Origin of the sequence: Agromyces sp. NPDC058484, from assembly GCF_042720415.1 — a bacterium.
Taxonomy (GTDB): Bacteria; Actinomycetota; Actinomycetes; order Actinomycetales; family Microbacteriaceae; genus Agromyces.
The window spans coordinates 107,476-162,374 of sequence record NZ_JBHXMP010000006.1 but is presented as its reverse complement, the minus strand read 5'-3'; the positions used below and the strand labels follow the sequence as shown (position 1 = coordinate 162,374).

General features: G+C 69.6%; 58 protein-coding genes (1 of these 58 running past the window's edge). 32 read left to right on the top strand and 26 right to left on the bottom strand.

Features of this window, described 5'->3' with window-relative positions; translation table 11 throughout:
* The 8 genes from hydA to ACFWN7_RS07250 all read left to right on the top strand — a co-directional run.
* Positions 1–76, top strand: the 3' end of a protein-coding gene (gene hydA / locus ACFWN7_RS07285; RefSeq protein WP_376938091.1) for a dihydropyrimidinase. Its footprint begins 1,388 nt before the window's first position; the window shows 76 of its 1,464 coding nt (coding positions 1,389–1,464); the start codon falls outside the window, past its left edge; the stop codon is at positions 74–76.
* Positions 77–102: 26 nt separating this feature from the next.
* The gene (locus ACFWN7_RS07280; RefSeq protein ID WP_376938090.1) at positions 103–1,155 is read left to right on the top strand and encodes a TIGR03842 family LLM class F420-dependent oxidoreductase; all 1,053 of its coding nucleotides are present in this window, start codon (positions 103–105) and stop codon (positions 1,153–1,155) included.
* On the top strand, positions 1,152–2,051 hold the full coding sequence (locus tag ACFWN7_RS07275; RefSeq protein ID WP_376938089.1) for an ABC transporter permease: 900 nt from the start codon (positions 1,152–1,154) through the stop codon (positions 2,049–2,051). Before ACFWN7_RS07280 ends, ACFWN7_RS07275 begins: the two co-directional genes overlap by 4 nt.
* Positions 2,048–3,016 carry an ABC transporter ATP-binding protein gene (locus ACFWN7_RS07270; protein WP_376938088.1) on the top strand — a complete coding sequence of 323 codons (969 nt, stop codon included), beginning with the start codon at positions 2,048–2,050 and terminating at the stop codon, positions 3,014–3,016. Before ACFWN7_RS07275 ends, ACFWN7_RS07270 begins: the two co-directional genes overlap by 4 nt.
* Positions 3,017–3,155: 139 nt before the next feature.
* Entirely contained in the window at positions 3,156–3,935 is a 780-nt protein-coding gene (locus tag ACFWN7_RS07265) for an ABC transporter permease (protein ID WP_376938087.1), read from the top strand.
* A 136-nt stretch (positions 3,936–4,071) separates the two neighbouring features.
* Positions 4,072–5,232, top strand: a complete 1,161-nt coding sequence (locus tag ACFWN7_RS07260) for an ABC transporter substrate-binding protein (protein WP_376938086.1) — start codon at positions 4,072–4,074, stop codon at positions 5,230–5,232.
* Between the two features lie 12 nt (positions 5,233–5,244).
* The gene (locus ACFWN7_RS07255; RefSeq protein ID WP_376938085.1) at positions 5,245–6,573 is read left to right on the top strand and encodes an aspartate aminotransferase family protein; all 1,329 of its coding nucleotides are present in this window, start codon (positions 5,245–5,247) and stop codon (positions 6,571–6,573) included.
* Positions 6,574–6,662: 89 nt separating this feature from the next.
* Positions 6,663–8,195, top strand: coding sequence for a CoA-acylating methylmalonate-semialdehyde dehydrogenase (locus tag ACFWN7_RS07250; protein ID WP_376938084.1), 1,533 nt, complete (start codon positions 6,663–6,665; stop codon positions 8,193–8,195).
* Between the two features lie 53 nt (positions 8,196–8,248).
* Here ACFWN7_RS07250 and ACFWN7_RS07245 read toward each other — a convergent pair whose 3' ends face one another.
* Together ACFWN7_RS07245 and ACFWN7_RS07240 are read right to left on the bottom strand one after the other, a co-directional pair.
* Positions 8,249–8,641, bottom strand: a complete 393-nt coding sequence (locus ACFWN7_RS07245; protein ID WP_376938083.1) for a type II toxin-antitoxin system VapC family toxin — start codon at positions 8,639–8,641, stop codon at positions 8,249–8,251.
* Complete coding sequence (locus ACFWN7_RS07240; RefSeq protein ID WP_376938082.1) at positions 8,628–8,858, bottom strand: hypothetical protein; 231 nt, start codon at positions 8,856–8,858, stop codon at positions 8,628–8,630. The genes ACFWN7_RS07245 and ACFWN7_RS07240 overlap by 14 nt, the downstream gene beginning before the upstream one ends.
* 127 nt (positions 8,859–8,985) lie before the next feature.
* Between ACFWN7_RS07240 and ACFWN7_RS07235 the strand changes: the two genes are divergently transcribed.
* Both ACFWN7_RS07235 and ACFWN7_RS07230 read left to right on the top strand, forming a co-directional pair.
* Positions 8,986–9,234, top strand: coding sequence for a type II toxin-antitoxin system VapB family antitoxin (locus ACFWN7_RS07235; protein WP_376938081.1), 249 nt, complete (start codon positions 8,986–8,988; stop codon positions 9,232–9,234).
* On the top strand, positions 9,231–9,656 hold the full coding sequence (locus tag ACFWN7_RS07230; protein WP_376938080.1) for a TA system VapC family ribonuclease toxin: 426 nt from the start codon (positions 9,231–9,233) through the stop codon (positions 9,654–9,656). The genes ACFWN7_RS07235 and ACFWN7_RS07230 overlap by 4 nt, the downstream gene beginning before the upstream one ends.
* 47 nt (positions 9,657–9,703) lie before the next feature.
* Here ACFWN7_RS07230 and ACFWN7_RS07225 read toward each other — a convergent pair whose 3' ends face one another.
* From ACFWN7_RS07225 to ACFWN7_RS07215, 3 genes are all read right to left on the bottom strand, one after another.
* A complete protein-coding gene (locus tag ACFWN7_RS07225; protein WP_376938079.1) occupies positions 9,704–10,183 on the bottom strand; it encodes a CinA family protein in 480 nt (159 codons plus the stop codon).
* 58 nt (positions 10,184–10,241) lie between these two features.
* Entirely contained in the window at positions 10,242–11,051 is an 810-nt protein-coding gene (locus tag ACFWN7_RS07220) for an enoyl-CoA hydratase/isomerase family protein (protein ID WP_376938078.1), read from the bottom strand.
* 76 nt (positions 11,052–11,127) lie between these two features.
* Positions 11,128–12,042, bottom strand: coding sequence for a LysR family transcriptional regulator (locus ACFWN7_RS07215; RefSeq protein ID WP_376938077.1), 915 nt, complete (start codon positions 12,040–12,042; stop codon positions 11,128–11,130).
* 137 nt (positions 12,043–12,179) lie between these two features.
* Between ACFWN7_RS07215 and ACFWN7_RS07210 the strand changes: the two genes are divergently transcribed.
* The 5 genes from ACFWN7_RS07210 (at position 12,180) to ACFWN7_RS07190 (ending at position 17,041) form a co-directional block, all read left to right on the top strand.
* The gene (locus tag ACFWN7_RS07210; RefSeq protein WP_376938076.1) at positions 12,180–12,302 is read left to right on the top strand and encodes a hypothetical protein; all 123 of its coding nucleotides are present in this window, start codon (positions 12,180–12,182) and stop codon (positions 12,300–12,302) included.
* Positions 12,303–12,443: 141 nt separating this feature from the next.
* Positions 12,444–13,016 (top strand): orotate phosphoribosyltransferase, encoded by a 573-nt coding sequence (pyrE, locus tag ACFWN7_RS07205; RefSeq protein WP_376938118.1) that lies wholly within the window; start codon positions 12,444–12,446, stop codon positions 13,014–13,016.
* Complete coding sequence (locus tag ACFWN7_RS07200) at positions 13,016–15,112, top strand: hypothetical protein (RefSeq protein ID WP_376938075.1); 2,097 nt, start codon at positions 13,016–13,018, stop codon at positions 15,110–15,112. Before pyrE ends, ACFWN7_RS07200 begins: the two co-directional genes overlap by 1 nt.
* 1 nt (position 15,113) lies before the next feature.
* Positions 15,114–16,112, top strand: coding sequence for a ribokinase (locus tag ACFWN7_RS07195; protein WP_376938074.1), 999 nt, complete (start codon positions 15,114–15,116; stop codon positions 16,110–16,112).
* The gene (locus tag ACFWN7_RS07190; protein WP_376938073.1) at positions 16,109–17,041 is read left to right on the top strand and encodes a nucleoside hydrolase; all 933 of its coding nucleotides are present in this window, start codon (positions 16,109–16,111) and stop codon (positions 17,039–17,041) included. Before ACFWN7_RS07195 ends, ACFWN7_RS07190 begins: the two co-directional genes overlap by 4 nt.
* 136 nt (positions 17,042–17,177) lie before the next feature.
* On the opposite strand, the gene ACFWN7_RS07185 is transcribed toward ACFWN7_RS07190, so the two are convergent.
* The 3 genes from ACFWN7_RS07185 to ACFWN7_RS07175 form a co-directional block, all read right to left on the bottom strand.
* On the bottom strand, positions 17,178–17,978 hold the full coding sequence (locus tag ACFWN7_RS07185; RefSeq protein WP_376938072.1) for an HAD-IIA family hydrolase: 801 nt from the start codon (positions 17,976–17,978) through the stop codon (positions 17,178–17,180).
* A gap of 96 nt (positions 17,979–18,074) precedes the next feature.
* The gene (locus ACFWN7_RS07180) at positions 18,075–18,728 is read right to left on the bottom strand and encodes a metal-dependent transcriptional regulator (RefSeq protein ID WP_376938071.1); all 654 of its coding nucleotides are present in this window, start codon (positions 18,726–18,728) and stop codon (positions 18,075–18,077) included.
* Between the two features lie 114 nt (positions 18,729–18,842).
* Positions 18,843–20,213 (bottom strand): Nramp family divalent metal transporter, encoded by a 1,371-nt coding sequence (locus tag ACFWN7_RS07175; protein ID WP_376938117.1) that lies wholly within the window; start codon positions 20,211–20,213, stop codon positions 18,843–18,845.
* A gap of 145 nt (positions 20,214–20,358) precedes the next feature.
* Here ACFWN7_RS07175 and ACFWN7_RS07170 point away from each other — a divergent pair, with 145 nt between their 5' ends.
* From ACFWN7_RS07170 to ACFWN7_RS07160, 3 genes are all read left to right on the top strand, one after another.
* The gene (locus ACFWN7_RS07170; RefSeq protein WP_376938070.1) at positions 20,359–21,021 is read left to right on the top strand and encodes a TrmH family RNA methyltransferase; all 663 of its coding nucleotides are present in this window, start codon (positions 20,359–20,361) and stop codon (positions 21,019–21,021) included.
* Between the two features lie 90 nt (positions 21,022–21,111).
* Positions 21,112–22,128, top strand: coding sequence for a magnesium/cobalt transporter CorA (gene corA, locus ACFWN7_RS07165; protein ID WP_376938069.1), 1,017 nt, complete (start codon positions 21,112–21,114; stop codon positions 22,126–22,128).
* 58 nt (positions 22,129–22,186) lie between these two features.
* A complete protein-coding gene (locus ACFWN7_RS07160; protein WP_376938068.1) occupies positions 22,187–22,555 on the top strand; it encodes a nuclear transport factor 2 family protein in 369 nt (122 codons plus the stop codon).
* A gap of 49 nt (positions 22,556–22,604) precedes the next feature.
* Here ACFWN7_RS07160 and ACFWN7_RS07155 read toward each other — a convergent pair whose 3' ends face one another.
* From ACFWN7_RS07155 to argG, 3 genes are all read right to left on the bottom strand, one after another.
* Complete coding sequence (locus tag ACFWN7_RS07155; protein ID WP_376938067.1) at positions 22,605–23,273, bottom strand: GAP family protein; 669 nt, start codon at positions 23,271–23,273, stop codon at positions 22,605–22,607.
* A 33-nt stretch (positions 23,274–23,306) separates the two neighbouring features.
* Entirely contained in the window at positions 23,307–24,779 is a 1,473-nt protein-coding gene (cls, locus tag ACFWN7_RS07150) for a cardiolipin synthase (protein ID WP_376938066.1), read from the bottom strand.
* Positions 24,780–24,931: 152 nt separating this feature from the next.
* Positions 24,932–26,359 carry an argininosuccinate synthase gene (argG, locus tag ACFWN7_RS07145; protein ID WP_376938065.1) on the bottom strand — a complete coding sequence of 476 codons (1,428 nt, stop codon included), beginning with the start codon at positions 26,357–26,359 and terminating at the stop codon, positions 24,932–24,934.
* Between the two features lie 71 nt (positions 26,360–26,430).
* Here argG and ACFWN7_RS07140 point away from each other — a divergent pair, with 71 nt between their 5' ends.
* Both ACFWN7_RS07140 and ACFWN7_RS07135 read left to right on the top strand, forming a co-directional pair.
* Positions 26,431–26,976: a DUF3151 family protein gene (locus ACFWN7_RS07140; RefSeq protein WP_376938064.1), complete on the top strand. Its 546-nt coding sequence runs from the start codon at positions 26,431–26,433 to the stop codon at positions 26,974–26,976.
* Between the two features lies 1 nt (position 26,977).
* A complete protein-coding gene (locus ACFWN7_RS07135) occupies positions 26,978–28,264 on the top strand; it encodes an adenylosuccinate synthase (protein WP_376938063.1) in 1,287 nt (428 codons plus the stop codon).
* 18 nt (positions 28,265–28,282) lie between these two features.
* On the opposite strand, the gene ACFWN7_RS07130 is transcribed toward ACFWN7_RS07135, so the two are convergent.
* Positions 28,283–28,732 (bottom strand): SRPBCC family protein, encoded by a 450-nt coding sequence (locus ACFWN7_RS07130; protein WP_376938062.1) that lies wholly within the window; start codon positions 28,730–28,732, stop codon positions 28,283–28,285.
* Positions 28,733–28,813: 81 nt separating this feature from the next.
* On the opposite strand from ACFWN7_RS07130, the gene ACFWN7_RS07125 reads away from it, so the two are divergent.
* Positions 28,814–29,629, top strand: a complete 816-nt coding sequence (locus tag ACFWN7_RS07125; protein WP_376938061.1) for a helix-turn-helix domain-containing protein — start codon at positions 28,814–28,816, stop codon at positions 29,627–29,629.
* A 97-nt stretch (positions 29,630–29,726) separates the two neighbouring features.
* On the opposite strand, the gene ACFWN7_RS07120 is transcribed toward ACFWN7_RS07125, so the two are convergent.
* Positions 29,727–29,948, bottom strand: coding sequence for a hypothetical protein (locus ACFWN7_RS07120; protein WP_376938060.1), 222 nt, complete (start codon positions 29,946–29,948; stop codon positions 29,727–29,729).
* 77 nt (positions 29,949–30,025) lie between these two features.
* Here ACFWN7_RS07120 and ACFWN7_RS07115 point away from each other — a divergent pair, with 77 nt between their 5' ends.
* The 3 genes from ACFWN7_RS07115 to ACFWN7_RS07105 all read left to right on the top strand — a co-directional run bounded on the left by ACFWN7_RS07115 (position 30,026) and on the right by ACFWN7_RS07105 (position 31,307).
* The gene (locus ACFWN7_RS07115; protein WP_376938059.1) at positions 30,026–30,667 is read left to right on the top strand and encodes a GNAT family N-acetyltransferase; all 642 of its coding nucleotides are present in this window, start codon (positions 30,026–30,028) and stop codon (positions 30,665–30,667) included.
* 146 nt (positions 30,668–30,813) lie between these two features.
* On the top strand, positions 30,814–31,071 hold the full coding sequence (locus ACFWN7_RS07110) for a ribbon-helix-helix protein, CopG family (protein ID WP_376938058.1): 258 nt from the start codon (positions 30,814–30,816) through the stop codon (positions 31,069–31,071).
* The gene (locus ACFWN7_RS07105; RefSeq protein WP_376938057.1) at positions 31,068–31,307 is read left to right on the top strand and encodes a toxin; all 240 of its coding nucleotides are present in this window, start codon (positions 31,068–31,070) and stop codon (positions 31,305–31,307) included. Before ACFWN7_RS07110 ends, ACFWN7_RS07105 begins: the two co-directional genes overlap by 4 nt.
* Positions 31,308–31,336: 29 nt before the next feature.
* On the opposite strand, the gene ACFWN7_RS07100 is transcribed toward ACFWN7_RS07105, so the two are convergent.
* From ACFWN7_RS07100 to ACFWN7_RS07060, 9 genes are all read right to left on the bottom strand, one after another.
* Complete coding sequence (locus ACFWN7_RS07100) at positions 31,337–31,942, bottom strand: class I SAM-dependent methyltransferase (protein ID WP_376938056.1); 606 nt, start codon at positions 31,940–31,942, stop codon at positions 31,337–31,339.
* Between the two features lie 93 nt (positions 31,943–32,035).
* On the bottom strand, positions 32,036–32,776 hold the full coding sequence (locus ACFWN7_RS07095; protein ID WP_376938055.1) for an RES domain-containing protein: 741 nt from the start codon (positions 32,774–32,776) through the stop codon (positions 32,036–32,038).
* On the bottom strand, positions 32,773–33,174 hold the full coding sequence (locus ACFWN7_RS07090) for a hypothetical protein (protein WP_376938054.1): 402 nt from the start codon (positions 33,172–33,174) through the stop codon (positions 32,773–32,775). The genes ACFWN7_RS07095 and ACFWN7_RS07090 overlap by 4 nt, the downstream gene beginning before the upstream one ends.
* 167 nt (positions 33,175–33,341) lie before the next feature.
* Complete coding sequence (locus ACFWN7_RS07085) at positions 33,342–34,991, bottom strand: DUF5677 domain-containing protein (protein ID WP_376938053.1); 1,650 nt, start codon at positions 34,989–34,991, stop codon at positions 33,342–33,344.
* A gap of 282 nt (positions 34,992–35,273) precedes the next feature.
* The gene (locus ACFWN7_RS07080) at positions 35,274–35,519 is read right to left on the bottom strand and encodes a hypothetical protein (protein WP_376938052.1); all 246 of its coding nucleotides are present in this window, start codon (positions 35,517–35,519) and stop codon (positions 35,274–35,276) included.
* A gap of 444 nt (positions 35,520–35,963) precedes the next feature.
* On the bottom strand, positions 35,964–37,448 hold the full coding sequence (locus tag ACFWN7_RS07075) for a cation acetate symporter (RefSeq protein WP_376938051.1): 1,485 nt from the start codon (positions 37,446–37,448) through the stop codon (positions 35,964–35,966).
* Positions 37,445–37,795, bottom strand: coding sequence for a hypothetical protein (locus ACFWN7_RS07070; RefSeq protein ID WP_376938050.1), 351 nt, complete (start codon positions 37,793–37,795; stop codon positions 37,445–37,447). Before ACFWN7_RS07070 ends, ACFWN7_RS07075 begins: the two co-directional genes overlap by 4 nt.
* A 38-nt stretch (positions 37,796–37,833) precedes the next feature.
* Positions 37,834–38,583 carry a LytR/AlgR family response regulator transcription factor gene (locus ACFWN7_RS07065; RefSeq protein WP_376938049.1) on the bottom strand — a complete coding sequence of 250 codons (750 nt, stop codon included), beginning with the start codon at positions 38,581–38,583 and terminating at the stop codon, positions 37,834–37,836.
* Positions 38,580–39,800: a sensor histidine kinase gene (locus ACFWN7_RS07060; RefSeq protein ID WP_376938048.1), complete on the bottom strand. Its 1,221-nt coding sequence runs from the start codon at positions 39,798–39,800 to the stop codon at positions 38,580–38,582. Before ACFWN7_RS07060 ends, ACFWN7_RS07065 begins: the two co-directional genes overlap by 4 nt.
* A gap of 150 nt (positions 39,801–39,950) precedes the next feature.
* Here ACFWN7_RS07060 and ACFWN7_RS07055 point away from each other — a divergent pair, with 150 nt between their 5' ends.
* The 3 genes from ACFWN7_RS07055 to ACFWN7_RS07045 all read left to right on the top strand — a co-directional run bounded on the left by ACFWN7_RS07055 (position 39,951) and on the right by ACFWN7_RS07045 (position 44,275).
* Entirely contained in the window at positions 39,951–40,343 is a 393-nt protein-coding gene (locus tag ACFWN7_RS07055; protein WP_376938047.1) for a DUF485 domain-containing protein, read from the top strand.
* On the top strand, positions 40,343–41,947 hold the full coding sequence (locus ACFWN7_RS07050) for a cation acetate symporter (protein WP_376938046.1): 1,605 nt from the start codon (positions 40,343–40,345) through the stop codon (positions 41,945–41,947). The genes ACFWN7_RS07055 and ACFWN7_RS07050 overlap by 1 nt, the downstream gene beginning before the upstream one ends.
* A 498-nt stretch (positions 41,948–42,445) precedes the next feature.
* Positions 42,446–44,275, top strand: coding sequence for a cell wall-binding repeat-containing protein (locus ACFWN7_RS07045; protein ID WP_376938045.1), 1,830 nt, complete (start codon positions 42,446–42,448; stop codon positions 44,273–44,275).
* 134 nt (positions 44,276–44,409) lie between these two features.
* Here the strand turns inward: ACFWN7_RS07045 and ACFWN7_RS07040 are convergent, their stop codons facing one another.
* The 3 genes from ACFWN7_RS07040 to ACFWN7_RS07030 all read right to left on the bottom strand — a co-directional run bounded on the left by ACFWN7_RS07040 (position 44,410) and on the right by ACFWN7_RS07030 (position 47,718).
* Positions 44,410–44,934, bottom strand: a complete 525-nt coding sequence (locus tag ACFWN7_RS07040; RefSeq protein WP_376938044.1) for a hypothetical protein — start codon at positions 44,932–44,934, stop codon at positions 44,410–44,412.
* 130 nt (positions 44,935–45,064) lie between these two features.
* Positions 45,065–46,465: a dihydrolipoyl dehydrogenase gene (lpdA, locus tag ACFWN7_RS07035; protein WP_376938043.1), complete on the bottom strand. Its 1,401-nt coding sequence runs from the start codon at positions 46,463–46,465 to the stop codon at positions 45,065–45,067.
* Positions 46,466–46,503: 38 nt separating this feature from the next.
* A complete protein-coding gene (locus ACFWN7_RS07030) occupies positions 46,504–47,718 on the bottom strand; it encodes an ROK family protein (RefSeq protein ID WP_376938042.1) in 1,215 nt (404 codons plus the stop codon).
* Positions 47,719–47,875: 157 nt separating this feature from the next.
* Here ACFWN7_RS07030 and ACFWN7_RS07025 point away from each other — a divergent pair, with 157 nt between their 5' ends.
* On the top strand, positions 47,876–50,929 hold the full coding sequence (locus ACFWN7_RS07025) for an alpha-N-acetylglucosaminidase TIM-barrel domain-containing protein (protein WP_376938041.1): 3,054 nt from the start codon (positions 47,876–47,878) through the stop codon (positions 50,927–50,929).
* Here ACFWN7_RS07025 and lspA read toward each other — a convergent pair.
* Positions 50,905–51,498, bottom strand: a complete 594-nt coding sequence (lspA, locus tag ACFWN7_RS07020; RefSeq protein WP_376938040.1) for a signal peptidase II — start codon at positions 51,496–51,498, stop codon at positions 50,905–50,907. The genes ACFWN7_RS07025 and lspA overlap by 25 nt on opposite strands.
* A gap of 210 nt (positions 51,499–51,708) precedes the next feature.
* Between lspA and ACFWN7_RS07015 the strand changes: the two genes are divergently transcribed.
* The 4 genes from ACFWN7_RS07015 (at position 51,709) to ACFWN7_RS07000 (ending at position 54,785) form a co-directional block, all read left to right on the top strand.
* Positions 51,709–52,620: a DMT family transporter gene (locus ACFWN7_RS07015; RefSeq protein WP_376938116.1), complete on the top strand. Its 912-nt coding sequence runs from the start codon at positions 51,709–51,711 to the stop codon at positions 52,618–52,620.
* Positions 52,621–52,756: 136 nt separating this feature from the next.
* Positions 52,757–53,116 (top strand): GntR family transcriptional regulator, encoded by a 360-nt coding sequence (locus tag ACFWN7_RS07010; RefSeq protein WP_376938039.1) that lies wholly within the window; start codon positions 52,757–52,759, stop codon positions 53,114–53,116.
* Complete coding sequence (locus tag ACFWN7_RS07005) at positions 53,113–54,018, top strand: ABC transporter ATP-binding protein (RefSeq protein ID WP_376938038.1); 906 nt, start codon at positions 53,113–53,115, stop codon at positions 54,016–54,018. Before ACFWN7_RS07010 ends, ACFWN7_RS07005 begins: the two co-directional genes overlap by 4 nt.
* Complete coding sequence (locus ACFWN7_RS07000) at positions 54,015–54,785, top strand: hypothetical protein (protein WP_376938037.1); 771 nt, start codon at positions 54,015–54,017, stop codon at positions 54,783–54,785. Before ACFWN7_RS07005 ends, ACFWN7_RS07000 begins: the two co-directional genes overlap by 4 nt.
* Positions 54,786–54,899 lie beyond the last annotated feature (114 nt).

Sequence of the window (54,899 nt, the reverse complement as noted above, 5' to 3'; positions counted from 1 at the left end):
CGACGGCGACGAGTACCTCGGCGCCAAGGGCGACGGACAGTTCCTGAAGCGCGGCCTCAGCAAGTACCTGATCTGACACGTCGACCATCCCAGGGAGCCACCATGGAGTTCGGAGCGGTACTGCAGGCCAACCCGCCGGCGTCGCGCACCATCCAGCTCGCGAAGCTCGCCGAGGCGCACGGCTTCACGCACGTGTGGACGTTCGACTCCCACCTGCTGTGGCAGGAGCCGTACGTCATCTACAGCCAGATCCTCGCGCAGACCCAGCGCATCAAGGTCGGCCCGTTCGTCACCAACCCGGCGACCCGCGACTGGACGGTCACGGCATCCGTCTTCGCCACCCTGAACGAGATGTTCGGCAACCGCACCGTGTGCGGCATCGGCCGCGGCGACTCGGCCGTGCGCGTGACGAACGGCAAACCGACCACCATCGCCGAGCTGCGCGAGTCGATCCACGTCATCCGCGAGCTCGCGAACTCGCGGCCGGTCGAGTACCACGGCTCGCAGCTGCAGTTCCCGTGGTCGCGCGGCTCCGAGCTCGAGGTGTGGGTGGCGGCCTACGGGCCGATGGCCCTGAAGCTCGCGGGGGAGGTGGGCGACGGGTTCATCCTGCAGCTGGCAGACGTCGACATCGCGGCCTGGATGATCAAGACGGTCCGGGATGCCGCGGAGGCGGCGGGCCGTGACCCGAAGTCGGTGAAGTTCTGCGTCGCCGCCCCCATGTACATCGGCGACGACTGGCAGCACATGCGCGAACAGTGCCGCTGGTTCGGCGGCATGGTGGGCAACCACGTCGCCGACATCGTCGCGAAGTACGGCCCGTCGACGGGCTCAGGGACCGGTGCGGTGCCCGACGCCCTGACCGACTACATCAAGGGCCGCGAGGGCTACGACTACAACGAGCACGGTCGCGCCGGCAACGTGCACACCGAGTTCGTGCCCGACGAGATCGTCGACCGGTTCTGCGTGCTCGGCACGGCCGACCAGCACATCGAGAAGCTGAAACAGCTCGCCGACCTCGGCGCCGACCAGTTCGCGGGCTATCTCCAGCACGACAACAAGGAGGAGACGCTCAGGGTCTACGGCGAGACCGTGATCCCCGCCCTCTCCGAGCACATCACGGCCACTCTTCGACGGGCTCAGGACCCGGCATGACGATGACCGGTGGAAGCCGGCGCGCGAGCCGCGAACTCGCTCGATGGGGCTGGGGTCTCGGCGGCATCCTCGCCATCGTGCTGATCTGGGAGGGCTACAAGCTGCTCGGCCCCGCCGACGGCGTGGTGATCGGCGGCATCCGCGTGCTGCCGCGCACCACCGATCTCGCGATGCCGCACGTGTGGGACATGCTCGCCCGCCTCGCCGAGCCGGTGACCCGATCGCCCTCCGCCCAGCCCCTCTGGGCGACGGTGGCGCTCGCCGCCCTGCTGACCCTCGGCATCGCGGCCGTCGGATGGCTCGTCGGCGTCGTCGTGGGCATCGGCCTCGCCCTCGTCATGCAGCGCTGGCGCATCGCCGAGTGGGGCCTGCTCCCGTGGATCGTGCTCAGCCAGACCGTGCCGCTCATCGCGTTCGCGCCCGTCGTGAAGAGTTGGGGCTCGCGGGTCGAGATCGGCGGGTTCGAATGGCAGGACTGGATGTCGGTGGCGCTCATCGCGAGCTACCTCGCCTTCTTCCCGATCGCCGTCGGCGCCCTGAAGGGCCTGCAGTCGCCCGACCGCATCCACGAGGAACTGATGCAGACGTATGCCGCGGGGTACTGGAACACCCTGGTGAAGCTCCGCTTCCCGGCATCCGTGCCGTACCTGCTGCCCGCGTTGCGGCTCGGAGCGGCGAACGCCGTGGTCGGTGCGGTGGTCGCCGAGGTGTCGACGGGCCTGCAGGGCGGCATCGGCCGCATCCTCATCCAGTTCGCCGGCCAGGCCTCGGGCGACCCGGCCAAGGCGTGGGGCCCGATCTACGGCGCCATCGTGCTCGGGCTGGTGGCGGCCGGCAGCGTCGCCCTGCTCGGCCTGATCCTCAGGAACTACCGACGAACGGAGGAAGCCGCATGAGCGGGCTTCAGAGCGATGGGTTCCGGGCTCGATCGGCGGATGCCGCGGCCGCCACGACCGCGGTCGAGATCCGCGACGTCGACAAGGTGTTCGAGACCCGCTCCGGGCAGGTGCAGGCGCTCGACACGATCGACCTCACGGTCGGCCCCGGCGAGTTCGTCTCGCTGATCGGGCCGAGCGGATGCGGCAAGTCGACGCTCATGCGCCTGATCGCCGACCTCGACGAGCCCACCGGCGGCAGCGTCACCGTGTTCGGCAAGAGCGCGAGACGGGCCCGGCTCGACCAGGAGTACGGCATCGCGTTCCAGTCCGCCGGGCTCCTGCCGTGGCGCACGGTCGCCGCGAACGTCGCCCTGCCGCTCGAACTGCACGGCGTGGCATCCCATCGACCCTTCGACCCTTCGACCCTTCGACAGGCTCAGGGCACCGCAAGCTCGGGGCACCGCAAGCTCAGGGCACCGCAGGCTCAGGGCGGCGCCGCTGCGCGTTCCTCCCGGGTCGCCGAGCTCCTCGAGATGGTCGGCCTCGCCGACTTCGCCGACCGTTACCCCGACCAACTGTCGGGCGGCATGCAGCAGCGCGTCGCGATCGCCCGCTCGCTCGCCGAGCAACCCAGGCTGCTGCTCATGGACGAGCCGTTCGGCGCGCTCGACGAGATGACCCGCGAGAAGATGCAGACCGAGCTCGTGCGCATCTCGGCCGAGACGGGCGCCGCGGTGGTGTTCGTGACCCACTCGATCCCCGAGGCGGTGTTCCTCTCCGACCGGGTGGTCGTGATGTCGCCGCGCCCCGGCCGCATCCAGGAGATCGTGCCGATGCGACTCGGTGCGGATGCCTCGCGGGCGGCCCGCACCGAGGGGCTGCGCGAGGAGCGCACGTTCTTCGACATGGTCACCGCCGTGCGCGAGGCGCTGCACGACGGCTCGCCCGTGGCATCCGGCCCGCGCGGAGTGGAGACGCGATGACCGAACTGCTTACCGCCGCCGAGCGTGCCCGAAACGCACGCCGCATGCTGCCGGGCGGGCTCGACGGGCGTGATTTCGAGCACATTCGGCGAATGGAGGCGGCATTGTGACCGTTGCCGATGTACGCCAGCGGCGGCGCATGAGCCCGCGCACCGAGACGACGCTGCGCATCGTCGCGCCCGTGGTGGTGGGGCTCCTCGTGCTGGGCGCATGGCAATTCCTCGTGAGCGTGGTGGGTGTCTCCGACTACCTGCTGCCGAGCCCCGCGTCGATCATCGAGGAGTTCGTCGCCTACTGGCCGTCGATCGTCGAGGCGACGATCCTCACCGGCACGAACGCGCTCATCGGCCTCGTCGCCGGCTCGATCCTCGGCATCCTCCTCGCCGCGCTCGCCGCCCGCTGGCGCGCCATCGACCACATGAGCGCGCCCGTCGTCGCCTCGCTCGCCGTCGTGCCGATCGTCGCGCTCGCACCCGTGCTCAACTCGATGTTCGGCGCCGACAGCCAGTTCGGGCGGCAGGCGATCGCCGCGCTCGCGTCGTTCGTGCCGGTGTTCCTGAACACGCTGCGCGGGTTCCGGCAGACGGCGCCCGTGCACCGCGACCTCATGAAGGCGTACGCGGCGACCTCCGGCCAGGTGCTCCGCACGCTGACACTGCCCACCGCGCGGCCGTTCATCCTCACCGGCATCCGCATCGCCTCGTCGCTCGCCGTGATCTCTGCGCTCGTCGCCGAGTACTTCGGCGGCCCGCGTGGCGGGCTGGGCGCGCTCATCTCCACGTCGGCCGCGTCGAGCGCATATGCGCGCGCCTGGGCGTACGTCGTGGCATCCATCTTCCTCGGGCTGCTCTTCTACCTCGTGACGCTCGGCCTCGAACGGCTGCTGCAACCTCACGCGGGTCGGGGAGGCGCGCGATGACGCACATTCTCCGTTCCCGGGGTGCTTTCCGGCCGGGTTCACGGTCTCATGCGCATGAATCTGGCCGGAAAGCACCCCCGGAACGACGAAGAACCTGTACCAACCACCAACGCACCGAGAACAGAAAGGCACTGACATGAACCACAGCACACGTCGCGTCGCGACGATCGGCGGCCTGGCCCTCGCGGCGGCGCTCACGCTCACGGCGTGTTCGGCGCCCGGCGGCGACACCGGTGGCACCGACGGGGCCGATGGCGGAGGCGGCGACCTCACGCCTGTGAAGCTCCAGCTCCAGTGGCTGCCGCAGGGCCAGTTCGCGGGCTACTTCGCCGCCCAGGAACTCGGGTACTTCGAGGAGGAGGGTCTTGAGGTCGAGATCATCCCGTCGGGCGGTGACATCGTGCCGCAGGACGCGCTCGCCAACGGCGACGTCGACTACGCGATCGCGTGGGTGCCGAAGGTGCTCGGCTCGATCGAGCAGGGGGCGAACCTCACGAACATCGCCCAGATCTTCCAGGAGTCCGGCACCTTGCAGGTGTCGTGGGCGGATTCGGGCATCGACTCGGTCGACGACTTCGAGGGCAAGAAGATCGGCTCGTGGGGCTTCGGCAACGAGTGGGAGATATTCGCGGCAATGGCCGCCGAGGGCCTCGACTCGTCGACCGTGCAGATCATCACCCAGGACTTCAACATGAACGCCTTCCTGCAGGGCGACATCGACGCCGCACAGGCGATGACCTACAACGAGTACGCCCAGCTGCTCGAGGCGGTGAACCCCGACACCGGTGAGCTCTACCAGCCCGAGGACTTCAACGTCATCAGCTACCAGGACACCGTGGGCGCCATGCTGCAGGACGCGATCTGGGCCGACACCGAGCGACTCGAGAGCGACGAGGCCTACCAGGAGACGACGGTCGCGTTCCTCAAGGCGGTCATCAGGGGCTGGATCTACGCCGCCGAGAACCCCGAGGAGGCGTCGGAGATCACGATCGCGGCCGGCTCCGGCTGGGGCCCCAGTCACGAGCTCTGGATGGTCAACGAGACGAACAAGCTGATCTGGCCGGCGCCCGACGGCATCGGCATGATCGACGAGAAGGCCTGGAATGCCACGGTCGCAGGCGCCCTGAGCGCCGTCAACGAGGCGGGCGCGAGCCCGATCACCGAGGAGCCGCCCGCCACGGCGTGGACGAACGACTGGATCCAGAAGGCGCTCGACGAACTCGAGGGCGAGGGCGTCGACGTCACCGGTGAGAACTTCGAACCCATCGAGGTCGAGCTCGCCGAGGGCGGCAACTAGGAGGGGGAAGCAATGACCGAGAACCTCGACGAGAACCTCGACGATCTCGACGCGCTCGCCCGCGAGCTCGACCGCGACCACGTGTTCCACTCGTGGTCGGCGCAGTCGCAGCTGTCCTCGCTCGTCGTCGCGAGCGGCCGCGGATGCCGCGTCTGGGATCACGCAGGCCGCGAGTACCTCGACTTCTCGAGCCAGCTCGTGAACGTCAACATCGGCCACCAGCATCCGGCCGTCGTGGAGGCGATCCGCGAGCAGGCCGAGCTCCTGACCACCATCGCGCCGTCGACCGTGAACCTCGCCCGCGGCGAGGCCGCGAAACGCATCGTCGGCCACGCCCCGCCGGGCTTCCACAAGGTGTTCTTCACGAACGGCGGCGCCGATGCGAACGAGAACGCGATCCGGATGGCGCGGCTGCACACCGGCCGCGACAAGGTCCTCTCGACGTACCGCTCGTACCACGGCAACACCGGGGCGGCCGTGGTCGCGACCGGCGACTGGCGGCGCATCCCGAACGAGTTCGCCCGCGGGCACGTGCACTTCTTCGGGCCGTACCTCTACCGCTCCGAGTTCTGGGCGACGACGCCGGAGGAGGAGTCGGAGCGTGCGCTCCACCACCTGCGCCGGGTCATCGAGGCCGAGGGTCCGTCGTCGATCGCGGCGATCCTGCTCGAGACGGTACCCGGCACGGCCGGCATCATGCTGCCGCCGCCGGGCTACCTCTCGGGTGTGCGCGAGCTCTGCGACCGGCACGGCATCCTGCTCATCCTCGACGAGGTGATGGCGGGCTTCGGCCGCACCGGTCGCTGGTTCGCGTTCGACGGATACGACGTGCGACCCGACCTGATCACCTTCGCGAAGGGCGTGAACTCCGGGTACATCCCGGTCGGCGGCGTGATCATCTCCGACCCCATCGCCGCGACGTTCGACGACCGGGTGTTCCCGGGCGGGCTCACGTATTCGGGGCATCCGCTCGCGATGGCCTCGATCGTCGCGACGCTCGATGCCATGGAGTCGGAGGGCATCGTCGACCACGCCAGGGCGATCGGCGACACCGAGATCGGCCCGGCGCTCGCCGAGCTCGCCGAGAAGCACGACGTGATCGGCGAGGTGCGCGGCGAGGGCGTGTTCTGGGCGATGGAGCTCGTCGCCGACCCGGCCACACGCGAGCCGCTGCCGGCGGCCGCGATGGGCCGTCTCAAGTCCGCGCTCGTCGCGCGCGGGCTCCTGCCGTTCGTGCAGGACAACCGCATCCACGTGGTGCCGCCGTGCGTCGTCACGGTCGAGGATGTCGCCGAGGCGATGCCGATCTACGATGAAGTACTGAGCACCGCACTCGCCTGAGACGTTCGGCCCCCTGAGCCTGTCGAAGGGGCCGAAGACCGGACTGCTCGCTTCGACAGGCTCAGCGAGCGGATGCATGGAGGCATCTCATGAGTCAGACACTGTCAGACACCGCACGGTCGGCCGCCGGCACGGCGACCGTGGAGCACTGGATCGACGGGGCATCCGTCGCCGGCGGCTCCGACCGCACCGGGCCCGTCTACAACCCCGCGCTCGGCGTCGAGCAGAAGCGCGTGCGCTTCGCCTCGACCGACGACGTCGACATGGCGGTGCAGGCCGCCGCTCGCGCCTTCCCCGCGTGGCGCGACACGTCGATCGCGAAGCGCCAGGCGGTGATGTTCGCCTTCCGGGAGCTCCTCGCGTCGCGCACCGACGAGCTCGCCGCGATCCTCACGAGCGAGCACGGCAAGGTGCTGTCGGATGCCGCGGGCGAGATCGCGCGTGGACTCGAGGTCGTCGAGCTCGCCTGCGCCATGCCCGGCTACACGAAGGGCGAATACTCCGAGAACGTGTCGACGGGCATCGACGTGTACACGACGCGCCAGCCCGTGGGCGTCGTCGGCATCATCAGCCCGTTCAACTTCCCGGCGATGGTGCCGCTGTGGTTCTTCCCGCTCGCGATCGCGACCGGCAACACCGTCGTGCTGAAGCCCTCGGAGAAGGATCCGTCGGCCGCGGTGTGGCTCGCGAAGCTGATGCAGGAGGCGGGCCTGCCCGATGGCGTGCTGAACGTCGTGCACGGCGACAAGGTCGCGGTCGACGCGCTGCTCCACCATCCGACGGTGCGCTCGATCTCGTTCGTCGGCTCGACCCCGATCGCGCAGTACATCTACACGACGGCCACGGCCAACGGCAAGCGCGTACAGGCGCTCGGCGGCGCGAAGAACCACATGCTCGTGCTTCCCGACGCCGACCTCGACCTCGCCGCGGATGCCGCGGTGAACGCGGGCTTCGGCTCGGCCGGGGAGCGCTGCATGGCGATCTCGGCGGTGCTCGCGGTCGACTCGATCGCCGACGAGTTCGTCGCGAAGGTGGCCGAGCGGATGTCGCGGCTCAAGATCGGCGACGGCACCCGCGGCTGTGACATGGGCCCGCTCATCACCCGCGAGCACCGTGACAAGGTCGCGGGATACCTCGACGTCGCGGCATCCGACGGCGCCTCGGTGGTGGTCGACGGACGCGACCCCGACGTCGACGGCGAGCCCGACGGGTTCTGGATGGGCCCCACCCTCGTCGACAAGGTGCCGACGTCGTCGGCCGTGTACCGCGACGAGATCTTCGGACCGGTGCTCTCGGTCGTGCGCGTCGAAGGCTACGAAGACGGTCTCGAGATCATCAACGAGTCGCGGTACGGCAACGGCACGGCGATCTTCACGAACGACGGCGGTGCCGCACGGCGATTCCAGCGCGAGGTGACGGTCGGCATGGTCGGCATCAACGTGCCGATTCCGGTGCCGGTGGCGTACCACTCGTTCGGCGGCTGGAAGGATTCGCTGTTCGGCAACGCCAAGGCCTACGGCGCGCGCGGGTTCGACTTCTACACGCAGGAGAAGGCGATCACGTCGCGCTGGCTCGACCCGAGCCACGGCGGGCTGAACCTGGGCTTCCCGCAGCACGACTGACGACCCATGCCCTGCGCCGACCGCGACGAGGATCGCGGTCGCGAGGTCAGCTGTCAGGCGACCACTTCGACCTGGCAGCGCAGGCCCGGAGCCCGGGAGAGTCGCACGTCTCCGGTGACGAGCACCGCCTCGAGCGCTTCGGCCAGCGCCACATATGCGGCGTCGTACACGGTCAGGTTCTCACGCAACGCCCAGCATCGTGCGAGCAGCGGCCGGTGAGCGACACGTCGCAGGGGGAGATCGAGGAGGTCCGCCAAGGCCAGTTCCGCACGGCGCTCCTCCAGCAATCCCGCCGTGACCTGTCGTCGAAGCACGGAAACGACCTCGAGGTCGATCAGATCCGGCGCGGCGAGCCTGTTCCCACGCAGACGTTCACGGGCTGCGTCGCCGTCGGAGGTGTCGTCCGCGAGCGCTGGAGCCAGCACGCTGGCGTCAACGACGAGCACGGTCCTCCTGAAGGATCTCAGCGGCAGTTGCGATCCCGACTCGGCCGCCCGCTCGTCCGCCTGCTCTTTCGAGTACTTCTTCGACCGTCGGAGAGGACGCTTCCTCGATCAACCTGCTCCTCAGGTATTCCTGCAACGACTGATGAGCGGCCGCCGCACGCTGTCGCAACACCGCGTGGGTGTGCTCGGGAACGTTCTTGATCTGAACGGTCGGCATGGCGCCATTATGGCGCTGTTAGCGCCAGTATGCAATCCGTTCGGGCCCGGCGGCCAAGAGGTAGTCGTGACAACTTGACGCGCCTGATGCCCTCAGTGTGATGCACGTGATGCGTTAGACTGGTCACATGCGCACCACCGTCAACATCGACGACAACCTGCTGGCCTCGGCCAAGCGGCGGGCGGCCGCACGGAACCTGACGCTCGGGGAGTTCGTGGAGGAGGCGGTACGGCAGGAGCTGATCAGGGAGTCGGCCGCGCGCGCGCCGATCTCCCTGCCGGTCTTCACGCGGGGCACCGGAATGCGGCCGGGCATCGACGGGTCGTCCAACCGCGCGCTGTTCGATGCGCTCGACGCCGACGGTGCACAGAAGTGATCGTCCTCGACGTCAACGTGCTGGTCGCTGCGTTCCGGCAGGACCACGAGCGGCACACACAGGCGCTTCGCTGGCTCGAACGGGTCCTCTCCGAGGGGCAGGAAGTCATGATTCCCGATGCCGTGTGGATCGGTTTCGTCAGGATCGCAACCAACCGGGCCGTCTTCGACGTGCCCGCGACGACGACCGAAGCGTTCGAGTTCGTCTCCAGTGTCAGCGGGGCGACCGGGTATCGTGTCATGCCCTCGCTCACCGAGGGGCTCGCCCTGTTCGCGCGCGAGTGCCTCGAGGCGGAAGCCTCGGGCAATCTCGTACCGGATGCGTACATCGCATCCGTCGCCCGCGCGTATGCGTGCCCGGTGGCGACCTTCGACCGCGACTTCCGTCGGTTCGACGAACTCGAGATCATCGTGCCCACATAGCGCCCGCCTCACGGTCGGGCTTGGTCGGCGTCGGAGCTTGGGTGCGGTCAGGCAGGCGGCAGCGCGTCGCGCAGCAGCTCCAGCGCCGCGCGAACAGTCTGGTGCACCACCTGCGCCGGGTCGCCGTCGAACCGGAAGTGCACATCGCGCACGTCGCCCTGCACCGTGACCGCCGCGTACACGCTGCCCGCGGGTTCGTCGCCCTCGGGTTCAGGGCCTCCGACGCCCGTGACGGCGACGGCGGCGCCGGCGTCGAGCAGCCGGGCCACGCCGCCCGCGAGCTCGCGGGCGCACTGCGCCGAGTTGACCGAGTCCGCCTCGACGCCGAGCACGTCGCGCTTGACGGACTCCGAGTAGGCGATGACGCCGCCGCGGAACCACTCGGATGCCCCTGGCGCTGCCCCGAGGGCGTTCGAGATCCCTCCGGTGGTGAGCGACTCCGCGGTCGCGATCGGCAGGCCCGCGGCCTGCGCGCGCTCGGCGACCTCCCTCGCCAGGGCGGCGAACTCGTCTGCCGGGTCCTGCATCGTTCCTCCTCTTCCGACGCTCTTCCGACGCTCTTCCGACGTCGCTCCACCCCCGCGGTCAGATCGCCGCGCGGCCGCCCTCGGTCCGCTTCACGGACGCCGCGGCGAACGCGGCGATGGCCGCCCGCGCCTCGGGAGTCTCGAACGCCGCGCCGATGGTGCGCGCCTCGTCGTCGAGCGCGTCCTGGAAGCTCCTGCGGGGTCCCGAGCGCACGAGCCGCTTCGCCTGCCCGAACGCGCCGGTCGCGCCGGTGAGCCACGACGCGGCGATCTCGCGCGCGCGGGCGTCGAGGGCCTCGGCCGCGACGACCTCGGTGACGAGCCCCCAGTCGAGCGCCTCGGCCGCCGAGAGCCCCCGCCGGGTGAGGGTGAGCTCGAGCGCTCGGCGCGTGCCGATCGCCTCGGGCAGCAACGTGCTCACGCCGCAGTCGGGCGTGAGGGCGATGTCGGAGTACCTGCTCGCGAAGGTCGCGCGGTCGGATGCCACGACGACGTCTGCGACGAGCATGAACCCGAGTCCGCCGCCCGCCACCGCGCCCTGTACGGCCGCGACGATCGGCTTGGCGCTCTCGCGGAGCGTGCGGTGGCCGTCGTGGATCCGATCCGCGAGACGCTCGACCACTCCGCCCGCGTCCGGTTCGCCAGCGGCGAGCGCCGACATCGCGAGCACGTCGCCGCCCGCGCAGAACGCGCGCCCGTTCGCGTCGAAGAGCACGGCGCCGACGTCATCTCGCTCGGCGACCTCGTGGGCGATCGACTGCCAGAGCCCGATGGCCTCGGGGTCGACGGCATTGAGTCGCGATGGCCGGTTGAGGGTGATGTGCGCGAGCCCGTCGCGTACGTCGAACAGGATGGCGTCGTCGCTCATGATCGAGGAGTCTAGTTCGCGGATGCCGCGCCGCACCCGGGCGGAATGCGCGTCACGGTTCGCGGATGCCGCACGCTCAGGCGGCGTGCTCCTGCTCGAGCCGTGCGGCACACGCCACGAGCACGTCGAGCACGGTGCGCACGGCGAGGCGCTCCGCGACATCCGGCCGCATGAGTGCGACGATCTGGCGAGCGGCGGGGAGGCCTCGCAGCGGCTTCAGCGCGACGCCCGACGGAACGACGCCCGACGTGACCCGGGGAACGAACGCGATGCCGAGGCCGGCTTCGATGAACGCCTCGATGATGCGCATGTCGCTGAACCGCTGCCCGACGTTCACTCGCTGCCCCGACTGCTGCTCGACCGCGTGCAGGAGACGCTCGAACGGGAAGCCCGGTGGCACCCCGAGCCACGTCTCGCCGACGAGGTCGGCCGGCGTGACATGGGATCGGCCCGCGAGCCGATGCCCCGCCGGCAGGCCGATGTCGAGCGGCTCGGTCAGGAGCGGCACGACCTTCAGTCCGCGCCCGCCCCATGGAAGTGCCCCGGGCATCGTGTGCGCGAGCACGATGTCGAAGTCGGAGGCGAGGTCGGGGAACTCAGCGAGCTCGGGGTCGAGGTCGGTGCAGTGCACGTCGAGGCCGGCCACCTGGGCGAGGTCGGCCATCACGCTCGGAAGGAGCGCGGCGCCGATGGTCGGAAAGGTGAGCAGAGTGACCTCACCGCTCGGGTCGTTGCGGAACTCGTCCCACAGCGCGTCGGCGCGCTCGAGGGCGATCGCGACATCCGTCGCACTGCGGGCGAGTGCCTGTCCTGCCCTCGTCAGCACCAGTCCGCGCCCGCTGCGCTCGGTGAGGGGCATGCCGGCCTCGCGCTCGAGCACCTTGAGCTGTTGCGAGACCGCCGAGGGAGTGCGGCAGGTGGCCTCGGCTGTCGCCGTGACGCTGCCGCGCTCCGCGAGTTCCCTGAGCAGATCGAGCCGTCGAACATCCATGTAGGAATGCTAAACCATCAGTGAAGTATTGTGCGCTTGTGCTGAACAGTTTTCGGCGCAACAATGGACATGTCGAACACGTGCAACGGCGCCTCCGTCGCTCGACGATCCAGCCGCTTCCATCGAAGGGAACCCACGTGTTCACCATCATGCTCATCCTCGGCATCGTCTCGACGATCGGACTCGTCAGCTCGTTCGTCGTCACCGGGCGCGACGGCTACCGCCGCCAGCCGCGAGAGACGTTCGCGCTCACCGTCTAGGTCGTCGCGACTGACCCGGGCCCGTCCCGGAGCAGGGCCGCTGCGCGGGGGAGGGACACCCCGCGGAGCGGCCCTTCGCAGTTCGGGCGGGGTGCGGCCGCGGCATCCGACCACCGCTTCTCAGGCACGGCGACGTAGAGTATTCGGGTGACCCTTGCGCCCCAGAACACTGACGCCCGTCGGAAGCTCATCGAGCACATCTCCGCTGACGCGGTGTTCCATGGCGACTTCACGCTCACGAGCGGCAAGAAGGCGACCTACTACGTCGACCTCCGCAAGGTCAGCCTCGATCACCGCGTCGCACCGCTCATCGGCCAGGTCATGCTCGACCTCATCGCGGAGGTTCCGGATGTCGCCGCAGTGGGCGGCATGACGATGGGCGCCGACCCCATCGCCGCCGCCGTGCTCCACCAGGGCGCCGCGCGCGGGCTCGCGTACGACGCGTTCGTCGTGCGCAAGGAGCCGAAGGACCACGGGCGCGGCAAGCAGGTCGAAGGGCCGGATGTCGCGGGCAGGCGTGTCATCGTGCTCGAGGACACGTCGACCACGGGCGGTTCGCCGCTGAAGGCCATCGAGGCGCTCCGCACCGCGGGCGCCGAGGTCGTCGCCGTCGCCGTCGTCGTCGACCGCGCGACGGGCGCCCGAGAGGTGATCGAGGCGACCGGCGTGCCGTATCTGGCCGCGATCGGCCTCGAAGATCTGGGATTGGATTGATGAATCGCGACGGACGAGACTCCGACGACGCCGATTGGCTGCTCGCACAACTCGCGCAGGGGCCGACGCCCACCCGTCGCGAGCCGCCCGTCGCACCGTCCGACGCCGACGTGCCGCCCGCGGCCCCGCCGCCTGCCTCCGACCCTTCGCCGAGCGAGGAGGTGCTCGACTGGTTCTCGCTGGCTGAGCCGACGACGGCTCCGGATGCCGCGACGCGTGCCCTCCCCGTGGTCGGCGCTGCGTCGGCGGCCGACGCGATCGAACCGCCGGCCCCTGTCGATCCGCCGACTCCGGTCGACCCGCCGGCCTTGGTCGGGCCGCCGGCCTTCGTCGACCCGCCGGCCTTCGTCGACCCGCCGGCCCCTGTCGAACCGCCGGCCGGACCTGTGACGCCGACCGCGCCGTTCGCGCTCACGTGGGGCTCGGACGAACCCGAGGCCGACCCGGCGCCGTTCGCCGGCTTCACGCCGCCGCCGGTCGCACGGAGCACGTTCACGCCCGTGACCGATCCGACGCCCGCGCCGACGCCACCGCGGCATCCGATCACCCCGCCCACCGCTCCCTCTGGATGGGACGAACGACCGGCCCCGGCCCCGGCGCCGCGCCCCGTCGACGACGAGCTCTGGGCTGCACTCACCGACGCCGATGACTCGGCACCTGCCGCGCCGCAGGCTCCGCCCGAGCCCGACACGGCGGGCGGGCGCGCGCCGTTCCCCGCGTTCGCCTCGGCCTCCGATGGCGACGATCGGTCGCGACAGCACGATCCCCAGCGCGGCGAGCCCGTCGACGACCTGCTCGCAGCGCTCGGATCGGGAACGGCCCGGCCGAGGAAGGACGATGTCGACCCCGGTGCCGAGGTGCCGGTGGATCGGAACGCCGGCATCGCCACGCCGCCCGTCGGCGGCACTCCCCCGACCCAGCCCGACGACGACTTCGATGCGCTCGGCCTGGCGTTCGGCGGCGACGGCGACGAGCCCACGGGCGAATCCGAGGCGGACTCCGAGATCGCCCGGGGAATCGCCGAGACCGGGTACGCCTGGAACCTCACTCCCGATCCGACGGCCGTAGACCCGAAGGCGGATGCTTCGGCCGCTGCGTCGGCGGCGTCCCGGACGTTCGGAGCGGCGGCCTCGCCGTTCCTCACCGCCGATGTCGATGACGACGTCGACGTTCCGGAGCCCGCGGTCGCCGAGCGCCTGGAGCCCCAGCCCTTCGCGCCGTTCGAGCCGCCGGTAGCGCTCGCGTCGCCGTTCGAGCCCGCGCCGACCGTGGCGCTGCCGACGTCGGAGCCCGCCCCGCGGGCCGCTCCCCCCGCGACGCACGACGACGACCCGCTGGCCGCGCTCTTCGGGGCGCCGCCGCAACCGGTCGCTCCCGCATGGCCTCCGGCCGCAGCACCCGCGCGGCCTCCTGCCGCACCGCCCGCCATGGGCGCCCCGCGCGTCGCGCCCCGGCCCACCGGCGCCGGCGGCGTGGGCGGCGTTGGCCGCGGCACCGGCACCGGGTCGAGCGGCGGCACCGGCGGCGGCAACCGCACGACGCGCACTCTGCTCTGGGTCGCCGGCGCCCTCGTCGTCGCGGTCGTTCTGGCGGGGCTGTTCTACGTCGGAACGCTGCTGTCGCCTGGTGGCGGCGGTGACCAGGCTGCAGGAACGTCGGCCGCGCCGGGCGAGGTCGAGGTGCCGGTGGCCGAACCCACGGCCCCGCAGCCCGTGGGCGTGCACGCGTGGAACACCCTCTTCGGCGGCGAGTGCATCGACCCGTTCGTGTCGGTGTGGGAAGAGGAGTTCACCGTCGCCGACTGCGCGGCTCCGCACGCGGCGCAACTCGTCTACCGCGGCGAGCTCGCCGGCGACGCCGCCGCTCCGTTCCCCGGCGAGGCCGGGATCGCCGCGCAGATGGGCGATCTCTGCCGTGCCGACGGCATCATCGACCTCGCCCTGGTGGCCGGCATGCCCGATCTGCAGGTGCAGGCCGCGTTCCCCGTCACCGAGGAGCAGTGGGCGAGCGGCGAGCGCACCTACTACTGCTTCGCGAACCGCGCGGGCGGCGAACCGCTGACGGGTTCGATCACCGGCCCCGGACCTGCGGCGTAGCGTGGCGGCATCCGGTCGGGTCGTCGTGTTCGGCTCACTCAACGTCGACTCGACGAGCTACGTCGCGTCCTTCCCCGAGCCGGGCGAGACGATCCTGTCGCACGGCTTCCAGGTCGCCCTCGGCGGCAAGGGCTCGAACCAGGCGGTCGCCGCGCACGTGGCCGGCGCACCGGTCGACCTCGTCGCCCGAATCGGGGCCGACGCCACGGGGGACTTCGCGATCGCGACCCTGGCACGGTTCGGCCTGCCCACCGGCGCGATTGCGAGGCATCCGGATGCCCCGACCGGCGTCGCCCAGATCACCGTCGCCGACTCGGGCGAGAACTCGATCATCGTCACCGGCGGCGCGAACCTCGCCCTCACCCCCGAGGTCGTCGACGCCGAGCGCGCCCGCATCGTGAGCGCCGCGCTCGTGCTCACCCAGGGTGAGCTGCCCGTGGCGACGATCGACCGCCTCGCCGCGGTCGCCGACGACGCCGGGGTGCGGTTCGTCCTGAACCTCGCCCCACCCGCCGCGGTCGCCGAGCCGACGCTCGCCGCCGCAGACCCGCTCGTCGTGAACGAGCACGAGGCGCGGGCGGTGGGCGTCGGCACGGATGCCGCGGCGGCATCCCTCGACGAATGGCGCGAGCACGCGGTATCCGCCGTCGGGCGCATCGCTCGCTCGGTCGTCGTGACGCTCGGGGCGGCGGGCGCCGTCGCGGCATCCGGCGAGGGCTCGTGGACGGCCGCGGCGCCGAGCGTCGACGCCGTCGACACGACCGGCGCAGGCGACGGGTTCACCGGCACGCTCGCGGCGTTCCTCGCCGAGGGGCGCCCGCTCGAGGAGGCGCTCCGCATCGCGGTCGCCGCCGGCGCCCTCGCCGTGCAGGCGCGAGGCACGGTCGACGCGTACGCACCGCGCGACGCCGTGCTGCGCGCGGCCGGGCTCGACGAGGCGGGTGACGCGTGGGACGCGGCGGGAGGCGCGGCCGACGACGCGGGCGACGCGACGGCATGAGCATCCCCGTCATCGTCGACTGCGACCCCGGGCACGACGACGTCTTCGCGCTGTGGCTCGCGGCGGGGCATCCGTCGCTCGAGCTGGTCGCGGTGACCGCGGTCGGCGGCAATGTCCCGCTCGAGCACACGAGCCGGAATGCACGTGTCGCCCTCACCGTCGCCGGTGTGATGGGCGTGCCGGTCGCCGCGGGCGCCGAGGGCCCGCTCAGCCGCGTGCTCGAGACCGCCGAGTGGATCCACGGCGAGAACGGGCTGGGCGGTCCGGTGCTGCCCGAACCGACGGTGCCGCTCGATGCGCGCGGGGCGACCGAGCTCATCGCCGACACGTTGCTCGCGGCATCCGAGCCCGTGGCGATCGTGGCAACCGGGCCGATCACGAACGTCGCCGTGTTCCTGCGCGACCGGCCGGACCTCGCCGGCCGCATCCGCGAGATCGTGTGGATGGGCGGCTCGACCGGGCGCGGCAACGTCACGCCGTACGCGGAGTTCAACGCGTGGGTCGACCCCGAGGCGCTCGCGATCGTGGTCGGCAGCGGCATCCGGTTCACGATGGTGGGGCTGAACGTCACGCACCGCGCGCTCGTGACGGCGGCGGTGCGTGAGCGGCTCGCGGCCGTCGGCAACCGCACGGCCGCGTTCGGCGACGAGCTGCTCGACTTCTTCTGCCGCACGAACGACGAGGTCTTCGGCATGCCCGACGGGCCGCTGCACGACCCGGTCGCGGTCGCGGTGCTCGCCGATCCCGGCTCGGTCGAGCTCGTGCACACGCGCCTCGACGTCGAGCTCGCCGGAACCGAGACGGTCGGCGCGACGAGCGTCGACTTCGATGGGATGCTCCGTCGCGAGCCCAACGCGTGGGTCGCGACGGGGCTCGACGTCGACCGGTTCTGGGGGATGCTCGCGGCATCCGTCTCGCGTCTGGCCTGATGCGGCGTCCTGGCGGCGGACCCGCGCGCCGGCGCCCGCGAGGTAGGCGACGCCGCCGCGGAAGGCGCGCGGAGGGAACCGGAAGCCGCGCGCGTCGGAGGTGTGCTCCCGAGACCTCCGGTACGCCTCGAACGTGCTACAGCTCGACCTCGACCGGCTCGGCCGCCACGAGCTCGTGCACGCCCGTGAGGATCTCCTCGGGGCGGAACGGATACCGTTCGATCTCGGCCTGGTCGCTGATGCCCGTCATCACGAGGATGGTGTGCAGGCCCGCCTCGATGCCGGCGACGATGTCGGTGTCCATGCGGTCGCCGATCATCGCCGTGTTCTCGGAGTGCGCGCCGATCTTGTTGAGCGCCGAGCGGAACATCATCGGGTTCGGCTTGCCGACGACGTAGGGCTCCCTGCCGGTGGCCTTCGTGATGAGCGCCGCGATCGCCCCGGTCGCGGGCAACGGGCCCTCGGCCGACGGCCCCGTGGCATCCGGATTGGTGACGATGAACCGCGAGCCCGCGCCGATGAGCCGGATCGCCTTGGTGATCGCCTCGAACGAGTAGTTGCGGGTCTCGCCGACGACCACGAAGTCGGGGTTCGTCTCGGTCATCACGAACCCGGCGTCATGCAATGCGGTGAGGATGCCGGCCTCGCCGATCACGAACGCCGTGCCGCCCGGCAGCTGCTGCTTCAGGAAGTCGGCCGTCGCGAGCGCCGACGTCCAGATGCGCTCCTCGGGCACGTTGAGGCCGCTCGCGCGGAGCCGCGCCGAGAGGTCGCGCGCGGTGAAGATCGAGTTGTTCGTGAGCACGAGGTAGGGCGTGCCCGCGTCCTCCCACTGCCGCAGCAGCTCGGCGGCGCCAGGCAGCGCGTGACTCTCGTGCACGAGCACGCCGTCCATGTCGGTGAGCCAGCACTCGACCTCGTCGCGTCGTCGTCCCATGCGTCAAGCCTATGGCGCGGATGTCACGGCCCGATGAACAGCGGATGCCGTTCGCCGACCCGCCACGCCGCCGCTCGATCAGGGCAGGCGCTGGGCTCAGGCGGTGACCCAGATCGCCTCGGCCGCGCGCCGGGGCAGGGCATGCGCTCGGTCGTCGACGGCGACGGTGACGGATGCCGCGGCGGCATCCGTCACCCTGAGCTTCGCATCGAGCCCGATGCCTGCCTCGTCGAGTGAGCGGAGCACGGCGGGATCGCGGTCGCTGATGCGCACGACGGCACCCTTGTGGCCTGCAGGCGCCTCGGCGAGCAGTACCGTCGGTCGGCGCTGGAGCGTGCCGTCGACCGACGGGATGGGGTCGCCGTGCGGGTCGCGCACCGGCCGCCCGAGCCGCTCGTCGATCGCCTCGAGGAGCCGGTCGGACATGGCGTGCTCGAGGATCTCGGCCTCGTCGTGCACCTCGTCCCATCCGTAGCCCATCTCCCGCACGAGCCACGTCTCGATGAGCCGGTGCCGTCGCACGACGGCGAGCGCCTGGGCCCTCCCCGCGTCGGTCAGCCGCACGGCGCCGTACGGCACGTGCGACACGAGGCCGGCCGCGGCCATCTTCTTCACCATCTCGGTGACCGACGACGGCGCGACGCCGAGCCGGTCGGCGAGCACCTTCGGCGTGATGGCGTCGGGCTGCCACTCGGTGTGGGCGTACACCGTCTTCAGGTAGTCCTCGATCGCGGGGCTCGTGGCAGGCATCGGCCTCAGGATACCGGGCGGTCCGGCCACTCCCGGGGTGCATTCCGGCCACTTCCATCAACGCGCCCATCCCAGTCCGGCCGGAAAGCACCCCGGGAGCGAGGACGTGCGGGTTCAGGCGCCGGTGAACACGAGCCAGAGCAGCACGCCGTTCAGGGTGATGAGGAAGACGGATGCCGCGACCCCGAGCGCGGTCGTGACCCAGTGGTTGGCGAACCGGCCGAGCACGCCGCGCTTCGCCGTGATCGCGACGAGGGGCACGAGCGCGAACGGGATGCCGAACGAGAGCACGACCTGGCTGAGCACGAGCGAGATCGTGGGGTCGAAGCCGAGGGAGAGGATCACGATCGCCGGGATGAGCGTCACGAGCCGGCGGGCGAGCAGCGGAACCCGCACATGCAGCAGTCCGTGCATGATCTCGGCGCCGGCGTACGCGCCGACCGAGGTCGACGCGAGACCCGAGGCGAGCAGGCCCACCGCGAAGAGGGTCGCGATGACGGGGCCGAGCGAGCTGCCCAGGGCGGCATACGCGCCCTCGAGACTGTCGGTGCCCTCGACACCCGCGAGGTTCGCGGCGGCGAGCAGGAGGATGCAGAGATTCACCGAGCCGGCGATGAGCATCGCGATCGACACGTCCCAACGCGTGGCGACGAGCAGCCGGGCGGTCGGGATGCCGCGGCCGGCCTCGATGGGCTCGGCGAACTCGTGCCGGCCCGCGTCGCCGCCCGCGGGCCTGCGGCTCGGAGCGAACCGGTCGCGACTGAGCGCGGAGTGAGCATAGATCGCGTGCGGCATGATCGTGGCGCCGAGGATGGATGCCGCGAGCAGCACCGAGTTCGTGTCGGCGAACCGCGGCACCAGCCCCGCGAACAGGCCGGCCGGGTCGGGCGGCGCGACGATGACGCCCACGCTGAATCCGACCGCGATGATGACGAGCAGCCCGACGATCACGAACTCGAACGGCCGGGCACCGCGCCGCGACTGGATCACGAGCAGCAGGAGCGAGACGGCCCCGGTGATGAGGCCGCCCCAGACGAGCGGCACCCCGAACAGCAGGTTGAGGGCGACGGCGCCGCCGATGACCTCGGCGAGGTCGGTCGCCATCGCGACGAGTTCGGCCTGCAGCCAGTACGCTCGCCGCCCCCAGCGATTGCCGAGGCGTTCGCCGAGCACCTCGGGCAGGCTCTTGCCGGTGACCACGCCGAGCTTCGCCGAGAGGTACTGGATGAGCCATGCCATGACGTTGCCGAGCACGACGATCCACACGAGCAGGTACCCGTACTGCGCCCCGGCCGTCATATTGCTGGCGACGTTGCCCGGGTCGAGATACGCGACGCCGGCGACGAGGGCGGGCCCGATCAGCCACGCGAGGCGCGGCACGGAGGTCGCGGTCGGTCGCGGGCGCGGGGCGGCGGGCGTGGGCGACACCCGTGGCGTGGGCGACACCCGTGGCGCGGGCGATTCGTCACTGGCGGAGGATGGCATCGTCGCGGCATCCGGTGATTTCGGCATACCGAAATCGTACACATATTTCGGCGTACCGAAAAGCAGTGCCGAAACACGTGCAACGTCCGGGGGCCGCGGCTCGGCGGCGCTCCCAGGGATGGGCCTTCGCGGGTAGCGTTGCAGCGTGATCGACGAGAGCCACGGGCCCGGGACCGAGCCCGAGCACCCCGAGCCGACCCTGCCGCACGGCGTCGGCCCGTGGCCCGGTGGCGACCAGGCATGGCCAGACGATCCGCGCTACGACCCCGAGCTGCTCGCGCGGGGCGACACCCGCAACGTCGTCGACCGCTACCGGTACTGGCGCATGGACGCGATCGTCGCCGACCTCGACACGCGGCGGCATCCGTTCCACGTCGCGATCGAGAACTGGCAGCACGACCTGAACATCGGCTCGATCGTGCGAACCGCCAACGCCTTCGCCGCCGAGACCGTGCACATCATCGGCCGCCGCCGCTGGAACAAGCGCGGCGCCATGGTCACCGACCGCTACCAGCACGTGCTGCACCATCCGGATGTCGCCGACTTCGTCGCATGGGCCAGGGCCGAGGCCCTGCCGATCGTCGGGGTCGACAACGTCGATGGGTCGCTGCCGGTCGACGGCGTGGAGTTGCCCGAGCGGTGCGTGCTGCTCTTCGGCCAGGAGGGCCCGGGCCTCAGCGCCGAGGCGCTCGCGGCGGCCGACGTCGTGGTCGAGATCACGCAGTACGGCTCGACGCGATCCATCAACGCGAGCGCGGCGGCCGCGATCGTCATGCACGAGTGGGTGCGCGGGCACGCCCGTCCCTGACGGCGTCGCGCGGCGCGGGCTCGCGGCATCCGTCCGCCGCTGCCGCGTGTCGGGAGACCACGGACCCGGCCGCAGGCCAGACTTGCCCCGATGCCCGTCGTCGACAACGCGATCTACCGGGGCGGCCTGCGGGTCGCCACGCCCGCGACCCTCGCGGAGACCTTCGAGACCCGAGCCGCGCACGGCGGATTCGCGTGGATCGGCCTCTACCGGCCGACCCTGGAGGAGCTCGATGCGCTCTCGGGCGAGTTCGAGCTGCACGATCTCGCGATCGAGGATGCACGCAAGGGCCACCAGCGTGCGAAGCTCGAGCGCTACGGCGACACGCTGTTCGTGGTGCTGCGGCCGGCGCGTTACCTCGACGACGTGGAGGCGGTGGAGTTCGGCGAGGTGCACGTGTTCATCGGTCGCGACTTCGCCGTCACCATCCGCCGCGCGGAGTCGCCCGACCTCGGCAGGGTGCGGCGCCGTCTCGAGGCCGCGCCCGAGCTGCTCGAGAAGGGCCCCGAGGCGGTGCTCTACGCGGTGCTCGACGAGGTCGTCGACGAGTACTCGCCCGTGCTCGCGGGGCTGGAGAACGACATCGACGAGATCGAGGAGCAGCTCTTCAACGGCGACCCGCTGGTCACCCGCCGGATCTACGATCTCGCGAGCGAGGTCATGGAGCTGCAGCGGGCGACGCGTCCGCTGCTCGACATGTTCGCCGCCCTCGAGCGCGGCTTCGACAAGTACGGCGTCGACCTCGAGCTGCGGCGGTACCTGCGCGACGTCCAGGACCACTCGATCCGCGTCGTGGAGCGCGCCGACTCGTTCCGCCAGCTGCTGCAGAACGCCCTGCAGGTGCACGCGACCCTCGTCGGCCAGCGCCAGAACGACGAGATGAAGCGGCTCAGCGAGACGAATCTCACGCAGAGCGAGGAGGTCAAGAAGATCTCCAGCTGGGCGGCGATCATCTTCGCGCCCACGCTCATCGGCACGGTCTACGGCATGAACTTCACGCACATGCCCGAGCTCGACTGGGTGTGGGGCTACCCGGTCGCCCTCGCGCTCATGGGCGGCTTCGCGCTCACCCTCTACCTCATCTTCAAGCGCCGCGGCTGGCTCTGACGGGTCGCGGATGTCGCGCGCCCTTTCCGCGGCATCCCATCGCGGTTACCGTGAGAGCATGACCGAGATCACCGACGATCTGCCCGCCCGCCTGCTGCACGAGGAACACGCCGGATGGAAGGCGATCCTCGACGGCCGCGGCGGCGAGCACTACCAGCGGGCGATGACCCGCGATGCGCTCATGGTCGTCGAGGGTGCCGTGCTCGGCCGCGACGAGGTGCGCGCGGCGCTCCGCAGCATGCCGCCGTGGGATTCGTACGAGCTGCACGAGCCCGCCGTCATCCGGCTCGGCGATCACGCGGGCGTGCTCGTCTACCGGGCCGTCGCCCGCCGCGGCGACGACACCGCGAACCTCCGCATGTCGACGACCTACCTCTACGACGACGGCGCGTGGCACGTCGCCGCGCACCAGCAGACGCCCGCCTGACGCTCGGTTGGGGCATCCGGAATCGCGGATGTCGCGGCCTCCGTTCGGGTCAGAGGCGGCCCAGTCCCGTTCCGATGATCACCACGCCGATCAGCGCGAGGATGAGTGACGTGATCGCCCCGTTGTTGCGGGTGATCCAGTCCTTCGCCGACAGGAGACGTGGCTCCATCCGCTCGGGTGCCGCGAGCGACACGATGATCGGAACCGCGACCGTCGACGACCCGATGATCGTGTAGACGAGGATGGCGACCACCGACTGCCCGAACGAGAGGTCGTCGCCGCGCAGCGCGAGCCCGGCGGCGATCGCGAGCAGCAGGCCCTTCGGCCGCACATTGAGTGCGAAGGCCACGCCGAACGACGCCCATGGGCGGAGCGAGCCGACGGCGCTCAGCCACTTCGGCATGTCCGCCGACGGGTTCGCCCGTGCGCGACGCCACGCGACGATTCCGATCACGATGAGCGCCGAGCCGACGACGATCTCGCCGATGCCGATCACGGTGTCGGGCTGTCTCGAGGAGCGCGACGTCGGGATCGCCTGGGCGGCGAGCGTGCAGAGCGAGACGACCGACACGATGCCGAGCACCCAGCCGATGAGGAACGGAATGGCCGACTGCGCGCGCCGGGGTGAGAGCAGGATGAGGATCGTGGCCATGATCGGCACCGAGCTCAATGCCACGGCGAGCGCGATCGGCAGGATGTGCCCGATGGCCTGCAGCATCCGTCTCTCCCTTCTGCCGGCCGGCCTGTCCGCCTACTGGAGCGCTGATGTGAGCCGTGCGATGCCGTCGAGGAATTTCGCGGATGCCGGCTCGCGTTCCCACTCCTCGAGCGTGAGCTCGCGGCCGATCGCGCGGTAGCCGGCCTCGACCTCGCGCATGCCCGCGACGAACGAGGCACCCCGCACGAGGAGCGAGACCTCGAAGTTGAGGGCGAACGAGCGGATGTCCATGTTGCTCGAGCCGATCACGGCGACATCGTCGTCGATCGACAGGTGCTTCGCGTGCAGGATGAAGGGGCCCGGGTACAGCCAGATGTGCACGCCCGCACGCAGCAGCGCGCCGTAGTACGAACGCTGGGCGTGCCAGACCGAACCCTGGTCGCCGATCTCGGAGACGAACAGCTGCACGTCGAGACCACGGAGTCGTGCCGACGTGATCGCGTACAGCATCGCCTCGTCGGGCACGAAGTACGGGCTGGTGATGATCACCCGCTCCTGCGCCGCGTTCACGAGCGCGAGGAACAGGCGCAGGTTGTTCTCTCCCTCGAACGCCGGTCCGCTCGGGACGACCTGGCAGACGAGGGCGTCGGGGGAGCTGTCGAACGGAACCTCGCCGGCCGGCAGGTTCTCGTCGTCGCCGAGCAGCTCGTCGGTCTCGGCATACCAGTCGGAGAGGAAGACGACGTTGAGCGCGGTGACGGTCGGGCCGGTGACGCGCGTCACGAGTTCCTGCCACTTCAGGCCGCGCTTGAGGTTCTTCTCGGAGTTATAGCTTCGGTCGATGAGGTTCTGGGAGCCCGTGTAGCCGACGAGGCCGTCAACGACGACGAGCTTTCGGTGGTTGCGGAGATCGGGGCGCTGGTACGTGCCCCGGCCGACGCCGACGGGGAGCATGAAGCTCCACCGCACGCCGATCCGGTCGAGTTCGGCGAACGTCGCGTCGTGGTTCGACACGCGCTTCGATGCCACGGCGTCGAGCAGCACCCGCACGGTCACCCCCCGCTGCACCGCCCGCTCCATCGCGGCGAAGAATCCCTTCGTCGTCTCGTCGAACGAGACGATGTAGAACTCCACGTGCACGAAGCGCTCCGCCGTGTCGACGTCGGCGGCCATCGCATCGATCGAGCCCTGGTAGTCGCCGATGAGGCGCGCGGCGTTGCCGCTCAGCGCGGGGAGTGCGCCGAGGCGCCGGTTCTGCTCCACGACCGAGGCGAACCACGTGGGCCACGCCGCCCCGTCGGCGGCGAGATCGAGCCGATCGGCGCGCTCGGCGATCATCCGGTTGATCTCCTGCTGACGCTCGCGCCGCCGCTTCGGCAGCTTGGAGTTGCCGATGAGGAGGAAGAGCAGGATCCCGACGAACGGGATGAGGAAGATCGCGAGCAGCCACGCCATCGCCGCCGTCGGCTTGCGATCACGCGGGACGATGATGAGCGCCGCGATGCGGATCGCCAGGTCGGCGAGCACGAGCGCGACGCCGACGATGACCGCGAGCTCGGCGCTCACGGCCGCTCGCCCGTTCGGATCGCACCCACGACGGCCATCGCGCCCTCCCCAGTCCGGTCGCGTGCCCGGCGACCGGTGCGGCACGTCGGGCAGTGGTCCGAGTATGGCACCGAGGCCGCCCGAGGGTGAAGAGCGGCGGCGTGGCGGTCTGCTCAGTCGGTGCCGAGGTCGAACGCGGCGGCCTCGTTCGCGGCATCCGTCGCCGCCTCGAGGTCGGTCTCGACCTCGCCCGCCATGATCTCGACGCCACCGCCCGACTTCAGGTCGCCGACGAGCTCGGCGGTCGCGCCGCCGACGATGCCCTGCGCCGCGTACTGCTCGAGGCGGGCGCGCGAGTCGGCGATGTCGAGGTTGCGCATCGTGAGCTGGCCGATGCGGTCCTCGGGGCCGAATGCCGCGTCGCCGACGCGCTCCATCGAGAGCTTGTCGGGGTGGTAGCTGAGCGCCGGGCCCTGCGTGTCGAGGATCGTGTAGTCGTCGCCGCGGCGCAGGCGCAGGGTGACCTCGCCGGTGACGGCCGAGCCCACCCAGCGCTGGATCGACTCGCGCAGCATGAGCGACTGCGGGTCGAGCCAGCGCCCCTCGTACATGAGACGGCCGAGGCGGCGCCCCTCGGCGTAGTAGTTCGCGATCGTGTCCTCGTTGTGGATCGCGTTGAGCAGACGCTCGTACGCGATGTGCAGCAGCGCCATGCCGGGCGCCTCGTAGATGCCGCGCGACTTCGCCTCGATGATGCGATTCTCGATCTGGTCGGATGCCCCGAGCCCGTGCCGCCCGCCGATCGCGTTCGCCTCGTAGACGAGCGCGACGGCGTCGGGGAACTCGGCGCCGTTGATCGCGACGGGCCGTCCGGCATCGAAACGGATCGACACCTCCTCGGTGGCGACCTCGACGTCGTCGCGCCAGGCGGCGACGCCCATGATCGGCTCGACGATGTCGAGGCCGGTGTCGAGGTGCTCGAGCTTCTTCGCCTCGTGCGTCGCGCCCCAGATGTTCGCGTCGGTCGAGTATGCCTTCTCGGCGGAGTCGCGATAGGGGAACCCGCGGGCGACCAGCCACTCGCTCATCTCCTTGCGGCCGCCGAGCTCGGTGACGAACGCGGCGTCGAGCCACGGCTTGTAGATGCGCAGGCGCGGGTTGGCCATCAGACCGTAGCGGTAGAACCGCTCGATGTCGTTGCCCTTGTAGGTGGAGCCGTCGCCCCAGATGTCGACGCCGTCCTCCTTCATCGCGCGCACGAGCAGCGTGCCGGTGACCGCACGGCCGAGCGGGGTCGTGTTGAAGTAGGTCTTGCCGCCCGATCGGATGTGGAACGCGCCGCACTGCAGCGCGACGAGGCCTTCTTCCACGAGCGGGGCCTTCGCGTCGACGTGCCGCGCGATCTCGGCGCCGTACTCCTTCGCCCGGCCGGGCACCGCCGCGATGTCGGGCTCGTCGTACTGCCCGATGTCGGCCGTGTAGGTGCACGGCACGGCGCCCTTCTCGCGCATCCACGCAACCGCGACCGAGGTGTCGAGCCCGCCGGAGAAGGCGATGCCGACGCGTTCGCCGACGGGAAGGGAGGAGAGGACTTTCGACATGGCCTCCAGCCTACTTCGAGCGGATGCCGCGGCCCGACGGGACGTGAAACACCGCCGCGATAGGGTTGGGTGTGGCCGCAGACCGATCAACACCCGAGAACGGGGCGTCGCTCGCCGACGAAGCCGAGGTGCGCCGGGCGCTCGCCGAGGCGGACCGTGCCTCCGTGGCATCCGTTGTGGCGGAGCACCCGTCGTCGCCCCTCGCATGGGCCGAGCTCGCCGATGCCGCCGATTCCGGGGGGCGGTGGGTCGACGCGCTCGCCTACGCGACGGTGGCCGTCGACCTCGCCCGTGAGCAGCTCGCCTCCGTCGGCTGGACGCCCGGCTCGCCCGTGCCCTGGTCCGACGAGCCCAACCGGGCCTACCTGCGCGCCCTCGACGCCGAGCGTCGCGCCGCCGTCCAGCTCGGCCTCGACGGTCGTGCCGCGCGCGCCGCCGACGAGCTCGCGTCCGCCGACGCCGAGGCCCCGGCGCGCATCGCCTCCGAGTTCACACCCACCCAGCTGATCACCGTCGTCGGTGCCGCAGGCGTGTTCGACGCGGCATCCGGAACCGAAGCGCACACCGGCGAGCCGCTCGCCGAACCCACCGCCGTCGACGCGGCAGGAGAGGACTGACATGCCCGCAGCCGTACTGATCGGTGCACAGTGGGGCGACGAGGGCAAGGGCAAGGCGACCGACCTGCTCGGCTCGCGCCTCGACTACGTCGTCAAGTTCAACGGCGGCAACAACGCGGGGCACACCGTCGTCATCGGCGAGGAGAAGTACGCGCTGCACCTGCTGCCGTCGGGCATTCTGACGCCCGGGGTCACGCCGGTCATCGCCAACGGCGTCGTCGTCGACATCGAGGTGCTCTTCGAGGAACTCGAAGGGCTCGAGAGCCGGGGCGTGGATGTCTCGAAGCTCCGCGTCTCGGCGAACGCGCACCTCATCACCCAATATCACCGCACCCTCGACAAGGTCACCGAGCGCTTCCTCGGCAAACGCCAGATCGGCACCACCGGTCGCGGGATCGGCCCCGCGTACGCCGACAAGATCAACCGCGTGGGCCTTCGCCTGCAAGACCTCTTCGATGAGAACATCCTGCGGCAGAAGGTCGAGGGCGCACTCGACCAGAAGAACCACCTGCTCGTGAAGGTCTACAACCGCCGGGCGATCGGCGTCGACGAGATCGTCGACGAGCTGCTCGGCTACGTCGACCGGCTCAGGCCCATGGTCACCGACACGTCGCTGCTGCTGCACCAGGCCCTGGAGCGCGGCGAGACGGTGCTCTTCGAGGGCGGTCAGGCCACGATGCTCGACGTCGACCACGGCACCTACCCGTTCGTCACCTCGTCGAACGCGACGAGCGGCGGCGCCGTCACCGGCTCGGGCATCGCGCCGAACCGGATCGACCGGGTCATCGCCGTGATCAAGGCGTACACCACGCGAGTCGGCGCCGGCCCGTTCCCCACCGAGCTGTTCGACGAGTGGGGCGAGTTCCTCTCCGAGAAGGGCCACGAGTTCGGCACGACCACCGGGCGTCGTCGCCGCACCGGCTGGTACGACGCCCCCATCGCCCGCTACGCGGCGCGCGTCAACGGCGTCACCGACTTCGTGCTCACGAAGCTCGACGTGCTCACGGGCCTCGAGCGCATCCCCGTCGCCGTCGCGTACGAGGTCGACGGGCAGCGCGTCGACGAGGTGCCCGTGTCGCAGTCCGACTTCCATCACGCCGTGCCGGTGTACGAGGAATTCCCCGGCTGGACGGAAGACATCTCGGGTGCCCGCTCGTTCGACGAGCTCCCGGCGAACGCCAAGAGCTACGTGCGCGAGCTCGAGGCGATGAGCGGCTCCCGCATCTCGGCGATCGGCGTCGGCCCCGGCCGCGACGAGATCGTGGAGCTGCACGACCTGCTGGGGTGAGCGCCCTTCGTCGCCCGCTCACTCAGGGTGCGCGGGCGACACCGCCCCCTCGACCCAGGCCTTCAGCCGGGTGAGCTGCGCGCCGTCCTCGCGGGCGATGGCGGAGCGGATCACGGGTGCGAGCAGCGTCATGACCCCGCGGGTACCCACGGCCGCGTCGAGTCGCACGCGGCTGCCCGCGGCATCGGTGTGGCTTGGTTCGATCGTGTACGCGTAGTCCGCGGTGACGCCGCCGACGGCGCTGCGCATCGTGACCGCCAGGCCGGGCTCGATCGCCGTGATCGTCGACGTGCGCTCCTTGCCCCTCGCGACGAAGTGCAGCACCGTGCCGACCACGAGCGGCCCGTCGGCGCGCATCGACTCGACACCCGGCATCCAGTGCCGAGCCCCGTCCCAGTCCGTCAGCGCGGTCCAGACCGCGTCGGGTGCGGCGTCGATCGTCTGCTCATCGGTGAACGCCGGTTTCATGTCGAGCCTCCAGTCCTCGTTCCGCAGGCTAGACCGGCGGCGGCGGCATCCGATTGGATGGAATTCACGAAAGGCGGACCCGTGGAGCATGAGCAGCGCGACGTGCGCGGCCACCTCGCCGAAGCGGTGCGCAGCCTGTGGTTCCTCCGCGGCGCGGCGCCGGCGCGATTCGAGCGCATCTTCCCGATGACCGACATGTACCTCGTCGTGAACCTCGCTGCGCGCCCCTACCGGGTGCTCGACGGGGCGGATGCCTCGTGGCGCACGCTCGGCGCCGGGTTCAGCTGTGGGCTGAGATCGCGGTTCGTCGTGAGCGAGAACCCCGATCCGATCATCAACGCGGGCGTCGTGGTGCGGGCCGACGGGATGCGCCGGCTCGGGCTCGATCCCGAGGCGCTCGCCGGCAGGGTCGTCTCGCAACCGTGGCTCGACGACGTGGCGGCGCTCGGGCCCGATGCGCGCGGCGACGAGGTGCTGGACGCGCTCGAGTCGGTGCTGGCCGGCAGGCTGCGCGCCGGCCGGGTGCCCGACCCGGTCGTGCGAAACGCGATCGCGGCGTTGGAGCGTGACCCGTCGCAGCCGATCGCCCCCATTGCCGCTGCGTGCGGTCTGGGGCATCCGTCGTTCGTGGCGCGCTTCCGTCGTGCCACCGGCAGCACCCCGAAGCGGTACGCCGAGCTCGTGCGCTTCCACCGGCTCATCGACCGGATGCCGGTCGCCGCGACCGCGTCGTGGAGCGACCTGGCAGTCGAGGCCGGCTACTACGACCAGTCGCACGTCATTCGCGACGTCAAGCGCTTCACCGGGTTCACCCCGGCCGACTACCACCGCAGGGTGAGCGCCGCTGGTGCCGACGCGGTGCGGTTCGTTCCCGACCCGGGCGCGGCGTTCCGCTGACGGGAGGCTGCCGGGCTGCCGGGAACGTTTCGGCGGGAACGTCGAAGGGGCGGATGCCGCGACCACGCGACATCCGCCCCTTCGTGATCTCGGCGACCTACGGCTCGGTGCCGATCGACTCGTCGATGTTCGCGCGCACGTCGTCGATCTTGGCGTCGTGCTCGTCGGGCGTGATCTTCTTCGCGGCGTCGGAGACGGCGTCGAGCACCTTGTCGCTGATGTCCTCGGCCTGCTCGCTGTTCAATGCCTCCTGGATCTGGTCCTTGTTCTCCTCGACGAAGTCCTGTGCCTTCTTCGTGAGATCGTCCAGAGCTCCCATACCCCCACCTTCCATCTTCGGAATGCTGCTCTGGTCATCGTAGGGGCGGAGCGCCGGTCCGTGCCAGACTCGACGGGGTGACCGCATCCCGCCCCGCCGACCGGCCCCTGGTCGGCCGGTTCATCAGCCTGACGCCGTTCGACGAGGCCGATGTTCCCGAACTCGAGCGCGCGCTGCGTCAGCGAGAGGTGTTCGCAGGCGGGTACGGCGGCGGGCCCGCGGGCCTGCCCGCCGACGCCGAGGCGTTCGGCCGTTTCGCCCTCGGGTACTACTCCGGCGGCCCTGACGCGATGCCGTTCACGGTGCGGCTCGAGGGCGGGCCCGACCACGGCGCCGTCGTGGGCGCAACGAAGCTCGGCGACCTCGACCTGCCGGGCGAGTCCGCCCACATCGGCTGGACCGCGTACAACCCGCGCGTGTGGGGCACGGCCGTGAATCCCGAGGCGAAGCTGCTTCTGCTCTCGCTCGCATTCGAGCACGGCTTCGGCCGCGTGAAGCTCCAGGCCGACGCGCGCAACGCCCGGTCGCGTGCCGCCATCCTGAGGATGGGCGCGCAGTTCGAGGGTGTGCTTGGTCGCCACAAGCGTCGCGCCGACGGCTCATGGCGCGACAGCGCGGTGTACTCGGTGATCGTCGACGAGTGGCCCGCGGTGCGCGCCGGGCTCGAGGCGCGGCTCGCGGCATGGGGCGAGCCCGTGCCGCTCACGGCCGCCGAGTAGTCGTAGGTTCGGAGGAGGCTCCCATCGGCATTTCATGTGTCTCGTGTAAGGGATCCACTGGCGGGCGGTGGCAGAGGCACGTGCAAATGGGTTCTTCCGGGCCACTGGCCTCCGTCGGATTTTCGTAATACGATTGATCGATGAGCATGGGCGAGACGATCAATGGCGTCCCAGTCACTGAGAAACAGATCTCGGAGTGGGCCGCCGAGGCCGAAGACGGCTTCGACCTCGAGGCAATGAAGAGGCGCGGTCGCGGTCGACCAGGCCGCGGCGCCGAGCCCTCTCAAGTAGTCGCGCTGCGCCTTACCAGCGAGGAGCTCGCCGCGCTCGATGCCCGCGCAGCACGTGAGCACAAGACCCGTTCGGAGTTCATCCGAGATGCCCTTGCCGCGTACGCCGCGTGAAGATCCACGACGCCGCATTGAGGCACGGAATATCGCCCGAGGACGCGACACAAGCCGCCTCCTGGCCGATCTGGATCGAAGATCTCGACGACAACTCGCCGGCGCGCCAACTCCGACTGGGATTCGATACTCGGGGGCGATTGCTCGAGACCGTCGTGCTCGTGTTCGACAGCGGGAACGAACTCGTCATCCACGCGATGAAGGCCCGGCCGCAGATGCTCGACCTTCTCCCATAGGGATCCTCCTGCGGACCTCGTCTTGACGGTTACCGGGTGTCCGCCCGTCGGGCAATGATCGCTGCCTGCGGCCGCTGGCCAGAGGTCTTCCTGACGTGAGACTCGACCACGTCGAAGCCGGCGGCGAGGAGTTCTTCGCTGAGGTCGCCCACTGGCCAGCGATAGGCCGGGGTGACTGCGTGATCGAACCGCTCAACCACGGCGCCCTCGAAGAACCCGATGAGCAGCGTGCCTCTTGGGCTGAGTGCGCGGCGGAACTCCATCAAGGGCAGGCGTATCGTGCCGGGGTCATGGTGGATGAGGGAGTACCACGAGAGGATGCCGCCAACCGATTCCGTTTCGCAGTCGAGGTCGTCGAGGTCGCCGACCTCGAATGGCACCCCTGGGTATTCGCGCCGGGCACGTTCGATGAATTCGGGCACCAAATCCACGCCGCTGGCAGTAAGCCCGAGTTCAGTGAGGAAGTTGGTCCATTGGCCGGGCCCGCAGCCGGCATCGATCGCGCGACCTTCGATCCCGCGCGCCCAAATCGATACAAGCTGACGATCTGAGGGATGCACGGGGCTCATCGAGCCGAAGAGATCGGTGTACTCCGCTGCCCGCCGGGAGTACGCGCCGCTGACCTCGCTGATCACACGGTCGAGTCTATGGAAATCGCAGACGCCGCCCGCAAGCCGGTCGGCTATCGGGCACGGCCGGGAGGTTGCATCCGGTGCCCAGTCGGGGATTTAGGAATCGTCATCCCGTTCGTGCCAGTGGAGACCGAATCGGCTGAAGGCTTCGAGGAGTTCGGGTGTTTCGTCCGTGAGGCGCTGTGCGGGTTCCACCGGCTCGATCAGGCGACTGCGAGGCTCGTCACCGGCCCGCTCGAAAACGGCCCACACGCAAATGTCATCGCCGTGCCGTGAACGGAACTCGACGCCGTCGACGAGTTCCGAGCGGTCCTGATCGCGAAGGTCGTACAACCATCGCGCGATGGATCGCGTGAGCACGCGATCGCGTACGTCCTTTAGGAGGGCAGTGTCGACGTCGGCCAGCGCGATCCCATGCCGTTGGAACGGGTAATGCTGCTGGAGGGCTGCGACGGTTCGTGAATGGGTGATGAAGCAGTACCTCCCTGCCTGCTGCGCCGAACCATACGCTCGTCCGTCCAACCACGAATAGCCGACCGCCCCGTCTGCCGCTTCATCGTGCTCTTCGACGCTGCCGTCGTCGTTCTCGATCTCCGCGAGCCCGGTGAGCACCGCCGCACTCGGACGAAAGTGCGCGAGCAGCTCGAGAAAACATCCCAACAGGCTTTGACACGTGTAGAGCGTTCGGAACTCGCCAACCTGGTCATCCCAGCGACCGTTGAACAGGCCCGAATCGGTTGCATACTGCCAATCCGGCCAACGCCACAGGTCGGGCTCGTACCCCACACGCCAGACCACACCGAGCTCACTGGAGATCTCCAGCTCCAGCGAGCTCATCCGAGGTTCGCGAACGACTTCGCGGCCGCCACCACATGCCGCGCCACATCCAGCGGCTCACCCTCCCGGAGCAGCTGCGCTGGCGCCTCGTCGCCCAGCGACGGGTTCATGCCCTTGAACCACGACTGCACCGTAACCGAGTCGTACCGCTCCCGCAGCAGGGCGGCGACGTGATACGCGTGCCGCAGCCGATCCTGGTCTCGTCCACCCGGCGCACCTTCGCCAGCGGCCCACGCCGACACGGATCGGGCGGACTTGACCCCTCCGATATACGCGACAAGCCGCACACCGAGGATCTCCCGAAGCTGGCTCACCAACTCGGGAAACGCAAGCCGCACTGACTCTTCATGCGCGTGCAGGCCGGGACGCTGATCCGACGCCGCCACCACCTTGACCATGTACCAGAGTGTACGCGCCAGCCATAGATAGCACACCCAAAAACACATCCAAGAATGCACCACAGATCACAACGAGTGCTGAGCATGGCGAAGTCCGATAAAGGATCCTCGACCGCGAATCACCGGTTCTTGGGCTTGGTGGTCCCAGTCCGTCCGCGAGCGGGCGGTTAATCGACTGAGCCGACCGCGCGATCAACATCGCTGGCGTCGTCGAGCCAAGCAAAAGCGTCTTGGACGGCTGCCTCGTCGGTGTTGAGGACGCGGAGGCTGACGCGGATCAGAGTGTTGAGCTGCTGGACCCATGCCGTGGCGAGCTCGACATGACCGCCGGCGTTGAGTGACAGGCTCGGAATCAGATGTCCCCGGTGCAGCGGGTTCTGGCATCGTTCCATTGCGTCGCTTTCAATGGACCACCACTCTGAGTGGGTGACACCGCTAGCCATTTGGTAGACCTGTCGATAGAAGTCTAGGAGTCCGGCCTCCTCTGCCATCTTGCGAATGGACTTGCCAGAAAACGAGTCGCCGGTGTCGACCACGCGGTAGTCGATTACATCGTCGGTATTGCTGAGGGCGTGCAGTTCGGCGCGTCCCGTTTCGAAGTCGACGGTCCGCGCGTCTGCTGGGACCTCGTCCAGGATGCGGGCGTACAGCTTTGCTTTGCCCGCGCCGTAGTCCTTGTACCTTTGGTAGATCGAGGCGTCCTGATTCGCCATCCATTGGATATAGATTCGCGTCTCGGCGAGCATCCGTGTGATGTGCGACCCGTGCTCGGAGCACCACAGGTCAGGGCTGCCGAGCGCCGTGGCGACGTCGCGGCCCGCGCGGAGGACTAGGCCAGCGTTCACCTCCTGACGCTCGGGTGCGTGCAGGTCCGCTGGAGCCGTCTCGAGAGCTTCTGCGTAGGACGAGACGAGGTCGAGGGCGAAGCGACGCAGATGCGCACCATCGGCCGGCATTTTCGCTGGCTCGGGTACAAAGCCTGCCGCGGGCGGATCTTCAGCAATTCGCATGGCGTCTTCCTCTGGTTCGGACTCCGAGTTCTTGAGGTCACGGGAACGTACGCATCGGGTGGTCATGGAGTTCGCACCCCAGAACACCCGAGCCCACCGGATGGCCGGGCCGTAGTGATCGGGATTCTCTTGCACGAGCAGCCCGCGGTGCGCGCCCCACATTGCTCGAATCGCCGTATCCGCTGCGGCACGGGTGGCTGCCTTGGTCGGGTAGGGCTGGAGTAGATCGATCGTTTCCTGATCTGATCTGAAAGTGCCGGCCAGCACGGCCGCCCAGACGTACATGCACTTGATCAGCGACTCCCGATGGCCGTCTTTCAGCACACCGATCACGGCGCGCGCGAGCAAGTCGATGTCCTCCTGCTCGGGCGGCCTAGGTGCAATGTCAACAAGCCACTCAGCGGGCCTATAGAAGTAGCTCGCCAAGGCTTGCGAAACTCCAGATGGAAGAAGGCCCTGCTCCAGGGCGCGCCGGCGGACGATCTCGATAGCGACCGGCACCGTCGTACCCAATCGCTCGAGCCCCGTCAGACGACCGTCCAGACACTCGGCGAGGAAGGCCGCATCCGCGAGCTCTCTAAGGTCGTTCAAAACGATTCGCTGCCAATCTACAAATCGCCGGGCTGCGGAATCTCCTAGTTCGGACAGCGCCAAGACCGGCCAAAGAAGATCAGGCAGGTCGTCGCGCACCCAGTCGCCGACTTTCAGGACACCCGATGCAACCAGCGGGGTGCTGTATACCCGGCCCTTCCTGACATGGTCAGAAAGCACGTGATTCGGGGGCTGGTTCGGGCGTGGCAGGGCCATGCGACAACGCTAGCGTCGAGCTCCGACACGTCGACTTTGCGTTGGGCTTTGGCCCGATGACATCGCCGAACGGATCAACGCCAGACCCCGCCGCGCCTTCGACTCGGCGATCTCGGCCGATCGACCCTGGCCACGTGTCCGCACCTATGCGATCGAGGGGATTGTCTGAACATCGGAGCCGGACGCGCATTCGGGCGGTCGCGTGGGCCTGATCGAGCGCAGACAGGATCCGCCCACGCGACCGATAAGGATCGCAGTCATAGATGAGGCCTCGCCCCAGAGTCAGGCGAGAATATGTTCGATCGCGCCCCAGGTCATGAACGGAGTAAGTAGGACAAACAGCGCGCCCGTAAACCGCATCCGGCCAGCGGAGAACAGCTTCGCGGCGGACCTCGGCCCCCATAGCGGGCCGCCTGCGATGCGGAAGAATCGCGACAGCCGACGCGGCGCCACGATAGCGAACACCCCCAGTGCGAAGAAGACCGAGAACACGACGATTGCGATCGTCAACTCGGCAGAGGTGGGCACGACAGCGATCCTCCCACGCGTGAGGGTGACGTCCTGCCAACCGATAAGTCGCCGAACGGCTCCTTGGCCGTCCCGCGCAGACGTCGGGCCATCCGAGCCCGTCAGGTCCTGGTCGTCATGCCACCACCAGACGACGCCACGACGTTCGCTGCCCGAAAGCCGGTCGACGACCGCCACACCCGAACGGGCGAGTCGCGCCGAAGACGACCCGCGCGGTTCCTGAGACCCCGATTCCCGTATGACCCGCCCGAGAAAATGCCCGGTGACCGGGGGCTATTCGCTACAGCCGAATCCGTGATCGTGACCCTCATCGGCAGCGCCCGAGTCGACATCGACAACGCTGCAGGAATCTGCCACTTGCCGCAGAATCCATGCCCGAGAATCGGTGACATCTGCTGTGAACTCGTGGCCTCTCATGCCAAGTCGATGCGGAACCTACCGCAATCAGGCGCCGCGTCGACGCCGCGCCGCCTCGGGCACGTGCAACCGCGCGAGGAACGCGTCGACCCCACGGGGCACCCTGCGCCGGTCGGCGCGCGACACGAGCACCGTGACGAGCACCGCGAGCGGCACCGACCAGGCGGCGGGCTGTTCGAGCAGCGGCCGGATGCCGGGCGCCGCCGCCGAGAGCGCAGATCCGCCGAGGATCGCCCCTCCCGAGAGCACGGCACCCGCGACCATGCCCGAGATCGCGCCCCGCGCGGTGAGGCCGCGCCACCAGATCCCGAGCAGGAGCACCGGGCAGAGCGTCGACGCGGTGAACGCGAACACGAGGCCGACGCTGCCCGCGAGGCCCGCCGACTCGGTGGCGAGGGCCACCGCGAGCGGCACGAACGAGGAGGCGACGGCGGCGATGCGGAAGCCCCGCACGCTGCCGCCCAGGAGGTCCTGGCTGATCACGCCCGCGAGCGACACGACGAGGCCCGACGACGTCGAGAGGAATGCGGCGAACGCGCCGGCGATCACGAGGGCCGTGAGCAGCTCGCCGATCGGGCCGGGGATGAGCCGGCCGGGCAGCAGCAGGACGAGCGCATCCGCCTCACCGGTTGCGGCGAGGTCGGGGGCGAAGGCGCGGCCGACCAGGCCGAACGCGGTGGGGAAGAGGTAGAACACCGAGAGCAGCACGAGCACGATGACCGTCGTGCGGCGCGCGGCGACGCCGTCGGGGTTCGTGTAGAAGCGCACGAGCACGTGCGGCAGGCCGAGGGTGCCGAGGAGGAGGGCGAGCATGAGCGAAACGGTGCGGTACACGTCGAGGTCGCCGGGCCCGGCGGCCGGCGGGAACGCCACGGCCGGCGCGAGCTGCGGCGCAGGCTCGCCTCCGCCGAGCGTCAGGAGGAGCACGACGACGGGCACGGCGAGCGCCGTGAGCTTCAGCCAGAACTGGAACGCCTGCACGAACGTGATCGACCGCATCCCGCCCGCGGCGACGACGACGGCGACGATGACGGCCACCGCGACCGCGCCCGCCCACGACGGCAGCCCCGTCGTGATGCGCACCGTGAGCGCGGCGCCCTCCAGCTGCGGCACGATGTAGAACCATCCGATGACGATCACGAGGGTGCTCGTGACCCTCCGCGCCCACACGGACTCGAGCCGCGCCTCGGTGAAGTCGGGGATCGTGTACGCGCCCGAGCGTCGCAGGGGCGCCGCCACGAAGAGCAGCAGCATGAGGTAGCCCGCGGTGTACCCGATCGGGAACCACAGCCCCGACGAGCCCGTGAGCAGGATGAGCCCGGCGATGCCGAGGAACGACGCGGCGGAGAGGTACTCGCCGCCGATCGCCGAGGCGTTCCACCACGGTCGCACGGTGCGCGATGCGACGTAGAAGTCGCTCGTCGTGCGCGAGACCCGCAGCCCGTAGAAGCCGATCAGCGCAGTGGCGACCGCGACGATCGCGATCGCAGCGTACCCGGTCGCGGCGTTCATTCCTCCTCCGTGAGCGAGCGGTAGCGCGCCTCGTTGCGAGACGCGGCGCGCACGTAGAGCGCACCGATGGTGATCAGGAGCGGGTAGACGCCGACGCCGAGCAGGAGCCACGACAGCGGCACGCCCGCGATGAAGGTCGTGTCGAGCGCGGGCACGAACGCGATCGCGAGTACGAAGACCGCCGTCGCGACGACGAACCCGACGGCGAAGACGACGCCGAGTCTGAGCTGCGAGCGGATGAGCGAGCGCACGTACACCCCCGCGATGTCGCTCGTCGGCGCCTCGGCGCCCGGTTGGGTCGCCGGTCGAGCGGATGCCGCCGCCGCCCCCGCGCGCGGGGCGGTCACCCGGACGCGCGCCGGTGTCGCTCGGGGCCCGGGCTCGATCATGGCCGCGGCCGGATCGTCGCGTGTTCGAGGCGCTCGCGGAGCGCGGGCAGCAGTCGCCGGCTCACGGGGAGCTCGGCCGCGCCGACGGTGACGCTCGGATGCTCGGTGCCGAGCCGGATGCGCGTGAGGTGCGGCACCGCGACGAGGTACGAACGGTGGATGCGCACGAACGCGTCGGCCCACTGCCGTTCGAGATCGGCCATCGGCACGCGCACCAGGTAGCTCGCCTCCTCGGTGTGCAGCCGGGCGTAGTCGCCCTGCGCCTGCACGTAGCGCACCTCGTCGCGCCGGAGCATCCGGGTGGTGCCGCCGAGCGTCACCGCGATCACCTCGGGTTGCGGTGCGGATGACGCGGTGCCCGCTCCCGGCGATGAGGCACCGGCCTTCAGCGCCTCGACGATGCGCGTCACCGATCGCTGCAGACGCTCAGTGCGCACGGGCTTCAGCAGGTAGTCGACGGCGGCGAGGTCGAAGGCCTCGAGCGCGCCCTCCTCGTCAGCCGTGACGAAGACGAGCGCAGGCCGGCGCTCGAAGCGTTGCAGGGCGCGGGCGAGGTCGAATCCGGTGAGGCCGGGCATGTGGATGTCGAGGAACGCCGCGTCGACGGGTTCACGGGTGATCAGGCGGATGGCCTCGGCGCCCGACGCGGCCTGATGGATGACCCCGACGCGCGGGTCCTGGCCGAGCAGGAACGCCAGCTCGTCGATCGCGGGCTGCTCGTCGTCGGCGATGAGCACGGAGATCACGGTTCGATTCTCCCATCGGCGTCACGGCTCGGATCGGCGGATGCCGCGACGCGGCCGGGCTGGGACTTCGGCACGCGCATGCGCACCAGCGTGCCCGCGCCCACGTTCGTCTCGACCACGAGTCCGTGCTCGTCGCCGTAGACCTGCCGGAGGCGCGCGTCGACGTTCCGCAGGCCCACGTGCTCACCCGGGGCCCCGCCGGCGAGCACGGTCTCGAGCACCGCGGGGTCGATGCCGACGCCGTCGTCCTCGACGCTGATCTCGGCGAACGCGCCGGAGTCTGCGGCGGTGATCGTGATGCGGCCGCCGCCCTCCTTCGACTCGAGGCCGTGCCGCACGGCGTTCTCGACGAGCGGCTGGATCGACAGGAACGGCACCACGGTCGAGAGCACCTCGGGCGCGATCTTCAGCGCCACCTTCAATCGGTCGCCGAATCGCGCCCGCTCGAGCCGCAGGTAGCTGTCGATCGATCGAAGCTCCTCGGCGACCGTCGTGTAGTCGCCGTGCCGGCGGAACGAGTACCGCGTGAAGTCGGCGAACTCGAGCACGAGCTCCCGGGCCTTCGCCGGGTCGGTGTTGATGAACGACGCGATCGCGTTGAGCGAGTTGTAGATGAAGTGCGGGCTGATCTGCGCGCGCAGGGCGCGCACCTCGGCCTCGGCGAGCGCGGCCCGCGAGGCGTCGAGCTCGCCGAGCTCCACCTGTGCCGCCACCCAGGCGGCGACCTCGCCGGTCGCGCGCACGAGCCCCGCACGCACCGGCGCGGCGAATGCGACGATCGCCCCGGCCGGGCTGCCGCTGGCGAGGATCGGTGCAGCAGCGGCATCCGTCTCCCGGTCTGCGAACCGGATGCGCCGTTGCACCTGTGGCTTGCCCGACGCGGTCGCCGCGGCGGCGAGCCGGCCGGCGACCGCCCGCACGGCCTCGTCGCCCTCGACCGTCACCGCCCCCGAGGCGTCGACGAGGGCGAGGCTCTCGCACCCGAGCAGGGCGCGCAGGTGCCGCCCGGCGCGCATCGCGTCGACCCCGCCCGGCCCGCCCCGCAGCTGCGTTGCGGCGCGGCTCGCGAGGTGGAGCGTCTGGTAGGTCGCCTGCTCGACATCGGTGCCGAGCTCCTTCGACGCGACGACGATGCGCCGCAGCGCCAGCACCACGCCGAGCGCGACCGCCCCGGCGACGAAGCCGGCCGCAGCGGCGAGCAGCATCGACTCGGGCATGCACGCCAGCGTAGCCGTCGTTCGTCGTCGCAGCGGGGCCGTTCGTCGCACGATGGACACCGTTCGCCGACGACGAACGGCGAGCGCCCCCGGCGGTGCGGCACGCGGGCCAGCATGGTCCCACTGATCCCCCCTCGAAGGAGAGACGCCATGGGCAACGACGCCCCGAGCGTGGAGACGACGACACCTGACGTCGACTACCGCGCGGTCCAGCAATCACCCGAGTTCCAGACCCTCCGCCGCACGCACCGGAGCTTCGTGTTTCCCGTGCTCGGGGCCTGCCTCGTCTGGTACATCGCCTACGTGCTGCTCGCGGGCTACGCGCACGACTTCATGTCGACGCCCGTGTTCGGCAGCGTGAACGTCGCGATCCTCCTCGGGCTCGCCCAGGTGGTCACGACGTTCGCCGTCACCACCTGGTACGTGCGGTTCGCGAACAAGCGGCTCGACCCGCCCGCCGCCGAGATCCGCGACGAGATCGAGACGGATGCCGCCGCCCCTTCGACGGGCTCAGGGAGCGCCGTGGTGGGGGTGAACCGCTGATGCGACACCTCGAAGCCGCCGCGACCTCGCCCGGCGACCCCTGGCTGAACATCGCCATCTTCGGCGCGTTCGTGGCGATCACGCTCATGATCGTGTTCCGCGCGAGCCGCAACAACAAGACCGCGTCCGACTACTACGCCGCCGGCCGCTCGTTCACGGGCGGGCAGAACGGCTCGGCGATCGCCGGCGACTACCTGTCGGCGGCATCCTTCCTCGGCATCGTCGGTGCGATCGCCGTGAACGGGTACGACGGATTCCTCTACTCGATCGGGTTCCTGGTGGCGTGGCTCGTGGCGCTGCTGCTCGTCGCCGAGCTGCTCCGCAACACCGGCCGCTTCACGATGGCCGACGTGCTCTCGTTCCGCCTGAAGCAGAAGCCGGTGCGCATCGCCGCCGCGACCACGACCCTCGTCGTGTGCTTCTTCTACCTGCTCGCGCAGATGGCGGGAGCCGGCGGACTCGTGTCGCTCCTGCTCGGCATCGGCGACGAGGTCGGGCAGGCGGTCGTCATCACCGTGGTCGGCGCGCTCATGATCCTCTACGTGCTGATCGGCGGCATGAAGGGCACCACATGGGTGCAGATCATCAAGGCGGTGCTGCTGATCGCGGGCGCCGCGGTGATGACCGTGTGGGTGCTCGCCCTCAACGGCTTCAACCTCTCGACGCTGCTCGACAACGCGGTCGCGACGGCGGGCAACCCGGCGATCCTCGATCCGGGCCTGAAGTACGGCGGCTCCGAGGTCGCGAAGCTCGACTTCCTCTCGCTCGGCCTCGCGCTCGTGCTCGGCACCGCCGCGCTGCCGCACGTGCTCATGCGCTTCTACACGGTGCCGACCGCGAAGGAGGCCCGCAAGTCGGTCTGGGCGATCTGGCTCATCGGCATCTTCTACGTGTTCACGCTCGTGCTCGGGTACGGCGCGGCCGCCCTCATCGGTGCCGAGACCATCGCCGCCGCTCCCGGCGGGGCGAACTCGGCGGCGCCGCTGCTGGCGTTCGAGCTCGGCGGGCCGCTGCTGCTCGGCCTCATCTCGGCGATCGCGTTCGCGACGATCCTCGCGGTCGTCGCGGGTCTCACGATCACCGCGGCGGCGTCGTTCGCGCACGACATCTACGCGAGCGTCGTGAAGAAGGGCAAGCCCGAGGCCGGCGCCGAGGTGAAGGTCGCCCGTCGCACCGTCGTCGTGATCGGCGTCATCGCGATCATCGGCGGCATCGGGGCGAACGGGCAGAACATCGCGTTCCTCGTCGCCCTGGCGTTCGCGGTCGCGGCATCCGCCAACCTGCCGACCATCGTGTACTCGCTGTTCTGGAAGCGGTTCACCACGCAGGGTGCGCTCTGGAGCATGTACGGCGGTCTCGCGTCGGCGATCATCGTCATCGCGCTCTCGCCGGTCGTGTCGGGGTCGCCGACCTCGATGATCCCGGGCGCCGACTTCGACATCATCCCGCTGTCGAACCCCGGCATCATCTCGATCCCGCTCGCCTTCTTCCTCGGCTGGCTCGGATCGGTGCTCGACAGGAACACCGAGGACCCGGCCAAGCAGTCCGAGATGGAGGTGCGCTCGCTCACCGGCGTCGGCGCCGAGAAGGCGGTCGACCACTAGGGTTCCGGCGCGGCCGGAATGCCTGCCCGGGTCGCGTCGGATGAACACACGGGGGCGGATGCCGCGATTGCGCGTCGTGGCATCCGCCCCCGTTGTGTGCGCCGGATGCTTTGCGACCGACTCGAATCGAGTTGCCCGATTCTGTGCAGAATCGGGCATCTCAGAGCCGTGGCATCCGTCTACATGTTGATCACGTGACGTACGCGGTTCTTGAGGGCGGTGAATCGTCGTGCGCGGGCGTTGATGAGCAGGCTGCGATGCTCGAGCTCGCACGGGACGTGGCGAGGCGGCTGGATCGTTGGGAAGGGCGACGGCCGGTCACGTGGCTCCTACTCTGCAAGTCGGCGTCGGATGAGTTGTACCGGCCCGACGAGCGGCATCTGATGGCACCCCCGCCGCGAATTCGAGTCGCGACATGCCAACCGCCCCAGTTCAGGGGTCCCAACCGCTGACGGGCGGACCGCGCGGATAACGTGTTCCCGACCCTGAACACTTGGAGTGAACCTCTTGAAACGCAGCCTCGCGGCGCTCATTGCCGTGCCCGCCCTCATCATCACCAGCGCATTGACCGCCACCCCCGCACTCGCCGCTGATCCCGGCAGCACGATAACGCCGGCAGCGCTCCTCGAGGAACTGCAAGTCTCGGCGCCCTCGACCGTGGACTACGACCGGGACCGCTTCGCCGAAGGGCTCGACGCGGACAACGATGGCTGCAACACCCGCCGCGAAGTCCTGGCCGCCGAATCACTCGTACCCGTGGCGAGCTCTTCGGGCTGCACGATCACGGCGGGCGAGTGGTTCTCGTGGTATGAAGGCGTCACCCAGACGGACCCGGCGCAGCTCGAGATGGATCACCTGGTTGCGCTCAAGGAAGCCTGGATCTCCGGAGCGTACGCGTGGACTGACGAGCAGCGTGCCCACTACGCGAACGACCTCGATATCGACGAGACGCTGACGATGGTTACCGGATCGGTCAACGGCGCCAAGAGTGCCTACGACCCGGCAGAGTGGATTCCGTCGTACGAGCCGTCTCGGTGCGAATACGCGTCCGACTGGGTGGTCGTGAAGTACCGGTGGAACCTCTCGATCGATTCCGCCGAGCACACGGCGCTCAAGAACCTGATCGACTTGCACTGCGGCAGCAAGCAGATCATCGTTCCCGCAGTGCGCACCGACACTACCCCGTCTACGCCGACCGGCGGGGTGAATCCGCTTCCTGCGGGCACACACCGTTTGGCCGGCCCGGATCGGTTCGCGACCGCTGTGCAGATCTCGTCACGCTTCAACTCGGGTGTCGGGAAGGTCTACATCGCGACAGGATTCAACTACCCTGACGCGCTGTCCGCTTCGGCCGTTGCGGGTGCGGAAGGTGTTCCACTCCTCCTCGTCGCCTCCGACTTCGTCCCCTCGGTCGTGCTCTCCGAACTTCAGCGGCTCGCTCCGCAGCGGATCATCGTTGCGGGCGGCCCCACCACGATCCAGCCTGTAGTCGAAGAACAGCTGTCAACGATCGCGCCCGTCACACGCATCGCCGGCGCCGACCGGTACGAAACGAGCCGGATGCTCTCCGAGCAGGGCGAGCTCACCGGATCAAGCACGTTCGTGGCGACCGGCACGAACTTCCCGGACGCGCTCTCGTCCGCCGCCGCGGCCGGGTCCACGGACAGCGGCGTGGTGCTCGTGTACGGCCCCGGCGACAGCGTCGACACGGCGACCAAGAGCACCCTGCAGAACCTTGGCACGACCTCGGTCAAGATCGCGGGCAGCGCAACCACCGTCAGCAGCGGCATCGAGTCGTCCCTGGCATCCACCTACCCGGTCACCCGCTACTCCGGCGCGGATCGTTTCCACACCGGCGCTCTGATCAACCAGGCCACGTTCAGCTACCCGTCGACCGTGTTCCTCGCCCTCGGGGCGAACTTTCCAGACGCGCTTGCCGGCGGTGCGCTCGCGGCGGCAAGTGATGCGCCACTGTTCATCGTTCGTGGTGATTGCATCCCGGAGCAGGTGCACGATGTCCTGACGACGTGGAACCCCAGCAGTGTCGTGCTGCTTGGCAGTGAGGCGTCGCTCGACTCGAACGTCGCGAGCCTCACGGAGTGCGCTCCGCCGCCCGTTGACCCTGGCCCCGGCCCCGGCCCCGGCCCCGGGCCCGGGCCCGACCCGACGCCGTCGAACCCTGGTGACACGAAGAACTGCACGGACTTCGCTACGTGGCGTGATGCTCAGGATTGGTTCGAGAAGTACTTTCCGCACTACGGCGATGTCGCGCGCCTCGATCAGGACAACGACGGGATCGCTTGCGAATCGCGCCCTGGAGCACCCTGAGTTGAAATGGGGACAGAGGGGTTCCGTGGTGGTCCTTCCGCCTCGGGGCCCCTTGCCCCCTCCACCCGTAGTGTCGGTCGCTGCTTCGAATCAGTGGCATCAGGCCTCAATGCCTCGGGTCGTTCCGGGGGCAACTAATGGCCCTGCTCCCGGAGCCTGTCCACTAAGGCGTTCATGTCGCGCTTCCAGGCGCCCGCGACTCGAGGGATCGTGACTGTCTGCGTCCGTCGTCTGCCGAGGACATTCGTGAAAGTCACGGTGCCCTTGTTCCGCTTGGGATTGGCCGCGATGTCCATATCGAACGACTCCGCAGCAAGGATCTCGGAGCCAGTAGTGTCCGCAATGGTGAAGTGAACGACGCCGGCTTCGCCCGGTTCGATGAGCGTCCACTTTGGGTCGGTTGAGGCGGCCCCATCAACGTTCGATGTGCGGAGGTGTGTGGGATCGACCTCGAGGACGAGATCAACATCCCGCGCGCTGGTCTCGCCCGTGTTGACGAGCCGGAACTGGATCGCGAAGTAGTCGCTGGGAAGGAGCGGGTCGAGCTTGAAGAAGGCGTCCTTGTAGAGGCCAACATTCTTGTGCGCCCGCCATGCAATGTACGCGGAGATTCCTGCGACAACGGCCGAGGCGATTGCAATCCATGTCGAGAGCGTCATGTCCCGCACTCTATAGGCGCGTCCGCTCACCGGAGTACACCTCGACACGCCGTGTGCGACAATCACCGCCAATCAAGAAATGACTGGTCAGAGCCAAATACCTCAGCTTACCTGGGCCGATCAGCCGTCGCTACATGTTGATCATGTTGCCGGCGAGTCCGTGGTACGCCTCCTGCAGCGCCTCCGAGAGCGTCGGGTGCGTGTGCACGTTGCGGGCGAGCTCGAGCGCGCCGAGGTCCCACTTCTGCGCGAGGGTGAGCTCGGGCAGCAGCTCCGAGACATCCGGGCCGATGAGGTGGCCGCCGAGCAGCTCGAGGTACTTCGCATCGGCGACGAGCTTCACGAAGCCGACCGGGTCGCCGAGGCCGTGCGCCTTGCCGTTCGCCGTGAACGGGAAGGTGGCGACCTTCACGTCGTGGCCCTCGTCACGGGCCTGCTGTTCGGTGAGTCCGAAGCTCGCGACCTGCGGCGAGCAGAACGTGGCGCGCGGCATCATGCGGTAGTCGCCGAGCTCCATGGTCTCGGCGTCGCCGATCGTCTCGGCCGCGACCACGCCCTGCGCCTCGGCGACGTGCGCGAGCATGAGCTTCGCGGTGACGTCGCCGATCGCGTAGATGTGCGGCACGTTGGTGCGCATCAGCTCGTCGATGCCGATGGCGCCGCGGTCGGTGAGCGCCACGCCCGCGGCATCCAGTCCGAAGCCCTCGACGTTCGGCGCGAAGCCGACGGCCATGAGCACGCGGTCGACCTCGAGCGAGCCCGGCTGGCCGTCGGCGCCCTCGTAGGCGACGGTGACGGATGTCCCGTTGTCGGTGACGGTCTGCACCCTCGTCGAGGTGAGGATCGGAACGCCGAGCTTGCGGTACTGCTTCGTGATCTCCTTCGAGACATCCGCGTCCTCGTTGGGGAGCGCCCGGTCGAGGAACTCGATGATCGTCACCTCGACGCCGTAGTTGCGCAGCACGTAGGCGAACTCCATGCCGATGGCGCCGGCGCCGACGATCGCGATCGACCGGGGCAGGTCGCGGGAGAGGATCTGCGTCTCGTACGTGACGATGTTCTCGCTCAGTTCGACGCCCGGTAGCAGCTTCACGCGAGACCCGGTGGCGATGATGGCGTGGTCGAAGCTCACCGTCTCGGTCGACCCGTCGCCCTTCGCGACGTCGATCGTGTTCGCGTCGCGGAACGTGCCGCGGCCGTCGAACTCGGTGATCCCGTTCTTCTTCATGAGGTAGTGCACGCCCTTGACGCGGCCGTCGGCGACCTGGCGGCTGCGGTCGAAGGCGATGCCGTAGTCGAAGGATGCCTCGCCGCTGATGCCGAACTGCGCGGCCTGGGCGTGGAAGATGTGGGCGAGCTCGGCATTGCGGAGCAGGGCCTTCGACGGGATGCATCCTACGTTGAGGCACACCCCGCCCCAGTACCTCTCCTCGATCACGGCGGTCTTGAGTCCGAGCTGGGCGGCGCGGACCGCGGCGACGTAGCCGCCGGGGCCGGCGCCGAGGACGACGACATCGAAATGGCTGGTCATCCGCCCAGCCTAGGCGTGCCCGTCCGGTTGTCGCGGGATCAGGCGGTCGCAGTCGAAGGCGGTGCCGGCGGCATGGCCGATTCCCGATACAGGATGTCCCACGCCTCGTCGATCGCACTCGAGACGGCGCCGCGCACGACCGTGTTCTCAGCGAGCGGCGACACCTCCACCGTGATCGGCGAGGCCGCGAACTCCGTCAGACCGTGCTGCAGCGCGGCGGCGACGGCGTCGCCCGCGCGGGCGATGCCCCCGGTGACGAACACCCGATCGAGATCGAGCGCGAGGCAGATCGGCGCCAGCGCGCGTGCGACGATCAGCGCGACCTCACGGACGATGCCGACGGCCAACGGGTCACCGGCCGTCGCGAGCCGGAACACGGCCTCGGTCGGGTCCTGGCGGTCGAGGCCGATCGCCAGGGCGGACTGCGGCAGACCCGCGACTTCCTCCCGGACGATCGAGGCGATCCGCGCAGCCCCGACCACCTCCTCGAGACCGGTGGTCGCGCCGTTCCACGGGTCGGTCACCCGGAGCGCACCGATCTCACCCGCGGCCGAGGCTCGCCCACGGAACACCCGGCCGTCGAGCAGCAGGCCGGCGCCGAGTCGCTCACCCCATTGCACCGTCAGGAACGAAGGCGGCGCGTTCGGAAGGTCGCGCATCGCACGGGCCGCGAGGTTGGCGTCGTTCTCGATGGAGATCGCGCCACCCACGTACTCCCCGAGCGCCCGGGTGAGGTCGAGGCGCGACCACTCCGCGATGCCACGGGCGTAGTGCACCTTGGTGTTGTCTTCGATGACTCCGATGCTCGCGACCGTGATGGCACGAACCTGAGCCGGGTCGACTCCCGCAGTGGAGAGCACCTCCTCGATCACCGTTCCGCACAGTCGCAGGACGTCTCCGGCACTGCGCCATTCGTGTCGCTCGCTGGAGAACGCGAGTGCGGCTCCCCGTGCGTCGCTCACCTCGGCGGCGATCCGGTGCGGACCGATGTCGATGCCGAGCACGGTGAACGCACCCGGATCGACGGCGACGCGCTGCGCCGGCCTGCCGAGGGACTCGAGCGGGTCGTGGTGGACGACCCAGCCGCGATCGCTGAGCTCATCGAGGATCTGCACGACGGTCGGCCGCGTGAGCCGGGCGGCGGCGGCGACCTCGGAGATGCGCACGGGCTCGTCACGCCTGCGCAGGTCCTCCAGGACGCGGACGGTGTTCAGCTGTTTCAGCACAGCAGTGCCGACGGCCGGCCCGGTCATCACGACTCCCTGCCCTCACCCTGAGACCTCTCGAGCTGAGATTCTATATGAAGGGATCTTTCGATAAAACATTGCGAAATAGGGTCGCAGTCTGATTCTCTGTCTACACCGCGTCGATGCTGACGACGCGTTCCCTGTGTCAGGAAGGCGAACCGCGATGCGTCGCACCACTCCACTCACCCTTCGTGCCGTCGGCATCGCCGTGGCGGCGACCCTGATGCTGCCGCTCGGGGGCGGCCTCGCCAACGCGAGCACCATGGCCGTCACCGAGGGGCCGAGGCACGTACGATCCGCATCGGCTGCCGGCATCCGCGCGGCCGTCACCGCTCCGGACTTCGCCGGCGCCCGCGCCGCGATCGAGCGGCTCGTCGGGGCGGCCGCAGATCAGATCGACCTCGTCCGCATCACGAGCGAGGGCGGCAACGACCGCTACTCGGTCGCGGCCGTCGACGGACGCCTGCAGATCTCCGCGACGAGCGCCGCGACCGCCGTCGCGGGCCTCCAGGCCTATCTCGGCTCCATCGGGCGGTCCGTCTCCTGGAACGTGGGCAATGTCGCACTCGACGGCGCCCTGGAGTTGCCTGCGACACCGATCGAGGCGACCGCGAACGTGAGCCACCGCTTCTACGGCAACGACACCGAGGACGGCTACACCGGGGCGTATCGCACCTGGGAGGAATGGGAGCGGGCGATCGACGAACTCGCTGCGCTGGGCTTCAATGAGGTCTTCATGCCGGTCGGCAGCGAGACGGTCTACTCCGAGGTGTTCCAGCACTTCGGCTACTCCGCGGAGGAGATGCGGGAGTGGATCCCGCTTCCCGCGCACCAGCCATGGTGGCTGCTCCAGAACATGTCGGGGTACCCCGAAGGCACCAGCGAACACACTCTGCAGGCTCGTGCAAACCTCGGGCGGAAGATCGCCGACCGACTGCGTGAGCTCGACATGACGCCGGTGCTCCCCGGGTACTTCGGCACCGTCCCCGCCGGGTTCGGCGATCGGAACGCGGGCGCGAACATCGTTCCCCAGGGCGGCTGGGTCGGGTTCACCCGCCCGGACTGGCTCGACCCGAACTCCCCGGTCTTCGCCGGCGTCGCCGATCGCTTCTACGAGACATCCGCCGCCCTTCTCGGCGACTCAGGCATGTACAAGATGGACGTGCTCCACGAGGGCGGTCGCCGCGGGGACGTCGACGTGCCGAGCGCCGCGCTCGAGATCGAGGACGCGCTGCAGCGCGCCCAACCGGGCGCGACCTGGGCGCTCCTCGGCTGGCAGAACAACCCGCCGTCGGACATCGCGGCCGTCGTGAACCCCGACACCACCTTCATCGTCGATGGTCTCTCCGACCGCTACGACGGCCTCGACCGCGAGTCCCAGTGGAGCAACGTGCCATATGCGTTCGGCACCATCTGGAACTTCGGCGGCCACACCACGATCGGTGCCGAGCTCGCGCTCTGGAACACGCGCTACTACGAATGGCTCGCCGAGGCCGGCAGTGCCGTCGACGGCATCGCGGCAATGCCCGAGGGCGGCCTCAACAACCCTGCCGCGCTCGACTTCTTCGCGGGGCTCGCATGGCGGGACGCGCCCGTCGACACCGACGCGTGGTTCGCCGATTGGACGTTCCGCCGCTACGGCACCTCCGACGCGGAGGCGGTCGCCGCCTGGCGGATCATCGGCAGGACGGCCTATGTCCTTCCCGACAACGGCGGTTACAGCGAAGCGCAGGATGGGCTCTACGGCGCCGCGCCCTCGCTCGGCGCCTCGACCGCGGCAAGCTGGTCACCCGGGAAGATGGCGTATGACGCCGACGCGTTCGCCGAAGCGCTTCCGCACCTCCTCGCAGTGAGCGACGAGGTGGCGGCGACGCCGAGTTACCGTTACGACCTCATGGACGTGGCACGACAGGTGCTCTCGAACACCTCGCGGACGCTGCTGCCGCAGCTGCGCGCAGCCTTCCAGGCCGAGCAGGAGGCGAAGTTCGCGCAGCTCTCCGACGAGTGGCTCGCGAACATCGAGCTGCTCGACGCCGTCGTCGGCACCCAGCCGCAGAACCTGCTGGGCCGATGGATCGCGTCGGCGCGCGCGTTCGGTTCGAGCCCGACCGAATCCGATCTGCTCGAGCGCGATGCTCGAACGATCCTCACCACGTGGGGTGAGCAGGCCGCGGTCGCCGCCGGACTCAACGACTACGCGAACCGGGAATTCCAGGGACTCGTGGGCGGGTACTACAAGGGCCGCTGGGAGCAGTTCCTCGACGCGCACGAGACGGCCCTCGCGACGGCAAGCGCACCCGCGACCTTCGATTGGCATGCGGTCGGCGCCGCGTTCACGAACTCCACCGACACGTCGGGCTTCCTCCTCGAGCCCACCGGTGACATCGAGGCCCTCGCGGCGGAGGTCGTCGTGCGTCACGCCGAGGCACGGCCCGATCCGGTCGCGCTGCCCGACCCGCCGGGACCGGGCACCACCTACCTCTCCGACCTGCCGTTCGCCTCGGAGGAGTTCAACCCGACGTTCGGGCCCGTCGAACGCGACACGGAGGTGGGCGAGGCCGCACCGGGAGACGGCAGGCCGATGCGGATCGCGGGCGTCGCCTACGCGAAGGGCCTCGGCGTGCAGGCGCCCACGACGGTGACCTTCAACCTCGGAGGACTCTGCACCTCGTTCGACGCGGTCGCCGGCATCGACGACATCATGAACAAGCCCGATGCGGATCCGAACGTCACGTTCCGAGTCTACGGAGATGATCGACTGCTCTACGACAGCGGCGCGATCGGCAAGGGCGTCGCGAAGACCGTCTCCGTCGACGTCGGCGACGTCTCGATCCTGAAGCTCCACGTCGACCCCAACGGGCTCGACTGGTGGGACCGGGCGGACTGGGCCGACGCCAGGGTCGGCTGCGGAAGCGCAGAGCTGCCGCCTCTGGAGCTGTCGGCGTCGGCGCAGACCCGGTGCGTGGGATCGAAGGCCTTCGTGTCGGTGGCGGTGCGGAACGATGACGTCGCCCCGGTGGATGTGCAGGTGCACACCCCCTTCGGCACGAAGACGTTCGCAGCTGTCGCACCCGGGAAGAACGCGTTCCACTCGTTCGCCGTTCGCGCGACGAGCGTGCCGGCGGGCGCCGCGACGGTCACCGCGACCGGGACGGGCGAGCTGGCGACGGCGAGCTTCGATGAGTCCGTCGACTACCCAGCCAGGTCCTGCGGCTGATTCGGGTGATCCGGGCGCATCGCGATCCCGAGCGCCGTGAGCACGAGCAGCATGACGGCCCCGGCGAAGATCGCGATGTCGGCGATGTTGCCGATGAACCAGTCGAAGTAGGCGATGAAGTCGACGACGTGTCCCTGTCCGAACGCTGGAGCCCGGAGCAGGCGATCGAGGAAGTGCGTCGTGGCGCCGCCCAGCAGGAGTCCGAGGCAGATCGCCCAGGCACGCGACCGCACGCGCGAGGCGAACCACAACGCCACGATCGTGCCGACGCCCGCGAGGATGGTGAAGATCCACGTCGCGCCGGTGCCGAACGAGAAGGCGGCGCCGGCGTTGTAGGCGAGCTGGATGCCGAGGAGGTCGCCGAGAAGCGGCATCCGCTCGCCTTCGGTGAGGGCCTGCTCGGCCCAGAGCTTGGTCAGCTGATCGACGGCGATGACGGCGACGGCGATGGCGATGGCGATCCACGGGGCCGCCGCCGTCCACCGCTGCGGGCGTCGCCGCGTCGCGGCGATCGCGGGTTCACCCGGTGGGGTCGTGCCCGGGTCATCGGGGGTCGGCTGCTCGCTCATCGTGACCATCCTCGCAGGATGCAGGCCGCGACTGCCGACGTTCCGGCGGATTCCGGACAAGCACGTCGCGCGCCCCCCTCGGGCGTCGGTGGTGCGACGTACGCTCGACCGGTGAGCACGAACACCGCCTCGAATCCCGTGGTCACGGCATCCGCGCCGCCCGGCCCGAAGCGAGCCGGGCGGTTGTCGACGTGGGTGCAGTTCGTCGCCATGGGCGTCGTGTGGGGTGCGAGCTTCCTCTTCATGAAGGTCGCGCTCGAGGGCGTCTCGTTCGGCCAGGTCGCGTGGTCGCGCACGATGCTCGGAGCGCTCGCGCTCGGGGTGATCGTGCTCGTCACGCGCCCGCGCGTGCCTCGGGCCGACGGCACTCAGGGGCCGGTGCTTCCACGGGAGCGCGTCGTCTGGCTGCACTTCCTCGTGGTCTCGCTGACGACGTGCGTCATCCCGTACCTCTGCTTCGCGTGGGCCGAGCAGTACGTCTCGTCGAGCCTCGCCTCGATCTACAACGCGACGACCCCGATCATGACGGCGCTCATGGCGACGATGGTCTTCCGCGTCGAACGCCTCGGCCTCGGCCGCTGGGCGGGCGTCGGGGTCGGCATCGCCGGCGTGCTCGTCATCATCGGGCCGTGGCAGTACCAGGCGCTCACCGGGAGCCTGGCGGGGCAGCTGGCGTGCCTCGTGGCGACGCTCTGCTATGGATTCACCTTCGGCTACCAGCGTCGCTTCCTCAGCCGGCGCCCGATCGCGCCGGCCACGTTCGCGTTCCTCTCGATCGGCGTCTCGGCCGTCGTGATGCTCGTGCTCACGCCGTGGGTGGCGCTCTCGCCCGTCGAGCTCGACTGGACGATCGCCGGCTCGCTGCTCGCGCTGGGCATGCTCGGCACGGGCCTGGCGTATATCTGGAACATCAACGTGCTCCGCGCATGGGGGCCCACCGGTACCTCGACGGTCACGTACGTCACCCCGGTGGTCGGCGTCGCGCTCGGCGTGATCCTGCTCGGGGAGCGCTTCTCGTGGCACGAGCCCATGGGGGCCGTGCTCGTGCTGTTCGGCATCCTGCTCGCGCAGGGCAGGCTCCGGATGCCGCGGCGGCGCGTCGCGGCATCCGCCACCGCCTGACGCCGCACTGCGACATCCGCCCGCATTCGCTCGCTCGCGCAAGGCGTGAGGGGTTGACACGGGTGCACGAGCATGGTTGGTTAGTTACACAAGTAATGAACCAACCAAGGTTCGGCACGAGACCAGATGGGCCGGAATGGACGAATCGCGACCGATCTTCATCCAGATCGCGGAGCAGGTCGAGAACGACATCATCGACGGGACCCTGTCCGAGGGCAGCCAGATCCCGTCGACGAACGAGTTCGCGGCGTTCCTGCGGGTGAACCCGGCCACGGCGTTGAAAGGGGTGAATCGCCTTGTCGACGACGGGATCGTGGAGAAGCGACGGGGGATCGGCATGTTCGTGACCGCCGGCGCCCGCGAGCGCCTGATCGAGCGACGGCGAGCCGAGTTCGGCACCCAGTTCATCCGACCGCTCATCATCGAGGCCGAGAAGCTCGGCATCGACATCGACGAACTCGCGGGCCTCCTCCGCGCGGAAAGGATCCAGTCATGACCCGCACCGTGGCCCGCGCCAGCGGACTCACCAAGCGCTACGGCTCGTTCACGGCCGTCGACACCGTCGACCTCTCCCTGGAGGTGAACCGCATCTATGGCCTGCTCGGCCGCAACGGGGCCGGCAAGACGACGATCATGCAGATGCTCACGGGGCAGATCTTCCCGAACGGCGGCGAGCTCGAGGTCTTCGGCCGCGCGCCGGCCGAGCACGCCGACGTGCTGCGCCGCATGTGCTTCATCGCGGAGTCGCAGCGCTATCCCGAGGACTTCACGCCCGCGCACGTCTTCAAGGCGGCGCCGTGGTTCTTCGAACGCTGGGATGCCGCGTTCGCGGAGCAGCTCGTCGGCGACTTCCGGCTCCCGCTGAAGCGCCGCATCAAGAAGCTCTCCCGGGGCCAGCTCTCCGCGGTCGGAGTCATCGTCGGCCTCGCATCCCGGGCGCCGATCACCTTCTTCGACGAACCGTACCTCGGCCTCGACGCCGTCGCGCGGCACATCTTCTACGACCGGCTCCTCGAGGACTATGCCGCGCACCCGCGCACGATCGTGCTCTCGACGCACCTGATCGACGAGGTCGCGAACCTCCTCGAGCACGTCATCCTGATCGACCAGGGACGCATCCTCTTCGATCGCGACGCCGATGAGCTGCGCGGCTCCGCCACGACGGTGGCCGGCGCGCGCGCCGCGGTCGAGTCGTTCGTCGCCGACCGGCCCGTGATCGGGCGACAGAGCCTCGGCGGACTGGGATCGGTCACCATCGACGGCCGGCTCGACCAGGCCGCCCGAGTGCGCGCCGCCGAGCTCGGGCTCGAGCTCGCGCCCGTCTCGCTTCAGCAGCTCATCGTCCACATGACCGGCACGGCGCTCGACGCCGGCCCCGAACAGGAGGCCGCAGCATGACCGCCACCGCCGCCGTACCCGCCGCAGTCGCCGAATCGTCCACGCGCATCCGCCCGGTGGAGATCTGGCGTATCGTTCGCCTGCACACCGTCAATCCGTCGATCTTCTTCATCGTGCCCACCCTGATCCTGGCCGGGGCATGGGCGGTCACGATGTTCGTCGCGTACCTCATCATCGGGGTCGCCGGTGTGCCCGCCGAAGAAACCGCGTTCACCTACAGCTGGGCCGTGCTCTCGCCGCAGTGGTACCTCATAGTGGTGGGCGTGCAGGCGATCGCGTTCACCTTCCCCTTCGCACTCGGGTTCGGGGCGACGCGCCGCGACTACTGGGTGGGCACCGGCCTCATGTTCGTGCTGATCTCGCTGATGTACGCCGCGACGATCGCGACACTCCTCATGCTCGAACGCGCGACCGGGGGCTGGTGGATCGGCGCGGGTATGTTCGACGCGCTCTGGTACGTCGGCGCCGACTGGCTCACCGCGTTCTACACGACCTTCTCGCTGCAACTGCTCGTGCTCTTCATCGGCGCGGCCGTCACCACGGTCTTCATGCGCTGGCGCATGAAGGGCATGATCATCCTCCTCTTCGGCTCGGTCGCCGCCGTCCTGTCTCTGGTCGCCGGGCTCACCTTGACCGAGTCGTGGCCGGCGGTCTTCGCCTGGCTCGGCAGCATCGGCCTGGTGGGCGTGTTCACCGTGGTGCTCGGCCTCGCAGCCGCCTGCTCGGTGGCGGGATACCTGGTGATCCGGCGGGCCACTCCGCGCTGATCCGGCGCGCGCTGGCCGCGGGGGGGGGGCGGCGGGGGGGTAGGGGAGTCGGCGGCCGCCACGCGAGGGGCGCCGAGGTTGGACGTGACGGTGGGAGGGGGAAGATGCGAGATA

What these genes read in the sequence shown, in the direction of transcription:
- ACFWN7_RS07270 (WP_376938088.1), top strand. Translation starts at nt 2,048, where the DNA reads ATGAGCGGGCTTCAGAGCGATGGGTTCCGGGCTCGATCGGCGGATGCC.
- ACFWN7_RS07215 (WP_376938077.1), bottom strand. Translation starts at nt 12,042, where the DNA reads ATGGATGTTCGACGGCTCGATCTGCTCAGGGAACTCGCGGAGCGCGGC.
- ACFWN7_RS07240 (WP_376938082.1), bottom strand. Translation starts at nt 8,858, where the DNA reads ATGCCGACCGTTCAGATCAAGAACGTTCCCGAGCACACCCACGCGGTG.
- lspA (WP_376938040.1), bottom strand. Translation starts at nt 51,498, where the DNA reads ATGAGCGAGCAGCCGACCCCCGATGACCCGGGCACGACCCCACCGGGT.
- ACFWN7_RS07220 (WP_376938078.1), bottom strand. Translation starts at nt 11,051, where the DNA reads ATGAGCGACGACGCCATCCTGTTCGACGTACGCGACGGGCTCGCGCAC.
- ACFWN7_RS07000 (WP_376938037.1), top strand. Translation starts at nt 54,015, where the DNA reads ATGACCGCCACCGCCGCCGTACCCGCCGCAGTCGCCGAATCGTCCACG.
- ACFWN7_RS07135 (WP_376938063.1), top strand. Translation starts at nt 26,978, where the DNA reads ATGCCCGCAGCCGTACTGATCGGTGCACAGTGGGGCGACGAGGGCAAG.
- ACFWN7_RS07180 (WP_376938071.1), bottom strand. Translation starts at nt 18,728, where the DNA reads ATGCCTGCCACGAGCCCCGCGATCGAGGACTACCTGAAGACGGTGTAC.
- ACFWN7_RS07055 (WP_376938047.1), top strand. Translation starts at nt 39,951, where the DNA reads ATGGGCAACGACGCCCCGAGCGTGGAGACGACGACACCTGACGTCGAC.
- ACFWN7_RS07060 (WP_376938048.1), bottom strand. Translation starts at nt 39,800, where the DNA reads ATGCCCGAGTCGATGCTGCTCGCCGCTGCGGCCGGCTTCGTCGCCGGG.
- ACFWN7_RS07025 (WP_376938041.1), top strand. Translation starts at nt 47,876, where the DNA reads ATGCGTCGCACCACTCCACTCACCCTTCGTGCCGTCGGCATCGCCGTG.
- ACFWN7_RS07075 (WP_376938051.1), bottom strand. Translation starts at nt 37,448, where the DNA reads ATGAACGCCGCGACCGGGTACGCTGCGATCGCGATCGTCGCGGTCGCC.
- ACFWN7_RS07250 (WP_376938084.1), top strand. Translation starts at nt 6,663, where the DNA reads ATGAGTCAGACACTGTCAGACACCGCACGGTCGGCCGCCGGCACGGCG.
- ACFWN7_RS07190 (WP_376938073.1), top strand. Translation starts at nt 16,109, where the DNA reads ATGAGCATCCCCGTCATCGTCGACTGCGACCCCGGGCACGACGACGTC.
- ACFWN7_RS07050 (WP_376938046.1), top strand. Translation starts at nt 40,343, where the DNA reads ATGCGACACCTCGAAGCCGCCGCGACCTCGCCCGGCGACCCCTGGCTG.
- ACFWN7_RS07225 (WP_376938079.1), bottom strand. Translation starts at nt 10,183, where the DNA reads ATGCAGGACCCGGCAGACGAGTTCGCCGCCCTGGCGAGGGAGGTCGCC.
- ACFWN7_RS07235 (WP_376938081.1), top strand. Translation starts at nt 8,986, where the DNA reads ATGCGCACCACCGTCAACATCGACGACAACCTGCTGGCCTCGGCCAAG.
- ACFWN7_RS07090 (WP_376938054.1), bottom strand. Translation starts at nt 33,174, where the DNA reads ATGGTCAAGGTGGTGGCGGCGTCGGATCAGCGTCCCGGCCTGCACGCG.
- lpdA (WP_376938043.1), bottom strand. Translation starts at nt 46,465, where the DNA reads ATGACCAGCCATTTCGATGTCGTCGTCCTCGGCGCCGGCCCCGGCGGC.
- ACFWN7_RS07095 (WP_376938055.1), bottom strand. Translation starts at nt 32,776, where the DNA reads ATGAGCTCGCTGGAGCTGGAGATCTCCAGTGAGCTCGGTGTGGTCTGG.
- ACFWN7_RS07185 (WP_376938072.1), bottom strand. Translation starts at nt 17,978, where the DNA reads ATGGGACGACGACGCGACGAGGTCGAGTGCTGGCTCACCGACATGGAC.
- ACFWN7_RS07040 (WP_376938044.1), bottom strand. Translation starts at nt 44,934, where the DNA reads ATGACGCTCTCGACATGGATTGCAATCGCCTCGGCCGTTGTCGCAGGA.
- ACFWN7_RS07175 (WP_376938117.1), bottom strand. Translation starts at nt 20,213, where the DNA reads ATGCCATCCTCCGCCAGTGACGAATCGCCCGCGCCACGGGTGTCGCCC.
- ACFWN7_RS07275 (WP_376938089.1), top strand. Translation starts at nt 1,152, where the DNA reads ATGACGATGACCGGTGGAAGCCGGCGCGCGAGCCGCGAACTCGCTCGA.
- ACFWN7_RS07010 (WP_376938039.1), top strand. Translation starts at nt 52,757, where the DNA reads ATGGACGAATCGCGACCGATCTTCATCCAGATCGCGGAGCAGGTCGAG.
- ACFWN7_RS07255 (WP_376938085.1), top strand. Translation starts at nt 5,245, where the DNA reads ATGACCGAGAACCTCGACGAGAACCTCGACGATCTCGACGCGCTCGCC.
- corA (WP_376938069.1), top strand. Translation starts at nt 21,112, where the DNA reads ATGCCCGTCGTCGACAACGCGATCTACCGGGGCGGCCTGCGGGTCGCC.
- ACFWN7_RS07160 (WP_376938068.1), top strand. Translation starts at nt 22,187, where the DNA reads ATGACCGAGATCACCGACGATCTGCCCGCCCGCCTGCTGCACGAGGAA.
- ACFWN7_RS07085 (WP_376938053.1), bottom strand. Translation starts at nt 34,991, where the DNA reads ATGGCCCTGCCACGCCCGAACCAGCCCCCGAATCACGTGCTTTCTGAC.
- argG (WP_376938065.1), bottom strand. Translation starts at nt 26,359, where the DNA reads ATGTCGAAAGTCCTCTCCTCCCTTCCCGTCGGCGAACGCGTCGGCATC.
- ACFWN7_RS07030 (WP_376938042.1), bottom strand. Translation starts at nt 47,718, where the DNA reads ATGACCGGGCCGGCCGTCGGCACTGCTGTGCTGAAACAGCTGAACACC.
- ACFWN7_RS07120 (WP_376938060.1), bottom strand. Translation starts at nt 29,948, where the DNA reads ATGGGAGCTCTGGACGATCTCACGAAGAAGGCACAGGACTTCGTCGAG.
- ACFWN7_RS07015 (WP_376938116.1), top strand. Translation starts at nt 51,709, where the DNA reads ATGGGCGTCGTGTGGGGTGCGAGCTTCCTCTTCATGAAGGTCGCGCTC.
- ACFWN7_RS07110 (WP_376938058.1), top strand. Translation starts at nt 30,814, where the DNA reads ATGGGCGAGACGATCAATGGCGTCCCAGTCACTGAGAAACAGATCTCG.
- ACFWN7_RS07200 (WP_376938075.1), top strand. Translation starts at nt 13,016, where the DNA reads ATGAATCGCGACGGACGAGACTCCGACGACGCCGATTGGCTGCTCGCA.
- ACFWN7_RS07260 (WP_376938086.1), top strand. Translation starts at nt 4,072, where the DNA reads ATGAACCACAGCACACGTCGCGTCGCGACGATCGGCGGCCTGGCCCTC.
- ACFWN7_RS07280 (WP_376938090.1), top strand. Translation starts at nt 103, where the DNA reads ATGGAGTTCGGAGCGGTACTGCAGGCCAACCCGCCGGCGTCGCGCACC.
- ACFWN7_RS07005 (WP_376938038.1), top strand. Translation starts at nt 53,113, where the DNA reads ATGACCCGCACCGTGGCCCGCGCCAGCGGACTCACCAAGCGCTACGGC.
- ACFWN7_RS07155 (WP_376938067.1), bottom strand. Translation starts at nt 23,273, where the DNA reads ATGCTGCAGGCCATCGGGCACATCCTGCCGATCGCGCTCGCCGTGGCA.
- ACFWN7_RS07130 (WP_376938062.1), bottom strand. Translation starts at nt 28,732, where the DNA reads ATGAAACCGGCGTTCACCGATGAGCAGACGATCGACGCCGCACCCGAC.
- ACFWN7_RS07265 (WP_376938087.1), top strand. Translation starts at nt 3,156, where the DNA reads ATGAGCCCGCGCACCGAGACGACGCTGCGCATCGTCGCGCCCGTGGTG.